The sequence below is a fragment of the Prosthecodimorpha staleyi genome, from assembly GCF_018729455.1.
In the GTDB taxonomy this organism is placed as follows: Bacteria; Pseudomonadota; Alphaproteobacteria; order Rhizobiales; family Ancalomicrobiaceae; genus Prosthecodimorpha; species Prosthecodimorpha staleyi.
In genome coordinates, this window is the sequence record NZ_JAHHZF010000007.1 from 172552 (window position 1) to 227801 (window position 55250).

General features: G+C 69.5%; 54 protein-coding genes (1 of these 54 running past the window's edge). 27 read left to right on the forward strand and 27 right to left on the reverse strand.

The features are described from left to right. Positions 1–829, forward strand: the 3' portion of a protein-coding gene (hslU, locus tag KL771_RS15365; RefSeq protein WP_261969427.1) for an ATP-dependent protease ATPase subunit HslU. Its footprint begins 488 nt before the window's first position; only the last 829 of its 1317 coding nucleotides appear in the window; its start codon lies beyond the left edge, outside the window; it ends in the stop codon at positions 827–829. Between the two features lie 42 nt (positions 830–871). Here the strand turns inward: hslU and KL771_RS15370 are convergent, their stop codons facing one another. From KL771_RS15370 to KL771_RS15385, 4 genes are all read right to left on the reverse strand, one after another. Continuing rightward, positions 872–1243 carry a helix-turn-helix domain-containing protein gene (locus tag KL771_RS15370; RefSeq protein ID WP_261969428.1) on the reverse strand — a complete coding sequence of 124 codons (372 nt, stop codon included), beginning with the start codon at positions 1241–1243 and terminating at the stop codon, positions 872–874. Beyond that, a complete protein-coding gene (locus tag KL771_RS15375) occupies positions 1240–1860 on the reverse strand; it encodes a Smr/MutS family protein (RefSeq protein WP_449301122.1) in 621 nt (206 codons plus the stop codon). Before KL771_RS15375 ends, KL771_RS15370 begins: the two co-directional genes overlap by 4 nt. Positions 1861–1893: 33 nt before the next feature. After that, entirely contained in the window at positions 1894–2985 is a 1092-nt protein-coding gene (mltA, locus tag KL771_RS15380; protein ID WP_261969430.1) for a murein transglycosylase A, read from the reverse strand. Positions 2986–3073: 88 nt separating this feature from the next. Then, positions 3074–3805, reverse strand: coding sequence for a Tim44/TimA family putative adaptor protein (locus tag KL771_RS15385; RefSeq protein ID WP_261969431.1), 732 nt, complete (start codon positions 3803–3805; stop codon positions 3074–3076). 198 nt (positions 3806–4003) lie between these two features. Between KL771_RS15385 and KL771_RS15390 the strand changes: the two genes are divergently transcribed. Together KL771_RS15390 and secB are read left to right on the forward strand one after the other, a co-directional pair. Further along, entirely contained in the window at positions 4004–4534 is a 531-nt protein-coding gene (locus KL771_RS15390) for an FxsA family protein (RefSeq protein WP_261969432.1), read from the forward strand. A gap of 140 nt (positions 4535–4674) precedes the next feature. Continuing rightward, a complete protein-coding gene (gene secB / locus KL771_RS15395) occupies positions 4675–5154 on the forward strand; it encodes a protein-export chaperone SecB (protein WP_054359273.1) in 480 nt (159 codons plus the stop codon). Positions 5155–5236: 82 nt separating this feature from the next. On the opposite strand, the gene dnaQ is transcribed toward secB, so the two are convergent. The 5 genes from dnaQ to KL771_RS15420 are packed head-to-tail and all read right to left on the reverse strand — an operon-like array spanning position 5237 to position 8941. Continuing rightward, positions 5237–5962, reverse strand: coding sequence for a DNA polymerase III subunit epsilon (dnaQ, locus tag KL771_RS15400; protein WP_261969433.1), 726 nt, complete (start codon positions 5960–5962; stop codon positions 5237–5239). A gap of 36 nt (positions 5963–5998) precedes the next feature. Then, positions 5999–6631 carry a dephospho-CoA kinase gene (gene coaE / locus KL771_RS15405; RefSeq protein ID WP_261969434.1) on the reverse strand — a complete coding sequence of 211 codons (633 nt, stop codon included), beginning with the start codon at positions 6629–6631 and terminating at the stop codon, positions 5999–6001. Beyond that, positions 6628–7512: a shikimate dehydrogenase gene (locus KL771_RS15410; protein ID WP_261969435.1), complete on the reverse strand. Its 885-nt coding sequence runs from the start codon at positions 7510–7512 to the stop codon at positions 6628–6630. The genes coaE and KL771_RS15410 overlap by 4 nt, the downstream gene beginning before the upstream one ends. Next, on the reverse strand, positions 7509–8102 hold the full coding sequence (locus KL771_RS15415; RefSeq protein WP_261969608.1) for a Maf family protein: 594 nt from the start codon (positions 8100–8102) through the stop codon (positions 7509–7511). Before KL771_RS15415 ends, KL771_RS15410 begins: the two co-directional genes overlap by 4 nt. A 5-nt stretch (positions 8103–8107) precedes the next feature. Beyond that, entirely contained in the window at positions 8108–8941 is an 834-nt protein-coding gene (locus KL771_RS15420; RefSeq protein ID WP_261969436.1) for a pyruvate, water dikinase regulatory protein, read from the reverse strand. 403 nt (positions 8942–9344) lie between these two features. Here KL771_RS15420 and hemE point away from each other — a divergent pair, with 403 nt between their 5' ends. The 11 genes from hemE (at position 9345) to KL771_RS15475 (ending at position 20411) form a co-directional block, all read left to right on the forward strand. Next, positions 9345–10394, forward strand: coding sequence for a uroporphyrinogen decarboxylase (hemE, locus tag KL771_RS15425; protein WP_261969437.1), 1050 nt, complete (start codon positions 9345–9347; stop codon positions 10392–10394). Between the two features lie 4 nt (positions 10395–10398). Further along, positions 10399–10932 carry a protoporphyrinogen oxidase HemJ gene (gene hemJ / locus KL771_RS15430; protein WP_261969438.1) on the forward strand — a complete coding sequence of 178 codons (534 nt, stop codon included), beginning with the start codon at positions 10399–10401 and terminating at the stop codon, positions 10930–10932. Positions 10933–11291: 359 nt separating this feature from the next. After that, on the forward strand, positions 11292–12557 hold the full coding sequence (rho, locus tag KL771_RS15435) for a transcription termination factor Rho (protein ID WP_054362045.1): 1266 nt from the start codon (positions 11292–11294) through the stop codon (positions 12555–12557). A gap of 524 nt (positions 12558–13081) precedes the next feature. After that, positions 13082–14419: a tRNA uridine-5-carboxymethylaminomethyl(34) synthesis GTPase MnmE gene (mnmE, locus tag KL771_RS15440; RefSeq protein ID WP_261969439.1), complete on the forward strand. Its 1338-nt coding sequence runs from the start codon at positions 13082–13084 to the stop codon at positions 14417–14419. Between the two features lie 233 nt (positions 14420–14652). Next, complete coding sequence (gene mnmG, locus KL771_RS15445; RefSeq protein ID WP_261969440.1) at positions 14653–16527, forward strand: tRNA uridine-5-carboxymethylaminomethyl(34) synthesis enzyme MnmG; 1875 nt, start codon at positions 14653–14655, stop codon at positions 16525–16527. 34 nt (positions 16528–16561) lie between these two features. Next, the gene (gene rsmG, locus KL771_RS15450; RefSeq protein WP_261969441.1) at positions 16562–17224 is read left to right on the forward strand and encodes a 16S rRNA (guanine(527)-N(7))-methyltransferase RsmG; all 663 of its coding nucleotides are present in this window, start codon (positions 16562–16564) and stop codon (positions 17222–17224) included. Next, positions 17221–18042 carry a ParA family protein gene (locus KL771_RS15455; protein WP_261969442.1) on the forward strand — a complete coding sequence of 274 codons (822 nt, stop codon included), beginning with the start codon at positions 17221–17223 and terminating at the stop codon, positions 18040–18042. Before rsmG ends, KL771_RS15455 begins: the two co-directional genes overlap by 4 nt. Positions 18043–18076: 34 nt before the next feature. Then, positions 18077–18949 carry a ParB/RepB/Spo0J family partition protein gene (locus tag KL771_RS15460; protein WP_261969443.1) on the forward strand — a complete coding sequence of 291 codons (873 nt, stop codon included), beginning with the start codon at positions 18077–18079 and terminating at the stop codon, positions 18947–18949. Between the two features lie 177 nt (positions 18950–19126). Next, entirely contained in the window at positions 19127–19387 is a 261-nt protein-coding gene (locus KL771_RS15465) for a hypothetical protein (protein WP_261969444.1), read from the forward strand. 20 nt (positions 19388–19407) lie between these two features. After that, positions 19408–19998, forward strand: a complete 591-nt coding sequence (locus KL771_RS15470; RefSeq protein WP_261969445.1) for a DUF4893 domain-containing protein — start codon at positions 19408–19410, stop codon at positions 19996–19998. Then, positions 19995–20411, forward strand: coding sequence for a metallopeptidase family protein (locus KL771_RS15475; RefSeq protein ID WP_261969446.1), 417 nt, complete (start codon positions 19995–19997; stop codon positions 20409–20411). Before KL771_RS15470 ends, KL771_RS15475 begins: the two co-directional genes overlap by 4 nt. Before the next feature lie 317 nt (positions 20412–20728). On the opposite strand, the gene KL771_RS15480 is transcribed toward KL771_RS15475, so the two are convergent. After that, entirely contained in the window at positions 20729–21421 is a 693-nt protein-coding gene (locus KL771_RS15480; protein ID WP_261969447.1) for a YggS family pyridoxal phosphate-dependent enzyme, read from the reverse strand. Positions 21422–21624: 203 nt separating this feature from the next. Between KL771_RS15480 and leuS the strand changes: the two genes are divergently transcribed. The 6 genes from leuS to KL771_RS15510 all read left to right on the forward strand — a co-directional run bounded on the left by leuS (position 21625) and on the right by KL771_RS15510 (position 33138). After that, the gene (gene leuS / locus KL771_RS15485; RefSeq protein WP_261969448.1) at positions 21625–24258 is read left to right on the forward strand and encodes a leucine--tRNA ligase; all 2634 of its coding nucleotides are present in this window, start codon (positions 21625–21627) and stop codon (positions 24256–24258) included. Further along, entirely contained in the window at positions 24245–24793 is a 549-nt protein-coding gene (lptE, locus tag KL771_RS15490; RefSeq protein ID WP_261969449.1) for an LPS assembly lipoprotein LptE, read from the forward strand. Before leuS ends, lptE begins: the two co-directional genes overlap by 14 nt. A gap of 14 nt (positions 24794–24807) precedes the next feature. Next, on the forward strand, positions 24808–25848 hold the full coding sequence (gene holA, locus KL771_RS15495) for a DNA polymerase III subunit delta (RefSeq protein ID WP_261969450.1): 1041 nt from the start codon (positions 24808–24810) through the stop codon (positions 25846–25848). A 780-nt stretch (positions 25849–26628) separates the two neighbouring features. Further along, positions 26629–27417: an ImuA family protein gene (locus KL771_RS15500; RefSeq protein WP_261969451.1), complete on the forward strand. Its 789-nt coding sequence runs from the start codon at positions 26629–26631 to the stop codon at positions 27415–27417. Continuing rightward, entirely contained in the window at positions 27299–29632 is a 2334-nt protein-coding gene (locus KL771_RS28365) for a Y-family DNA polymerase (RefSeq protein WP_390866909.1), read from the forward strand. Before KL771_RS15500 ends, KL771_RS28365 begins: the two co-directional genes overlap by 119 nt. Further along, entirely contained in the window at positions 29629–33138 is a 3510-nt protein-coding gene (locus tag KL771_RS15510) for an error-prone DNA polymerase (RefSeq protein WP_261969452.1), read from the forward strand. The genes KL771_RS28365 and KL771_RS15510 overlap by 4 nt, the downstream gene beginning before the upstream one ends. Before the next feature lie 161 nt (positions 33139–33299). Here the strand turns inward: KL771_RS15510 and KL771_RS15515 are convergent, their stop codons facing one another. From KL771_RS15515 to KL771_RS15525, 3 genes are all read right to left on the reverse strand, one after another. Next, entirely contained in the window at positions 33300–33992 is a 693-nt protein-coding gene (locus KL771_RS15515) for an outer-membrane lipoprotein carrier protein LolA (RefSeq protein ID WP_140941242.1), read from the reverse strand. A gap of 215 nt (positions 33993–34207) precedes the next feature. Further along, positions 34208–37321 (reverse strand): DNA translocase FtsK, encoded by a 3114-nt coding sequence (locus KL771_RS15520; RefSeq protein ID WP_261969453.1) that lies wholly within the window; start codon positions 37319–37321, stop codon positions 34208–34210. Between the two features lie 4 nt (positions 37322–37325). Further along, positions 37326–38606 carry an aminotransferase class I/II-fold pyridoxal phosphate-dependent enzyme gene (locus tag KL771_RS15525; RefSeq protein WP_261969454.1) on the reverse strand — a complete coding sequence of 427 codons (1281 nt, stop codon included), beginning with the start codon at positions 38604–38606 and terminating at the stop codon, positions 37326–37328. Between the two features lie 408 nt (positions 38607–39014). Here KL771_RS15525 and KL771_RS15530 point away from each other — a divergent pair, with 408 nt between their 5' ends. Beyond that, the gene (locus tag KL771_RS15530) at positions 39015–39266 is read left to right on the forward strand and encodes a sulfur globule protein precursor (RefSeq protein ID WP_261969455.1); all 252 of its coding nucleotides are present in this window, start codon (positions 39015–39017) and stop codon (positions 39264–39266) included. Positions 39267–39570: 304 nt separating this feature from the next. Then, positions 39571–39819, forward strand: a complete 249-nt coding sequence (locus tag KL771_RS15535; protein ID WP_261969456.1) for a hypothetical protein — start codon at positions 39571–39573, stop codon at positions 39817–39819. Positions 39820–39996: 177 nt separating this feature from the next. Here the strand turns inward: KL771_RS15535 and KL771_RS15540 are convergent, their stop codons facing one another. From KL771_RS15540 to KL771_RS15555, 4 genes are all read right to left on the reverse strand, one after another. Continuing rightward, positions 39997–40602 carry an NUDIX hydrolase gene (locus KL771_RS15540; protein ID WP_261969457.1) on the reverse strand — a complete coding sequence of 202 codons (606 nt, stop codon included), beginning with the start codon at positions 40600–40602 and terminating at the stop codon, positions 39997–39999. Between the two features lie 71 nt (positions 40603–40673). Beyond that, entirely contained in the window at positions 40674–41276 is a 603-nt protein-coding gene (locus KL771_RS15545; RefSeq protein WP_261969458.1) for a DsbE family thiol:disulfide interchange protein, read from the reverse strand. Continuing rightward, positions 41273–41485 carry a heme exporter protein CcmD gene (ccmD, locus tag KL771_RS15550; protein ID WP_261969459.1) on the reverse strand — a complete coding sequence of 71 codons (213 nt, stop codon included), beginning with the start codon at positions 41483–41485 and terminating at the stop codon, positions 41273–41275. The genes KL771_RS15545 and ccmD overlap by 4 nt, the downstream gene beginning before the upstream one ends. Positions 41486–41492: 7 nt before the next feature. Then, positions 41493–42227, reverse strand: a complete 735-nt coding sequence (locus KL771_RS15555) for a heme ABC transporter permease (RefSeq protein WP_261969460.1) — start codon at positions 42225–42227, stop codon at positions 41493–41495. Positions 42228–42585: 358 nt separating this feature from the next. Here KL771_RS15555 and KL771_RS15560 point away from each other — a divergent pair, with 358 nt between their 5' ends. Both KL771_RS15560 and KL771_RS15565 read left to right on the forward strand, forming a co-directional pair. After that, positions 42586–42987 carry a DUF423 domain-containing protein gene (locus tag KL771_RS15560; RefSeq protein ID WP_261969461.1) on the forward strand — a complete coding sequence of 134 codons (402 nt, stop codon included), beginning with the start codon at positions 42586–42588 and terminating at the stop codon, positions 42985–42987. 232 nt (positions 42988–43219) lie between these two features. After that, the gene (locus KL771_RS15565; protein ID WP_261969462.1) at positions 43220–43396 is read left to right on the forward strand and encodes a hypothetical protein; all 177 of its coding nucleotides are present in this window, start codon (positions 43220–43222) and stop codon (positions 43394–43396) included. A gap of 180 nt (positions 43397–43576) precedes the next feature. Here KL771_RS15565 and KL771_RS15570 read toward each other — a convergent pair whose 3' ends face one another. Continuing rightward, on the reverse strand, positions 43577–43909 hold the full coding sequence (locus KL771_RS15570; protein ID WP_261969463.1) for a hypothetical protein: 333 nt from the start codon (positions 43907–43909) through the stop codon (positions 43577–43579). 469 nt (positions 43910–44378) lie between these two features. Here KL771_RS15570 and KL771_RS15575 point away from each other — a divergent pair, with 469 nt between their 5' ends. Next, on the forward strand, positions 44379–44771 hold the full coding sequence (locus KL771_RS15575; protein WP_261969464.1) for a hypothetical protein: 393 nt from the start codon (positions 44379–44381) through the stop codon (positions 44769–44771). Between the two features lie 134 nt (positions 44772–44905). On the opposite strand, the gene KL771_RS15580 is transcribed toward KL771_RS15575, so the two are convergent. From KL771_RS15580 to KL771_RS15595, 4 genes are all read right to left on the reverse strand, one after another. Further along, positions 44906–45154 carry a hypothetical protein gene (locus KL771_RS15580; RefSeq protein ID WP_261969465.1) on the reverse strand — a complete coding sequence of 83 codons (249 nt, stop codon included), beginning with the start codon at positions 45152–45154 and terminating at the stop codon, positions 44906–44908. A 281-nt stretch (positions 45155–45435) separates the two neighbouring features. Further along, entirely contained in the window at positions 45436–46197 is a 762-nt protein-coding gene (locus KL771_RS15585) for a phosphodiester glycosidase family protein (RefSeq protein ID WP_261969466.1), read from the reverse strand. Between the two features lie 142 nt (positions 46198–46339). Next, positions 46340–48286 carry an acetate--CoA ligase gene (gene acs, locus KL771_RS15590; protein ID WP_261969467.1) on the reverse strand — a complete coding sequence of 649 codons (1947 nt, stop codon included), beginning with the start codon at positions 48284–48286 and terminating at the stop codon, positions 46340–46342. A 289-nt stretch (positions 48287–48575) separates the two neighbouring features. Further along, the gene (locus KL771_RS15595; RefSeq protein ID WP_261969468.1) at positions 48576–49097 is read right to left on the reverse strand and encodes a gamma-glutamylcyclotransferase family protein; all 522 of its coding nucleotides are present in this window, start codon (positions 49095–49097) and stop codon (positions 48576–48578) included. A gap of 154 nt (positions 49098–49251) precedes the next feature. Here KL771_RS15595 and KL771_RS15600 point away from each other — a divergent pair, with 154 nt between their 5' ends. Together KL771_RS15600 and KL771_RS15605 are read left to right on the forward strand one after the other, a co-directional pair. Further along, entirely contained in the window at positions 49252–49491 is a 240-nt protein-coding gene (locus KL771_RS15600) for a hypothetical protein (RefSeq protein ID WP_261969469.1), read from the forward strand. 110 nt (positions 49492–49601) lie between these two features. Beyond that, on the forward strand, positions 49602–50024 hold the full coding sequence (locus tag KL771_RS15605; RefSeq protein WP_261969470.1) for a VOC family protein: 423 nt from the start codon (positions 49602–49604) through the stop codon (positions 50022–50024). Here KL771_RS15605 and KL771_RS15610 read toward each other — a convergent pair. From KL771_RS15610 to rpsA, 5 genes are all read right to left on the reverse strand, one after another. After that, positions 50004–50969, reverse strand: a complete 966-nt coding sequence (locus KL771_RS15610; RefSeq protein ID WP_261969471.1) for an ornithine cyclodeaminase family protein — start codon at positions 50967–50969, stop codon at positions 50004–50006. The two genes, KL771_RS15605 and KL771_RS15610, sit on opposite strands and share 21 nt — an antisense overlap. Before the next feature lie 150 nt (positions 50970–51119). Beyond that, positions 51120–51473 (reverse strand): lipopolysaccharide assembly protein LapA domain-containing protein, encoded by a 354-nt coding sequence (locus tag KL771_RS15615; protein WP_261969472.1) that lies wholly within the window; start codon positions 51471–51473, stop codon positions 51120–51122. 195 nt (positions 51474–51668) lie between these two features. Further along, positions 51669–51965 (reverse strand): integration host factor subunit beta, encoded by a 297-nt coding sequence (locus KL771_RS15620; protein WP_261969473.1) that lies wholly within the window; start codon positions 51963–51965, stop codon positions 51669–51671. 23 nt (positions 51966–51988) lie between these two features. Continuing rightward, complete coding sequence (gene sppA, locus KL771_RS15625; protein ID WP_261969474.1) at positions 51989–52954, reverse strand: signal peptide peptidase SppA; 966 nt, start codon at positions 52952–52954, stop codon at positions 51989–51991. Between the two features lie 156 nt (positions 52955–53110). Further along, positions 53111–54805 carry a 30S ribosomal protein S1 gene (gene rpsA / locus KL771_RS15630; protein ID WP_054359318.1) on the reverse strand — a complete coding sequence of 565 codons (1695 nt, stop codon included), beginning with the start codon at positions 54803–54805 and terminating at the stop codon, positions 53111–53113. Positions 54806–55250 lie beyond the last annotated feature (445 nt).

The window sequence follows — 55250 nt, forward strand, 5'->3', positions numbered from 1 at the left end:
GATCGAGGTGGCGCCGGCCGGCCCGGGCGCCGGCATGCCGAATTTCGAGATGCCCAACCTGCCGGGCGGCGTCGGCGTGATCAATATCGGCGAGATGATCGGCAAGGCCCTCGGCGGCAACCGGAAACCGCGGCGCGTGCAGGTCAAGGACAGCCACAAGCTCCTGATCGCCGAGGAATCCGACAAGCTGCTCGATCAGGACCAGGTCGTCCAGGAGGCGATCCGGGCGGTCGAGGATGACGGCATCGTGTTCCTCGACGAGATCGACAAGATCTGCGCCCGGTCGGACAGCGTGCGCGGCGGCGCCGACGTCAGCCGCGAGGGCGTGCAGCGCGACCTGCTGCCGCTGATCGAAGGCACGACGGTGGCGACCAAATACGGGCCGGTGAAGACCGACCACATCCTGTTCATCGCCTCCGGCGCCTTCCATGTCGCCACCCCGGCCGACCTCCTGCCCGAGCTGCAGGGCCGCCTGCCGATCCGCGTCGAGCTGAAGCCGCTCGACCGTGAGGATTTCCGCCGCATCCTGACCGAGACCGAGGCCAGCCTGATCAAGCAGTATGTCGCGCTGTTGCGGACGGAGGGCGTCGAACTGGTCTTCACCGACGACTGCATCGACGAGATCGCCTCGGTCGCCGTCGACATCAACGCGACGGTCGAGAATATCGGTGCCCGCCGGCTGCAGACCGTCATGGAACGGATCCTCGACGATATCTCGTTCACGGCGGCGGACCAGTCCGGCCAGACCATCACGGTCGACCGCGCCTATGTCCGCGCCCATATCGGCGACCTGGCCAAGAACGCCGACCTGAGCCGGTTCATTTTGTGAATCCGGTCGGCCTGGGCAGCGTCGACCGGAGCGGGTGAGGCCTCAGACCCCGTCCTTGGCGGCGGCGGCGCGCAGGCGGAAGGTGAGGTCGCGCAGGGAGGCCTTGGACAGGCCGCGGATGCGGGCGGCGAGCAGGTTGGCGAGTTCGGTCGCCTCGGGCTCGAGGCCCGAGGTGTCGATCACGATGCGCGGGTCGGAGGCCTCGGCGAGGCGCTGCAGCTCCTCGGCCTCGTCCCAGATGACGTTGAAATAGGCGATGATGCGCTGGACCATGAACCAGGTCGGCACGCCGCGCTTGCCATGTTCGAGCGCCGACAGATAGGCGGCCGAGACGCCGAGGCCCTCGGCCATCTGGCGCAGCGTCACGCCGCGCTGACGGCGCAATTCGCGCAGCTTGGCGCCGAACGGGGTCATGGCTCGATCTCGATCGTCAGGTGGCGCGGCCGGCGCAGGCGGACATAGAGCGCACCGGCGCCGCCATGGGCGGTATGGGCCTCGTCGAAGCCGATCACCACGTCGCGCAGGTCCGGCATGGCCAGCCATTGCGGCACGACCCGGCGCAGGATGCCGCGCTCGGTGCCGTCGAGCGCATAGGGCCCCGACGAACTACGGCCCTTGCCGGTGATCACGATCACCATGCGGGCGCCGCGGGCCTGCGCGCCGGCCAGAAAACGGCGCAGTTCGCGATAGGCGTCGTGCTGGGTCATGCCGTGCAGGTCGAGCCGTTCCTCGATCGCCATGGTGCCGCGCACCAGCTTGCGCCGGGTGCGCGTGTCGATCGGGGCCAGCGGGGTGGGCGAGGGCTTGGCCTTCGGCTTGCCGGCGGTCCCGGATGCGTCGGGCGCAGGATGGCGCGGCGGCGGCGGATGGGCGGTCGGAGAGGCGGCCGAGACGGGCGCATCGTCGTGGACCGGCTCGGTCAGCGGTTCGGCCGGGGCGGGAGCGGCCGCCTTGCGGCGCCGGCGGCGGGCGAGGAGCGGGGAGACCGATTCGGCCACCTTGTCCCAGAGCGCCTTCTCCTCCTCGCTCAAGCCACGATTGCGTCGCCGCCCGCCGCCCATCGTTCACTCCTTCGGCACGAGCAGCACGAAGGCACGGGGCGCGTGCCGGATCAAGCCGGCGCGACGTCCCGCATCCGCGCCGCAGCCGACGAAGACATCGCCGCGCGCCGGCCCGACGATGGCCGAGCCGGTATCCTGGGCCATCATCAGCCGTCGGAACGGCGTCAGTGCGCCGTCGGACCCGAGCGGCAGGTCGGCATCGAGGTAGATCGGCGTGCCGAAGGTGTGCAGCAGCCGGTCGACCGCCAGCGACCGGCCAGGCGTGATCTGCACCCCCGCCGCCGCGACCGCGCCGAGGCCGGGATCGAGGTCCGGCGTCTCGCGGAAGAAGATGTAGGAGCGGTTCTCGCGCATCAGCGCCCGGCCGCGCGCCGGATCGGCCTTCAGCCAGGCGATCAGCCGGTCGGCGGTCATCTCCGCGGCCGGCGCAACGCCGCGTTCGACAAGCAGCCGGCCGATCGACGTATAGGGCCAGCCGGCCTTGCCGTCATAGGTCACCCGCAGGGTGCCGCTATCGGCGAGACGGATGCGGGCCGAGCCCTGGACATGGATGAAATAGGCCTCGACCGGGTCCTCCAGATAGACCAGTTCGAGCCCGCGGCCGGCCAGCACGCCGTCCTCGATCGCGGCCCGGTCGTGATAGGGCACGATCCCGTCCGGGCTCGACCGGGCGAAGGCGAAGGCCGGATCGAGGCCGGGCGGCCGGTTGTGGTCGCGGATGTCGACGAGATCGTCAGGGCGCCGGTACAGCGGCACCGTGAAGCGGGCGGAGGGGACGCGCGAACCGTCGACTTCCGGCTCGAAATAGCCGGTCAGGAAGGGCGTGCCCTCGGCCGGCTCGACCGCCATCGGGCGAAACCGGGCCTCGAAGAAGGCGCGTGCCGACCGGTCGTCGAAGGGCGCCGCCTCCAGGGCGGCGCGTGCGATACGGACGAGCGCCGCGCCGTCGACGCCGAGCGCCCGGGTCCGCGGCGGCTCGTCGATCATCCGGGCGGCGGAGAGCAGGAAGGCCGTCATGGCCTCGCCGTGACGATCCTCGGCCCAGCCGGGGAGGGCGGCGAAGGGCAGGTCGCGAAGGCGGAAACCGATCGGCATGTCGGGCATCGGGCTCGGCGGGGTCGGGGTGAGCCCTGGAGCCGGCAGCGCCGGGGCGCAGTCGGCGCGGGATCTGGGAGGCTGGCGATCAGTCCGGCGTCTTGGTGGCGACCAGGTACCAGTTCGGATCGGCGGAGCCGGCATTGCGCTCGAAGGTCCAGATGTCGACCAGGTCGGAGACCTTCGTCGGATCGCCGTCGATCACGTCGCCCTGGGCATTGCGGGTCACGGTGATCAGCTGGCTGACGAAACGCACGGTGATCTGGACGAAATTGGCGCGCATCCCTGCTTCGACGATCTCGGCCTTGTCGATGCCGACGAAGGTGGTCTCGACCTTCTCGCCGCGGGATTCGCGATCCTGGATCGCCGCGGAGAAGCCGTCGAAGACCTCCTTGGAGAGGAGCGGGCGCAGGGCCTTGCGGTCGCCGGTGGCGAAGCCGGTGACGATCATCTCATAGGCGGCGCGGGCGCCGGCCAGGAAGTGGTTCGGCTCGAAGGTGCGGTCGGCGGCCATGACGGCGCGCAGGGCGCGGTCGAGCGCGCTGCCTTCCGGCACCGGTTCGCCGGTCTCTCCGACGGGCTCGGGCCCGGACCCCGGAGCGCCGCGCGGGGGCATCGGGATGACGTTGTCACGATCGCCGACCTCGGGACGATCGCGGCCCTGATAGGGATCGACCGGCGGACGCTCGCTGCCGGTCTTGCGGCCGAGCACGCTCCTCAGCCGCAAAAATACGACCACCGCGAGCACGAGGAATATGATGTTGTAGAAGTCGAGTATTTGACCCATCGTCTCCCGGACCTCGCTCGCGGCGGCGGCCATGGAGCGGTCGCGTCGCGTCGTCTGTTATGTAGTCTATCCCGAAGCGGGATCCAGACGGAAGCGCAACAGGATCGACGCGTCGGCGCGCACATCCGGCGACGGCTCTTCCCTGATGACGCCGCAATCCCCATGTGGATCTGCGCCCGCCGTCGACGGATGCCGTATCGGACATCGGGACATGACAGAGGATCCGCCGCAATGCCCGCCGGGCTCATCCTGCTTCTGGCCTTCCTGGCCTGGCCGTTTCTGGAGATCGCCGCCTTCATCGCGGTCGGGCGCGAGATCGGCATCCTGCCGACACTGGCGACCATCGTCGGCACTTCGTTTCTCGGCGCCGTTCTTCTGAAGCAGCAAGGCATGGCGGCGCTGATGGCGATCCGTCGGGAGATGCGGCACGGCGAACTGCCGCCGCAGGCGATCGGCCATGCCGCGCTGATCGGGCTGGGCGGCCTCCTGTTGCTGCTGCCCGGCTTCGTCAGCGACATCTTCGGCATCCTCCTGTTCCTGCCGCCGATCCGCTCCCTGATCCTGGCCGCCCTCGCCCGCAACGCCACCATCGTGGTCGTGCGCGGGCGCCGATCCGGCGTCGGCCGCACGGTGGTCGATCTCGACCCGGAGGAATGGCACGAGACGACCCCACCCGCGTCGCGGCCCCACCCGACCGCGCAGCCCGACCCGACCGCGCGGCCGCGGATCACCGGGCCCGACGAGGATGGGCGCCGGCCGTAACGGCACGGCGTCTTTCCGGCAGCAAAGCCCCGTCCTTGTGACGGCGGGTGCAACGTGCTAGCGGAATTGCGCCTTTCGGGGCGTGCGACCGTCGACAGCCGGTCCGGCCCACCAATCGAGGACCACGGATCATCATGAGCATGGACGACGGCAACGGCACCAGCATGGGCCCCGGCGAAGGCGCCGCCCCCTCGGTCAACGTGCTGGCCCAATATGTGAAGGATTTCTCGTTCGAGAATCCGAACGCGCCCCAGTCGCTGCAGCCGCGTGAAGCCGGGCCGCAGCTCAACATCAACGTGAATGTCGGCGCCCGCCCGCTCTCGGCGACCGAGTTCGAAGTCGACCTTTCGCTGCAGGCCCGTGCGGGCCAGGGCGCGGAAGTGATCTTCGCGGTCGAGCTGGTCTATTCCGGCCTGTTCCGCATCACCAACGTGCCGGAGGAGCATCTGCACCCCTTCGTGCTGATCGAGTGCCCGCGGCTGCTGTTCCCGTTCGCGCGCCAGATCGTCGCGGACGCGACCCGCAACGGCGGCTTCCCCCCGCTGATGATCGACCCGATCGACTTCGTCGCGCTCTATCAGCAGAATCTGGCGCAGGCCCAGGCCGGCCAGCCGAACTGATCCTTGCCCGATCAACACCCGGTCGGATTGGGGGCCGTCCTTCGGGGCGGCCCTTTCGTTTGCGTGCGGCGCCCCGCCGACGTCATCCGGCCGCGGCCGTCGGTGCCGGGTCTTCGGCCTCGTATTTCTTCCAGACCGACTGCTCGCCGAGCTTGGCGACAAAAGCCTGATGGGCCGCCAGTTCCTCCGCGGTCAGGCGCGGCGGCAGCGGCTCGGGGCGTGGGCCGGCGCGGCGCCGTGCGACGAAGCCGCCGCGACCGTTGCCGCCGTCGGATGCCGACAGGCCGAGGGCGGCCTGCTTGCCGCCGATCAGCTCGATATAGACCTCGGCGAGCAGTTCGGAATCGAGCAGGGCGCCGTGCTTGGTCCGGCGGCTGTTGTCGATGCCGTAGCGCGAGCAGAGCGCGTCGAGCGAGTTCGGCCCGGCCGGATGGCGGCGCTTGGCCAGCGCCAGGGTATCGAGGACCAGTTCCGGCGGCACCGGCGGCATGCGCAGCCGGGCGAACTCGGCATTGATGAAGCCGATGTCGAAGGAGGCGTTGTGGATGACCAGCCGCGCATCGCGGATGAAGGTCGCAAAATCCTCGGCGACGGCCGCGAAGACCGGCTTGTCCTTCAGGAACTCGTCGGACAGCCCGTGCACGTCGAAGGCCGCCTTGGGCATCGACCGCTCGGGGTTGATGTAGACATGGTAGCTCTGGCCGGTCGGAATATGGTTGACCAGTTCGACGCCGCCGATCTCGACGATCCGGTCGCCGGTGCGCGGGTCGAGCCCGGTGGTTTCCGTGTCGAGTACGATCTCACGCATGCTGGGTCATCCCGGTCGAAGCGAGACGGAATCGAATCACTCGGCCCCCTTTGTGGCAAGGGGCCGCCGGCCGGTTGTCCCCGACGACATCTGCGCCAGGACGCGCAGAAGGCCATCGACCTGGATTTCGGCCGCCGCGAGCCCGCGGCCGGTGTCGATGACGAAATGCGCCCGCCGCCGCTTCTCCGCATCCGGCACCTGGCGCGCCAGGATGGCGTCGAGCTTGGCCTGCGTCATGCCCGGGCGGGCCATCACGCGGGCGCGCTGCACGGCCGCATCGGCCGAGACGACCGCAACGGCATGGACGCGCGCCGCGCCGCCGGTCTCGAACAGGAGCGGCACGTCGAGCACGACGACCGGCCGGCCGCCCCGGCGCGCCGCGTCCAGGAAGGCCGTCTCCTCGGCCCGGACCAGCGGATGCACGATGGCCTCCAGGCGCCGGATCTCATCGGGACGACCGAGCACGCGCGCCGACAACAGATCGCGGTCGACGACGCCGTCCCGAGAGGTGCCCGGAAAGGCCGCCTCGATCGGAGCGACGGCGGCACCGCGATAGAGCCGGTGCACGGTCGCGTCGGCCTCATGCACCGGGATACCGCGGGCCATGAACATGGCGGCGGTGGTCGATTTGCCCATGCCGATGGAGCCGGTCAGGCCGAGGACGATCATAGTGCGCGGCCCTCGATATCGGCGACGATCCGCGCCCTGAGGCCGGCATCGACGGACGGCCGGAGCCCGAACCAGCGCTCGAAGCCGGGCACGGCCTGATGCAGCAGCATGCCGAGCCCGTCGACGGTGCGGAGCCCCCAGGAGGTGGCCAGATCCAAGAGATCGGTCACCAGCGGAACGTAGACGATGTCGGTGATCAGCGCATCGCCGCGCGCGCCGCGCAGATCGAGGCCGATGTCGCCGATGCCCTTCATGCCGAGCGAGGTGGTGTTGACCAGGATGCGGGCGTCCCAGAGTAGGGCCTGGCGCGCCTCCCACGGATAGGCCTCGCTGCCGCCGCCGAAGGTGCGGACGAGGTCCTCGGCCCTGGCGACATTGCGGTTGGCGATCTTGGGCCGGAAGCCGCGCTGGATCAGCGCCCAGACGACCGCCCGGGCCGCGCCGCCGGCGCCCAGCACAAGGGCAGGGCCGGGCTCTTTGTCCCATCCGGGTGCCGTCTCGTCGAGATTGGCCAGAAAGCCCAGGGCATCCGTGTTCGTGCCGTAGAGCTTTCCACCGTCGACCCACAACGTATTCACAGCCCCGATGGCGCGCGCGACCGGCTCGACCTCGTCGCAGGCGGCCAAGGCGGCCTCCTTGTGTGGCACGGTGACGTTGCCGCCGGCATAGCCGCTTTCTGGGAAGCGCTCGAGGAAAGCATGAATCTCGTTCGGCGCGACGGCGACGCGCTCGTAGGTGCCGTCGAGACCGGTGCGGTCGAGCCAGTAGCCGTGGATCAGCGGCGAGCGGGCGTGATCGACCGGCCAGCCGATGACGCAGGCGCGGGCGCCGAACCGTCCGGCGGCAGGCGGGGAGACGGCAGGGGCCGTAACCGCGGTCATGGATCGATCAGGCCCCGGGCTCTGAGTTCGGCGAGGAGCGGCAGCATCGGCAGCCCCAGGATGGTGAAATAGTCGCCTTCGATCCGATCGAACAGCCGGATGCCGAGCCCTTCAAGCTGGTAGCAGCCGACGCTGCCCAGCACCGCATCACCGGTCGCATCGAGATAGGCACCGATCGAATCCGCCGAGAGCGGCCGGACCGTCAGGCTGGCCGAGGACAGGTGCCGCCAGACCACGCTGCCGTCGACGGCCAGCGACAGGGCGGCATGGAGCTGATGGGTCCGCCCGGCGAGGCGCGCAAGCTGGGCTTCGGCACCGGCGCGGTCATCGGCCTTGACGAAGAGCTCCGGCCCGAGCCCGAGCGTCTGGTCGGCGCCGAGCACCAGGTCGCCCGGACGGCGGCGCGAGACGGCCAGTGCCTTGGCGTCGGCGAGATGGCTGGCGATCGTTGCCGGATCGGCCCCGCTTAGCAGCAGCGGGGCCTCAACGTCGCGTTCGTCGATGCCGGCGCCTTCGACATCGAAGGCGATGCTGGCGCGGGTCAGCAACTCGATGCGGGTTGCGCTCTTGGAGGCGAGGACGAGGCCCATGCCGGTCACGCGAGCGGCCCCTTGCGGTCGCGCTGGAGCGCGATGATGCCGGCTGCGGTCTCCTCGATCGAGCGGCGGGTCACGTCGATCAGCGGCCAGCCGTTGTCGGCACAGAGCCGGCGCATCTGGGCGATCTCCTGGGCGATGGCCTGGCGATCGACATAGCTGGTGTCGAAGGCCCGGCTTCCGAGCGAGAGGACCCGGTTCTCGCGGATCTGGGCGATCCGCTCGGGGCTCGCCACCAGACCGACGATCAGCGGCCGCGTCGCGGCGAAGACCGATTCCGGGATCGGAACCCCGGGGACGAAGGGGATGTTGGCCACCTTCACGCCGCGATTGGCCAGGTAGATCGAAGTTGGCGTCTTGGAGGTGCGCGAAACGCCGATCACGACGACATCGGCGTCGTCGGCATCCTCGGCCAGCTGCCCGTCGTCATGGACCAGGGTGAAGTTGAGCGCGTCGATGCGTCGGAAATAGGAGGCGTCGAGCTCGTGCTGGGCACCGGCCTTGTAGGTCTGGGCGACGTTCAGATAGGTCCGGAACACATCATGGACCGGCGACAGGACCGACACGCAGGGCGCACCCTGATCGCGACAGAAGCGCTCCAGCCGCTGAGCCAGTTCGGCATTGACCAGCGTATAAAGGACGATGCCCGGCGAGGCCTCGATCTCGATCAGGGCGCGGTCGAGCTGGCGGTCGTTGCGCACAAGCGGATGGACATGCTCGATCGCCTCGATGGAATCGTATTGGGCGGCGGCCGCCCGGGCGACGGTGATCAGGGTCTCGCCGGTGGAATCCGAAACCAGATGGAGATGGAAATAGTTGGTCACCTTCTGCACGGAGTTTTCCCCAGCCTTCGGCCGATCCGTGGAAAACCCGGCCGGATCGCGTGTCGACCGGCCAGTCATACCCCTCGGGCAAAAACGATCAACAGGGACCTTCGCCGGAGAGAGTGCGAAGCCGGCTTTTCCCGATCGTTGGGCAAGGGGCCCGAACCGAGACGGTCATGGACTCCCTATCCACAGCGGGCTGTCTCCGCTGACGGTCGTTAATGCCTTGTTTACCGCGGTAAACGAATGGTTAACGCCGGAGCCGTGGATAAATCTACCGCGCCGCAGCACCCCTCGGCAACGCCCTGTGGCGTTTCACGTGAGTCATTGTGGAGGACCGCCGATCCCGGTAATTCAGGATCAAAGAGTCAAAACAATCACTTCGTGAATCGAAGGGTAGAAGGGGAAGGCTGTGGATCAGGACGCGAGCCGGAAAGAGCGCAAGCTGATACGGGTGCTCGACGGCGAGACCGTCTTCCCCCCGCCGATCTGGGTGATGCGGCAGGCGGGCCGGTATCTGCCCGAGTACCGGGCGACTCGGGCCGAAGCCGGCGGGTTCCTGGACCTCTGCTATTCCCCGAAGATGGCGACCGAGGTGACCCTGCAGCCGATCCGGCGCTACGGCTTCGATGCGGCGATCCTGTTCTCCGACATCCTGGTCATCCCGGATGCGCTGGGTCAGCCCGTGCGCTTCGTGGAAGGCGAGGGGCCGCGGCTCGATCCGCTCGATCTCGCCGAGGTCGGCCGGCTCGATCCGAGCCGGGTGCTCGACCATCTGGCACCGGTCTTCGAGGCGGTCGAGCGCATTCGCGCCGGCCTACCCGGCGAGACGACCCTGCTCGGCTTCTGCGGGGCACCCTGGACGGTCGCCACCTACATGATCGCCGGACGCGGCACGCCCGACCAGGCGCCCGCCCGCCGTGCCGCGTTGAGCGATCCAGACGGCTTCGCCCGCCTGATCGACATCCTGGTCGAAGCCTCGATTGCCTATCTGGCCCGGCAGATGGCCAGCGGCGCCGATGCCGTCCAGATCTTCGACACCTGGGCCGGGGTGCTCGACGAGGCCGAGTTCGATCGCTGGGTGGTCGAGCCGACCCGGCGCATCGTCGCCGGCCTGCGTGCCCGCGTGCCGGGTGCCAGGGTGATCGGTTTCCCGAAGGGGGCTGCGGCGGCGCTGCCCGATTTCGCCGCGCGGACCGGCGTCAACGCGGTCGGGCTGGATTGGACCGTGCCGCTCGGCTACGCCCGCGACATGCTGCAGCCGCGCATCGCCGTACAGGGCAATCTCGATCCGCTCAGGGTCATCATGGGCGGCAGGACACTCGACGAGGGCGTCGATCGGATTCTGGAGACGCTCGGCGGCGGGCGGTTGATCTTCAATCTCGGCCATGGCATCACGCCGGACGCCGATCCGGCCATGGTCGGTCGGCTGGTCGAACGCGTCCGGGCGGCGCAGAGGTGAGCCGATGAACTCCGCCTATCGGCCACGCGCCGCTTCGCCGGCCGTCCGCGCCGCCATCGCCATCGCGGTGACCGTCGCGATCCTCGCCGCCGTGATCGCCACGACGCCGGGGCAGGCCTATCTGTGGATCAAGTCGCTGCATGTGGTTGCGATCATCTCGTGGATGGCCGGCATGCTCTATCTGCCGCGCCTGTTCGTGAACCATTGCAGCGTCGCGGTCGGCTCGCCGGAATCGGTCCTGCTGAAGGGCATGGAGCAGCGCCTGCTGCGCATCATCCTCAATCCGGCCATGATCATCGCCTGGGTGACCGGGCTGTGGATGGCCTGGTCGGTGTTCGGCTTCCACGGCGGCTGGCTGCACGGCAAGCTCGCCCTCGTGCTGGTGCTCTCGGGCGTGCATGGCCATCTCTCGGCCTCGGTCAGGGCCTTCGCGGAGGACCGCAACCGCTACAGCGAACGGACCTGGCGTGTTCTCAACGAGGTGCCGGCGCTCCTGATGATCGGCATCGTCGTCCTGGTCATCGTCAAGCCGTTCTGACCACCCGATCCTGAGCCGCAGGACCCGTTTCGACGGCCGGGCGGGGTCCGGATCCGGCCGGATGCTTTTCCTCGGCGTGGGGGGCTTGTTCGAATCCTCGCGCCGGACTAAATTCTCTCCGCCCAGCCCACGCGGACGGAGCGTGGCGCGCCTTGCGCCGCCCCGGCGGACCCCTCAGGATCATCATCCGATCGGGTCGTCCATCGACCGGATATCGCCCCGCCCGCCTTTTCCCGTCCGCATCCGCGTACTCGTCCCGCTTCCGCGTCCGCCCATAACCGACCGGAACGTCAGACGAGCGGACCTGCTTTCCGAAACGATCGGTCGCAATGCTCACCGCCCCCGAAAGACTCCCGCCGATGCAGCAGTTGAAGCTTCAGGATCTTAAATCGAAGTCGCCGACCGAGCTTCTTGCCTTTGCCGAGGAGCTCGAAGTCGAAAACGCCAGCACCATGCGCAAGCAGGAGCTGATGTTCGCAATCCTGAAGCAACTGGCCGCCCAGGAAGTCGAGATCATCGGCGAAGGCGTCGTCGAAGTCCTGCTGGATGGCTTCGGCTTTCTACGGTCGCCTGATGCGAACTACCTGCCGGGTCCCGACGACATCTATGTTTCACCGTCGCAGATCCGCCGCTTCTCGCTGCGCACCGGCGACACGGTCGAGGGCCATATCCGCAGCCCGAAGGAAGGCGAGCGCTATTTCGCACTGCTGAAGGTCAACTCGATCAATTTCGAGGATCCCGACAAGGCCCGCCACAAGGTCCATTTCGACAATCTGACGCCGCTCTATCCCGACGAGCGCTTCCGGATGGAGATGGACGAGCCGGTCGGCAAGGACATGTCGTCGCGTGTGATCGACATCGTCGCCCCGCTCGGCAAGGGCCAGCGCGCGCTGATCGTCGCCCCGCCGCGCACCGGCAAGACGGTGCTGCTGCAGAACATCGCCCGGTCGATCACCACCAACCATCCGGACTGTTACCTGATCGTGCTGCTGATCGACGAGCGGCCCGAGGAAGTGACCGACATGCAGCGCACCGTGAAGGGCGAGGTGGTGTCCTCGACCTTCGACGAACCGGCCGTGCGGCATGTGCAGGTCGCCGAGATGGTCATCGAGAAGGCCAAGCGCCTGGTCGAGCATGGCCGCGACGTGGTCATCCTGCTGGATTCGATCACCCGCCTCGGCCGCGCCTACAACACCGTCGTGCCGTCCTCCGGCAAGGTGCTGACCGGCGGTGTCGATGCCAACGCGCTGCAGCGTCCGAAGCGCTTCTTCGGCGCGGCGCGCAACATCGAGGAGGGCGGCTCGCTGACCATCATCGCGACCGCGCTGATCGATACCGGCAGCCGCATGGACGAAGTGATCTTCGAAGAGTTCAAGGGCACCGGCAATTCGGAACTGATCCTCGATCGCAAGGTCGCCGACAAGCGCACCTTCCCGTCGATGGACATCACGCGCTCCGGCACGCGCAAGGAGGAACTGCTGGTTCCGGCCGACGTGCTCAAGAAGACCTACGTGCTCCGGCGCATCCTGACCCCGATGGGCACCGTCGATGCGATCGAGTTCCTGCTCGACAAGTTGCGTCAGACCAAGACCAATGCGGACTTCTTCGACTCGATGAACACCTGACGGTTTCACCGTTCCGGGCTCGAAGTTCGAGCTAACCATGGGACAGGGCGCGTTCCCGCACGGCGTGTCCCAATCGACCAGAACGCCGCCTGGCCCGTCCGAGGCGGCGTTTTCATGTGTGGTGAAGCCTCGCGGCTCCTTGCAGACGAACTCTGCAAATCTGGGACGGAACAGGGACATCCAGGCCGCCACCCCGGTTCGCCGGCCGGTCTCGGCCGGGGGAAATGTCTCGGCAACGAAGGCGACCTCGAAGGCTGCTGCCAGAAGGTCGCCGAACGGGCCCACGAAGACGGCGGCCGGGACCCGCAGCTGCGACGGGTCGGCTGCAAAAGGCCGGGATCGACGGTCAGTCAGTGGCGGATCGCACAGGCGTTCGGCTGCTCGGTGTCGATTGCGGTCGGCAGTGGACATAGCGATGGCGGATCGTCCGAGGCGATCCGTCTTGATGTCGGCCAGAGGACGGGTCATCACGGCGGCGGCCCTTGCGTCCTGAAGACCCTCTTTCTGCCAAGGAGCAGGCATCCGTGAGCCGTCGAGACCAGACCATTTTTGCGCTGTCGAGCGGTGCCCTGCCGAGCGGGGTCGCAGTCGTTCGTCTGAGCGGATCGGATAGCGGTGCCGCCGTCATGGCGGTGGTCGGTCGATTGCCCCAACCGCGTCGCGCCGGGCTGAGTACGTTGCGCGCCGAGGATGGATCGGTGATCGACCGCGGCGTGGTCATCTGGCTGCCGGGCCCGGCGAGTTTCACCGGCGAGGACATGGCCGAGTTCCAGGTCCATGGCGGGCCGGCCGTGGTTGCCGCGCTGTTGGCCCGTCTGCGCGATCTGCCGCGGTTGCGCGCCGCTGAACCGGGCGAGTTCACCCGGCGGGCCTTCCTGGCCGGACGGATCGATCTGGCCGAGGCGGAGGGGCTCGCCGATCTGGTCGCGGCCGAGACGGAGGCGCAGCGGCGGCAAGCGATCCGGCAGGCGGGCGGGATGCTGTCGCGGCAGGCGGAGGCCTGGCGGACCCGCATCGTCACGATCCGGGCACTGATCGAAGCCGAGCTCGATTTTCCCGACGAGGACGACGTACCGGGTTCGGTCAGCGATGCGGCCTGGTCCGAGGCGACGATCCTGCTCGGCGAGATCGAAGGCGCGTTGGCGGACGCCGGTCGGGGCGAGCGACTCCGGCGCGGCTACGAAGTGGTGCTGACCGGGCCACCCAATGCCGGCAAGTCGAGCCTGCTCAACGCGCTCGCCGGTCGCGAGGCGGCGATCGTCACCGAGGAGCCGGGCACGACCCGGGACCTGATCGAGGTCCGGCTCGATCTCGACGGCCTGCCGGTGATCCTGGTCGATTCGGCGGGGCTGCGCGATGCGCCGGGCCGGGTCGAGCAGGAGGGTATCCGGCGCGCGCGCGAACGGGCCGGGGCAGCGGATCTGGTGCTGTGGCTGTCGCCGGCGGATGCGCCCGCCGCGCCGGAACGCCCGGCCTCCGGCGTGCCGCTCCTGGTGCTGCAGACCAAATGCGATCTGGTTCCCGGACGGCCGCAGGACCGGGCGGCGACTGTCGGTCTGGACCTGCCGGTCTCGGCGGCGACCGGGCAGGGGCTCGACCGACTGCGCTCCGAGATCGCCGCGCGGGCCGGCGTGGCGCTCGGGTCCGGCGAGGATCCGCTGATCACACGGGTTCGACATCGCGAGGCCCTGACCACGGCGGCGGCGGCCCTGCGCCTGGCCGTGCAACGCAGCGACCTGCCCTTGGAACTGCGCGCCGAGGATCTGCGCGCGGCCGGCGACGCGATCGGACGGATCACCGGGCGGGTCGGCGTCGAGGATCTGCTCGACGTGATCTTCGGTCAGTTTTGCATCGGCAAGTGATCATTCCCGATCCGAAACGAACGTTTCACGTGAAACACTCGATTCGGATCCGAATCGGATCCGATATGATCGTGACACTTCAACCCGCGTCGCGGATCCGCTATGGGAGGGCCGCGCGGACGCGCCGATCCTCCTGGCTTCGCGACCGACGCGGCGACCGGGTCTTGCGGCCGGCTGCTTGCGCGTGGCTTGGCGTTGCCCCTGTCCCCCGACCGTTTCCGATGGATGAACCGATGACCAGCGACCTGACCTGCGATGTGGTAGTGATCGGCGGCGGCCATGCCGGCGTCGAGGCGGCGACCGCGGCCGCGCGCATGGGGGCCGCCACCATCCTGGTCACGCATCGCTTTGCCACGGTCGGCGCCATGTCGTGCAATCCGGCCATCGGCGGTCTCGGCAAGGGCCATCTGGTGCGCGAGATCGATGCGCTCGACGGCGTCATGGGTCGTGCGGCCGACCTTGGCGGCATCCAGTTCCGGGTCCTCAACCGGCGCAAGGGCCCGGCCGTGCGCGGCCCCCGGGCGCAGGCCGACCGCAAGCTCTATGCCGCTGCGGTTCAGGAAGCCGTGCGGGCGACCGCAAATCTGACCGTGGTCGAGGGCGAGGCCGACGATCTGGTGATAACGTCGGAACGGCTGGCCGGAGTCCGTCTGGCCGATGGCCGGCTGATCGGCTGCGGGGCGGTGGTCGTCACCACCGGCACCTTCCTGCGCGGGATGATCCATATCGGCGACCGGCGCATCCCGGCCGGCCGGGTCGACGAGGCGCCGGCGCTCGGCCTGTCAGGGGCCTTCGAACGGATCGGCTTCACCCTCGGGCGGCTCAAGACCGGCACGCCGGCGCGGCTCGACGGACGCACCATCGACTGGTCGGCGGTCGAAATGCAGCCCGGCGACGCGACGCCCGAACCCTTCTCGATGCTGACCGATCACCTGCCCAATGCACAGGTCGAGTGCGGCATCACCCGGACCACGCCGGAGACCCATGCGGTGATCCGGGCCAACCTGTCGCGTTCGGCGCTCTATGGCGGCCAGATCCAGGGACGGGGTCCGCGCTACTGTCCCTCGATCGAGGACAAGATCGTGCGCTTCGGCGACCGCGAGGGGCACCAGATCTTCCTGGAGCCCGAGGGTCTCGATGACCCGACCGTCTATCCGAACGGCATCTCGACCTCGCTGCCCGAGGACGCGCAGGCGGCGCTGCTGAAGACCATCCCGGGCCTGGAGCGGGTCGTGATGGTGCGTCCGGGCTATGCGATCGAGTATGACCATGTCGATCCGCGCGAGCTGCGGCCGACGCTGGAGACCAGGCGCATGCCCGGCCTGTTCCTGGCGGGCCAGATCAACGGCACGACCGGCTACGAGGAGGCCGGCGCGCAGGGCCTGCTGGCCGGCCTCAATGCGGCGCTCGTCGCCGGGGGTGGGCAGGGGCGGACCATCGGTCGAGACGAGGGCTATCTCGGCGTGATGATCGATGATCTGGTCACGCGCGGCATCACCGAGCCCTACCGCATGTTCACCTCGCGCGCCGAATACCGGCTGACGCTCCGGGCCGACAATGCCGACCAGAGGCTGACGCCCGCCGGCCTCGCCTGGGGGCTGGTCGGCACGGAGCGGGCCGCGCGGTTCAGGGACCGGCTCGCGGCGCTCGATGCGGCGCGCGGCCTGGCCCGCGCCCTGACGCTGACCCCATCGGAAGCGGCCCGGCACGGCATCGCGGTCAACCAGGACGGCGTCCGGCGCAGCGCCTTCGATCTGCTGGCCTATCCGGACGTGACCGTGGCGCGGCTCGCCGCGGTCTGGCCGGAATTTGGCACGATCGCGCCGGCCATCGCCGAACAGCTCGAAATCGATGCCGCCTATGCGGTCTATCTCGATCGCCAGCGCGCCGATATTGAGGCCCTGCGCCGCGACGAGGCGGTCGTCATCCCGGACGGCTTTGCCTATGAGGGGCTCGCCGGGCTCTCCAACGAATGCCGGCAGCGGCTGGTCGAGGCCCGGCCGACCACGCTCGCCCGGGCGGCCCGCATCGAGGGCGTCACGCCCGCAGCCCTGACCCTCATCCTGGCGCATGTCCGCAAGGCTGCGGCGGCCGGGTCGGCGGCGTAGACTTGCCTCCCAAGCCAACCGATTCGGACGCGAAATGAGCCCGACCCTGCCGGAGACGGATGCGGCGCTGGACGCCGTGATGCCTGTTTCCCGTGAAACACGCGAGCGGCTGGCGGTCTACGTCGCCCTGCTGACGAAATGGCAGAAGAGCCAGAACCTGGTCGCCCCGGCGACCCTGCCGAAGGTCTGGTCCCGCCACGTGGCGGATTCGCTGCAGGTCCATGCGACGCTGCCCGACGTGCTGCGCTGGGCCGATATCGGCTCGGGCGCCGGCTTCCCGGGCCTCGTCACGGCGATCTGTCTGGCGGGGCGGCCGGGGGCAGTCGTTCATCTGGTCGAGAGCAACAAGGGCAAGGCGGCCTTCCTGCGCACCGTGGCGCGGGAGACCGGCGCGCCCGCGACCGTTCATGCCGACCGCATCGAAACGGTCCTGCCGAGCCTCGCCGGGGCCGTGGAAGGGCTCTCCGCCCGGGCGCTCGCCCCGCTCGTCGATCTGTGCCGGATGGTCCACCCGCTGATGCGGCCCGGCGTGCGTGCGCTTTTCCACAAGGGACAAGATTTTGCGTCCGAGCTGGCCGACGCTACTCAATCTTGGGATCTGGACGTGGTAGAACGGCCCAGTCGGATCGATCCGGCGGGACGACTCATCCTGATCAGCGGGATGTCGCCGAAGCCTCTCTCGGGAGCTGGCCGATGACCATGTTGACGAAATCTCCCCGCGTCCTCGCGCTCGCCAACCAGAAGGGCGGCGTCGGCAAGACGACGACCGCGATCAATCTCGGCACCGCCCTGGCGGCGATCGGCGAGAATGTGCTGATCGTCGATCTCGATCCGCAGGGCAACGCGTCGACCGGTCTCGGCATCGACCGGCGCAGCCGCAAGCGCTCGACCTATGACGTGCTGGTCGGGGAGGCCGGGCTTGGCGACGTGGTCGTCGAGACGGCCGTGCCGCGGCTCTGGGTGGCGCCCTCGACGCTCGACCTGCTCGGCGTCGAGCTGGAAATCGCCGCCTCGTCCAACCGCGCCTTCCGCCTGCGCGAGGCCATCGCCCGCTACGCGGCCTCGGTCGAGGCCGTGCCGCAGTTCAGCTACGTGCTGGTCGATTGCCCGCCCTCGCTGAACCTTCTGACCATCAACGCCATGTCGGCCTCGCATTCGGTGCTGGTGCCGCTGCAGTGCGAGTTCTTCGCGCTGGAAGGCCTGTCGCAGCTCTTGAGCACGGTCGAGCAGGTCAAGACCTCGCTCAATCCGGAGCTGACCATCCACGGCATCGTGCTGACCATGTTCGATGCGCGCAACAATCTCTCCGGCCAGGTCGTCGCCGACGTGCGCCAGCATATGGGCGAGACGGTCTACGAGACGGTGATCCCGCGCAATGTGCGCGTCTCCGAGGCGCCGTCCTACGGCAAGCCGGCGCTGCTCTACGACCTCAAATGCACCGGCAGCCAGGCCTATCTGCGGCTGGCCTCCGAGATCATCCAGCGCGAACGGCGCCTGCGCGCCGAAGCGGCCTGACGGCGGAATTCGAACCGGGCTGCGGAGACGGACCATGGCGGAAGAAAAGCGGCGGCTCGGGCGTGGCCTCGCGGCCCTGTTGGGCGACATCGCGGAGCCGGATGCGGCGCCGGTCGAGCGCAGCGGTTCGCGGCGAGTGCCGATCGAGTTCGTGCGCCCCAACCCGCGCAACCCGCGCCGTTCCTTCGCCGAGGCCGAACTGGCCGATCTCGCCGTCTCGGTCCGGGAGAAGGGTATCGTCCAGCCGATCCTGGTGCGCCCGGTCAAGGCGCAGGCCAATGCCTTCGAGATCATCGCCGGCGAGCGGCGCTGGCGGGCGGCGCAGAAGGCCGGCCTGCACGAAGTGCCGGTGATCGTTCAGGACGTCACCGACAAGGAGGCGCTCGAACTCGCCATCATCGAGAACGTCCAACGCGCCGACCTGAATGCCATTGAGGAGGCCTTCGGCTACGAGCAGCTGATCGCCGAATTCGGCTATACGCAGCAGGATCTCGGCCAGGTGATCGGCAAGAGCCGCAGCCATGTCGCCAACACCCTGCGGCTCCTGAAGCTGCCGGAATCGGTCAAGGATCACCTGCGCGAGGGGCGTCTCACCGCCGGTCATGCGCGCGCGCTGGTGAGCGCCGAAGACCCGGCCGGGCTGGCCGATCGGATCGTCGCCAAGGGCCTGACCGTGCGCGACGCCGAGGCACTCGCCCAGTCGCCCAAGCTGCCCGAGGCTCCCGAGCAGAAGGGCCTGAAGCCGGGCAAGGATCCTGACACCCTGATGCTGGAAAAGACCCTGACGGATCTGCTCGGCGTGCCGGTGGCGATCGACCACAAGGACAACGGCACGGGCTCGCTGAAGATCAAGTATCGCTCGCTCGAGCAGCTCGACGAAGTCTGCCGGCGGCTGAAGAACGGCTGATCCGGCCCGGCGTCTATCGGCGCCGCGGGCCGGCGTCGGCCAGGGCGCCATGGCCTGGGCGGAGCGACAGGGTCGTCGCATCGGCTCCGAGGCCCCCTTGATCTCACCGGACGATCGGGCAGGGTGGGGCGGGATATCCCGCGGGAGCCGGCTGGCTCGGACGCGAAGGGGAGGCCGATGGATCATCGCCAACAAGAGGAAGCCAGGCGCCGACGCGAGGCCGAGGCGGCCCTGAAGCGTGTCTCACGTGAAACTGAGACCGTCGGTGAGAGCGCCATCGGGGCGGCGGCGGATCGGCTGAAGGGCCATTTCGCCGGATCCGACGCACCCGCCGAAGACCGCGTCGAGGTCTGGGGCCGGCGGATCGGGCGCGGCCTTGCGGTCGTGGCCTTCGTGGTGCTTCTCATTCACCTCGTCCGTACCTATGTGATGTCGTGATCTTTTCGACGGGGAGAACCATGCGCCGTCTTGTCATTGCCAGCCTGTTCGCGCTCCTGCCATGGGCTTCCGCGCTCGCCTATGACGGCTTTCCGGCGCAGCTGACCGAGGCCGATCGCGCGAGGCTCGACCGCTTCGACGCGGTACGCGCGGAGGCGATCCGGGATGCCGAGCGTGGCGAGGCAGCCGATCGTGCGGTTCTCGCCAAGGTGCTGGAGGGCGATGCGGGGCCGATCGGGATCGAGACCTTGCCGGGGCGTTGGCGCTGCCGGACCGCCAAGATCGGCGCCCAGGGCGATCTGTTGCCGCTCGTCATCTATCCGGATTTCGAATGCCGCATCACGGCGCTGCCGGGCGGCGGGCTCAAATTCGAGAAGACCACCGGGTCGCAGCGGACCTCGGGGACGCTCTACCCGTTCGATCGGAACCGGCTCGGCTATGCCGGCTCGTCCTGGTACGGCTACGAGAAGGGGCCGAAGCCCTACGGAACCGATCCGGATCGCGACGAGGTCGGCGTGCTGGTGCGGGTCTCGGCGACCCGGCTGCGGCTGGAACTGCCGGCGCCGAGATTGGAATCCCTGTTCGACATCATCGAGTTGAGGCGCCGATGAGCCTTTCCGAATGGCTGCAGCGGACGGCGCCGTCGCTGGAGGATTTCGAGGTGCTCGCACGCCAGGCCTATGACGGCCTGCCGGCCGAGTTCCGCGACCTGACCGGCGACATCCTGATCCGCATCGCCGATTTTCCCGACGACGAGGCGCTCGACGCGCTCGATCTGGAATCGCCCTTCGACCTGCTCGGCCTGTTCCAGGGCGTCGGCCTCGCGCAAGGATCGTCGACGCCCTTCACCGGCCAGCTGCCGAACCAGGTCTGGCTCTACCGCCGCCCGATCCTCGACTATTGGGCCGAGCACGACGAGACGCTCGGGCATATCGTCGCGCATGTGCTGATCCACGAGATCGGCCATCACTTCGGCCTCTCCGACGACGACATGGAGGCGATCGAGGAGAGCGTGGCGGGGTAGCGCGCGGGCGGGCGCTCGGGGCGGGGCTCGCGATCGCGATGCCCCGGGCGCTGACTTGGCGGATTTCGGTCGGGGCGTCAGTTCTCAGGCCGCGGTTGCCGAGGCGATCCCGGTCCGCTCCGTGCAGATGCAGGTGCCGGTGATTTCGGGATGGTTCGGTCCGGTGTTCCGGACCCCGGCTGCGGCAGGGCCTCTGCGGGAGTCCTGGACGGGCGTTTCGGGTGGCCGGTATTCTGGTCGGACCGACCCTCAAGACGCCGTCCAGGGCCTTCCTACGCGGTCGATCGTTGCTGATCCGAAACGAAAGAGTTTCCCGCTCAGGCGGTCGTTGTCTCAGGAGTCTCGCCATAGTCGCGGTGGCCGAAGATGGCGCTGCCGACGCGGACATGGGTCGCGCCGAGGCCGATGGCGGTCTCGAAATCGGACGACATGCCCATCGACAGGAGCGGCAGCCCCATCTCTTGCCCGAGCTTGGCGAGCAGCGCGAAATGCGGGCCGGGCGCATCCTCCGCCGGGGGGATGCACATCAGGCCGGCGATCGCCAGGCCGTGCTGGCTGCTGCAGCGCTCGACAAAGGCGGCGGTCTCGCGCGGGTCGATGCCGGCCTTCTGCGGCTCGAGGCCGGTATTGACCTGGACGAGCAGTTTCGGCGTGCGCCCCTGCCGGCGCATCTCGGCGGCCAGCGCCTCGGCGATGCGGTCGCGGTCGACGGTGTGGATCACGTCGAACAGCTCGACCGCCTCGCGTGCCTTGTTGGACTGCAGCGGGCCGATCAGATGCAGCTCGAGGTCCGGCGTCGCCGCCTTGAGCCCCGGCCATTTCGCCTTGGCCTCCTGGACGCGGTTCTCGCCGAAGACGCGCTGACCGGCGGCGATCACCGGGGCGATCTCCTCGGCCGGGAAGGTTTTGGAGACGGCGACCAGCGTCACCGCGCCTTCCGGCCGGCCGGTGGCGCGTTCGGCCCGGCGGATGCGATGGCGGATTTCGGCGAGACGGTCGGCGGCGCTCATCCAGTCCTCGGCGGTCGATGGCAGGAATTCGGCCCGGCATAGCAGAAGCGCGGGCGCGACGCGACGTTCTCGGTGTTGACCTCACCGGGTCTTTCTGGTGAAGGTCGCGCCTCCCCCCTCGCGCGCGCGTCGCGCGGGGTCTCTCGACTTGATCCCGCGCCGTCCCCGCGCGGGCCCCAGGCGTCCAGGACTTCGAAAAACCCATGGCCAGCGAGCGCTACAATCCCCGCGAAGCGGAACCGAAATGGCAGAAGGCGTGGGACGCCGCCGAGGTGTTCCGCACCCGCAACGAGGACCCGCGGCCGCGCTACTACGTGCTTGAGATGTTCCCCTATCCGTCGGGACGCATCCACATGGGTCACGTGCGCAACTACACGATGGGCGACGTGGTCGCGCGCTACAAGCGCGCCCGCGGCTTCAACGTGCTGCATCCGATGGGCTGGGACGCCTTTGGCCTGCCGGCCGAGAATGCGGCCATGCAGAACAAGGTCCATCCGGCCAAGTGGACCTACGAGAATATCGCCACCATGCGGGCGCAGCTGAAGTCGATGGGCCTGTCGCTCGACTGGGCGCGCGAGATCGCGACCTGCTCGCCGGAATACTACCGTCACCAGCAGAAGATGTTCATCGACTTCTTCGAGGCCGGGCTGGTCTATCGGCGCAAGTCGAAGGTCAACTGGGACCCGGTCGACATGACCGTGCTGGCCAACGAGCAGGTCGTCGACGGGCGCGGCTGGCGCTCGGGCGCGCTGGTTGAGCAGCGCGAACTGGAGCAGTGGAACTTCCGCATCACCGCCTATTCGGAGGAGCTGCTGTCGGCCCTGGACGGGCTCGATCGCTGGCCCGACAAGGTGCGGCTGATGCAGCGCAACTGGATCGGCAAGTCGGAGGGCGCGCGCGTCCGCTTCGAATTCGCCGCCCCGGCGCCGAACGGCGACCGCACGCTGGAGATCTTCACCACCCGGCCCGACACCCTGTTCGGCGCCTCCTTCATGGCGATCGCGCCGGATCATCCGGTTGCGCGGGCCTGTGGGGCGGCGGATCCGGATCTGGCCGCCTTCCAGGAGAAGTGCCGCCAGATGGGCACCTCCGTGGCGGTGCTGGAGACGGCCGAGAAGGAGGGCTACGACACCGGTCTGCGCGTGAAGCATCCCTTCCTGCCCGGCGTCGAGCTGAAGGTCTTCGTCGCCAACTTCATCCTGATGGACTACGGCACCGGCGCCATCTTCGGCTGTCCGGCGCACGACCAGCGCGACCTCGACTTTGCCCGCAAATACGGCCTGTCGGTCACGCCCGTGGTGCTGCCGCCGGGTGCCGATCCGGCCGTCTTCACGGTCGGCGACATCGCCTATGACGGGGAGGGCACGCTCTACAATTCCGGCTTCCTGGACGGGATGTCGATCGAGGCCGCCAAGGACGCGGTCGCCGGCCGGCTGGAGACGACGGAGGTCGACGGCGCCCCGCAGGGCACGAGGCAGGTGAATTTCCGCCTGCGCGACTGGCTGATCTCGCGCCAGCGCTACTGGGGCTGCCCGATCCCGATGGTCCATTGCGAGGCCTGCGGGGTGGTGCCGGTGCCGGCGGCCGAGCTGCCCGTGAAACTGCCCGACGACGCCACCTTCGACCGGCCCGGCAACCCGCTCGATCATCATCCGACCTGGAAGCATGTCGGCTGTCCGTCCTGCGGCCGGCCGGCGCGGCGCGAGACCGACACCATGGATACCTTCGTGGATTCGTCCTGGTATTTCGCGCGCTTCACCGATCCGTGGAACGAGACGGCGCCGACCACCCGTTCGGCGGTCGATGCCTGGCTGCCGGTCGACCAGTATATCGGCGGCATCGAGCACGCGATCCTGCACCTGCTCTACTCGCGCTTCTTCACCCGCGCCATGAAGGCGACCGGCCATGCCGGCCTGGACGAGCCCTTCGCGGGCCTGTTCACGCAGGGCATGGTGGTGCACGAGACCTACAAGGGTCCGGACGGCTGGGTCTCGCCGGCCGAGATCGAGATCACCGAGCTCGACGGCAAGCGCACCGCCAGGATGAAAGATGGCGGCGCGACGGTCGAGATCGGCGGCATCGAGAAGATGTCGAAGTCGAAGAAGAACACCGTCGACCCGACCGAGATCATCGGCGGCTGGGGCGCCGATACGGCGCGCTGGTTCATGCTTTCCGACAGCCCGCCGGAGCGCGACGTGATCTGGACCGAGGCCGGTGCGGAAGGCGCGCATCGCTTCGTCCAGCGCATCTGGCGCATGGTCGGCGACGCGCTGCCCTTCGTCTCCGGCCCGGCGCCGGCGCGTCCGGCCGAGATCTCGGCGGCGGCGACGGCGTTGCGCAAGGCGGCCCACAAGGTGCTGGCGGCAGTCGAGGACGACATCGAGAAGCTCGCCTTCAACCGCGCCGTGGCACGCATCTACGAACTGGCCAACACGCTGCAGAAGGCGGTCCTGGATGCCAGGGCGGCCGAGGGCGCGGCGGCGGATGCGGGCCTCGCGGCGGCGCTGCACGAGGCCTTCGACATCCTGGTGCGCATCATTGCGCCGATGATGCCGCATCTGGCCGAGGAATGCTGGCAGGTCATGGGGCGCGACGGCCTGCTCGCGACCTCCGACTGGCCGGTCGCCGACCGCGCGCTGATTGTGGACGACACCATCGTGCTGCCGATCCAGATCAATGGTAAGAAGCGTGCGGAGTTGACGATCGGCCGTGATGCGAGCGAGGCTGAGGTGACCGCGGCGACGCTCGCGCTCGAGGCGGTCGTCAAGGCGCTCGACGGCAAGGCGCCGCGCAAGGTGATCGTCGTGCCGCAAAGGATCGTGAATGTCGTTGCGTGATCCGATCGACCGTCGCCGCGTGCTGACGCGGGCGCTGGGCCTTCTGGGGCTCGGCGCCGCTGTGCCGCTGCTGGCCGCCTGTTCCAACGTGCGGCCGCTCTATGGTTCGCTCGACGGCACCGGCGGTCCGGCGGCCAAGATGACCCATATTGACCTCGCGCTGGCCGACAGCCGGGTCAGCCAACGCGTCCGAAACGAGCTGATCTTCGCCTTCTACGGCGGCGGCGAGCCGGAGAAGCCGGCCTACCGGCTCAACCTGCGCATCACCGATTCCTCCCTGCCGCTCGGCATCGAGCGGCTGGAGACGACGCCCTCGGCCTATCTGGTGCAGCTCAATGCCAGCTTCGTGCTGGTCGACATGGCGAGCGACAAGACCATCCTGACCGGCACCAGCTTCGCCAACGTCTCCTACGACTTCTCGCAGCAGCGCTTCGCCAATGTGCGCGCCCAGCGCGATGCCGAGAACCGCGCCGCCAACCAGATCGCGGTCGACATCCGCACCAAGATCGCGGCCTATTTCGCGACCCACGGCTGATCGGGCGGCCCGGTATGGTCGCCCTCAAATCCGCCTCCGAGATCGATCTCTTCCTGCGCAAGGCGCCGTCCAGCGCCGCCCTGGTGCTGATCTTCGGCACCGATGACGGGCTCGTCGCCGAGCGCGGCCGGGCGCTGGTCAAGGCCGCCACCGGCGGGGTCGACGATCCCTTCCTGCTCGTCAAGCTGTCCGGATCCGATCTCGTCGACGATGCGGCGCGGCTCGCCGACGAGGCCTTCACGCTGCCCATGTTCGGCGGCCGGCGCGTGGTCTGGCTGCGCGAGCCCGGCCGTGCCAACGTCGCCGGCGCGCTGGAGCCGCTGTTCGAGGCGACCGACCTGCCGTCGCTGGTGGTGGTCGAGGCCGGCGACATCAAGAAGGGCACCGGGCTGCGCAAGCTGTTCGAGGAGCATCCGCGCGCAGTGGCGATCGAATGCCGCGCCGACGATGCCCAGGCCCTGGAGCGGCTGATCGAGGAGGAGCTGAAGCGCGCCGGTCTGACCATCGACCCGGACGCCCGCGACGCGCTCGAAGCCCAGCTCGGCGCCGACCGGATGGCCTCGCGCGGCGAGGTCGCCAAGCTTTGCCTCTATGCCCATGGCCGCGGCCGGGTCACGCTCGACGACGTGGCGGCGATCGTCGGCGACGCCTCGGCCTTCGCGGTCGACGAGTTGGTCGATGCGGTCGCCGGCGGCGATCTCGACACGGCCGACATGGTGCAGTGGAAGCTGGAGAAATCCGGCACGCCCGCCCATGTCGCCGGGCTGATGGTGATCCGCCATTTCCACGCGCTCAGCCGCATGCGCGCCGAGGTCGATGCCGGTCAGCGGACCGAGAGTGTCGTGGAAGGCCAGCGCCCGCCGATCTTCTTCAAGCGCCGCCCGGCGACCATCCGACAGCTCGGTATCTGGACCCAGCCGCGCATCGACCGCGCCCTCGGGCTGCTCGACCAGGCCATGCTGCAATCCCGCCTAAAACCCCCGGGCCTCGGCAGCGCCGCCCTGTCCGACACCTTCCTCCAAATCGCCCGCGCCGCCCGCGCCGCGCGCCGCTGAAGGCCCTCCGGTGGGTCCCACACTGCCATCTCAAATCTAGAAAAGCCGGCCCCTTACCCCCCGATACCGCGACTCCTTCCCCTTCGCCCCCCAAAGGGGGGAGAAGGTGCCCGAAGGGCGGATGAGGGGGCCTGGATGCCGCGGCCGGAGCCTGAATTCCGTCCCAGTCAGATCTCAAACCGCTGATCTGTCAATGGTTTCCAAATCCATCCCCGCATCCGGCCCGCGGTCCCCGTCTCCCCGGAGGGGCGAAGGGGAAGGGGCCGGGAGGCTCGGCTGGATACGGGATCGAGAGGGCAGGGCGGGACCTCGGGGTCCGGCAGACGGCCGAGTCCAAGCGGCCTTGACTCTCCGGTCCGGCTCTGGAATCCATAGGAACATATAGAGAACATAACAGCCGAACAGGATCTTTCCGCCATGGAACCCGCGTTCCCGGCCCGGCCCGACCTTGCCGATCTGCGCCGCCGGATCGCCGCCCTGGAGGGACGGCCGGAGGCGGCCATGCGGCTGGATCCTGCGAAGTCCGGGTCGCCGCAGGCGCAGTCCGGGCCGGAGGAACGCGTACGGGCGGGGGCGCCGCAGCTGCCGTTCGGGTCGGCATCCGGGCCCGCTCAGGCCGGGCGTGGGGCCGGTGGGGGAGGGCCCGTGCAGGCGGGGTCACCGCCGATCGGGCCGGCTGTCGGATCAGGGACCGGGCCGAAGTGGTCCGGGCTCGGGGCGGCAGACGCCGGGCCGGGCGGCGATGCTGCCGAAGGGGCGATGCGGCCAGCGGGGGGGCGGTTGCCGGCGCCGGGGCCACACCAGTCTCCCCCGGCCGGAAGCGCGGCCGCGCGGCTGGCGCTGCCTTTCGGGGTGCCGGGGCTCGACGGCCTGTTCCGGGCCGGCGGGCTGCCGCTCGGGGTCTTGCATGAGCTGACCGCCGAGGAGACGCGCGAGACCGGGGCGCTGGCCGGCTTCGCGGCGGCGCTGGCGGCCCGGCAGGCGGCGTTCCGGGCCGGCATGGTGGTCTGGGCGGCCGACCGGCAGAGCCCGCGCGAGGGCGGGCGGCTCTATGCGCCGGGGCTGCATGCGCTCGGGCTCGATCCGGGCCGGGTGCTGTTCGTCGATGCGGCCGATCCGGCCGACGTGCTCTGGGTGCTGGAGGAGGCGCTGGCGACGCGCGGGATCGCGGCCGTCCTCGGCGAGATCCGCGGCAATCCGCGCGCGCTCGACCTGACCGCGACGCGCCGCCTGGCCTTGAGGGCGCGCGACCGGCCGGTGCTCGGCCTGATCCTGCGCGTCGACGCGGCCGCGGAAGCGAGCGCGGCCGCGACCCGCTGGACGGTCGCGAGCGGTCCGGCCGGCACGCTCGGCGGCTTCGCCGAAGGCGTCGGGCGGCCGGTCTGGCGCCTCGACCTGACCAAGAATCGCGAAGGCCATCTCGGCCGCTTCGAACTGGAATGGGACCATCATGACCGCCGCTTCGCCCGTCCCGCGCCGCATCCTGTCGCTCGTCCTGACCCGGCTGCCGACCGACCGGCTGATCCGCGCCGAACGGGGCAGGTCGTGGCGTTCGGCCGCGCCTCTTGAGCCGGCCATTCCGGCCGCTCTCGGCCCGGTTGCTGGTGGCGGCTCGGCCGCCGGGATGACGGGCGACCGCCGCCAGGAGGAGGGGCACCTGATCGAGACCGCCGATGCGGTCGCCTCCGGGGCGACGCGGCTCGCCCGCCGGATCGGCCAGGCGACCTGGACGCCGCCGGCCCCGGCGGCGCGCGCGGCGCGGCCCGATCCGGCCCGTCCGCCGGTGGCGGTGGTCGGCCGGCAGGGCAGCGCGCTGCGGCTTGTCGCCGTCGACGAGGTCGCCGAGGCGCGCGGGCTCGCCGCCGGCCTCGGGCTGGCCGATGCCCGCGCGATGGTACCGGATCTGATGGTCGCCGAGGCCGACCCGCCAGGCGACCAGGCCCTTCTGGAGCGGATCGCCGACTGGTGCGACCGCTACACCCCGCTCGTCGCGCTCGATCCGGTCGCCTTCGGGATGGCCGGTCCGGACGGGCTCTTCCTGGAGATCGGCGGTTCGGCCCATCTGTTCGGCGGGGAGGCGGCGCTGGCGGCCGATCTGGCGTCGAGGCTCGCCGCGCAGGGCTTCGCCGTCCGCATCGGCATCGCGGACCATGCGGGGGCGGCCTGGGCGGCGGCACGCTTCGGCGGCGCGCGCATCCGCATCCTGGCGCCCGGCACGGAAGCGGCGGCGCTGGCGCCCCTGCCGCTCGCCGCCCTGCGCCTGCCGGCCGTCACCGTGGCGGCGCTCGACCGGCTCGGGTTGAAGACCGTCGGGGCGGTCGCCGAGCTGCCGCGCGCGCCGCTCGCCCGCCGCTTCGGGATCGATCTGGTGCGCCGCTTCGACCAGGCCTTCGGCCGTGCCGACGAGCCGATCGTGCCGCGCCGGCCGGTGCCGGCGCTGACCGCCGAGCGCCGCTTTGCCGAACCGATCCTGGCCGTCGACGACGTGGCGCGGGTGATCCGCTCGCTGGCCGGCCATCTGGCCGATCCCCTGGAGGCCCGCCAGGAGGGGGCGCGGGTCCTGGAACTGGCGCTGTTCCGGGTCGACGGCCAGGTCACCCGGCTGACCGTCGGGGCGAGCCGGCCGCTGCGCGATCCCGCGCTGGTGCTCGGCCTGTTCGCCGAGAAGCTGAAGCGGATGGGCGAGACGATCGATTTCGGCTTCGGCATCGAGACCGTGCGGCTTGCCGTGACGGCGTCCGACCGCGACGATCCGGCGCAGATCGATCTTGCCGGCAGTGCCGAGGCTTCGGCCGATCTCGCCCATCTGGTCGACCGGCTCGGTGCCCGGCTCGGGCTCGGCCGGGTGCGTCGCGCCGTGCCGGAGGAGACCCATATTCCGGAGGCCGCCGCCGCCCTGGTCCCGGCCGCGGCGATCGGCGTGGAGGCCGATGCGGCCTGGACGGCGGAGCCGCGCCCGGAAGCCGACGAGGCGGTAGACCGGCCGTTGCGCCTGTTCGAACGGCCGGAGCCGATCGAGGCGGTCGCCGCCGTGCCGGAAGGCCCGCCGATCCGCTTCCGCTGGCGCCGGGCCACCTACGACATCGCCCGCTACGAGGGTCCCGAGCGCATCGCCGCCGAATGGTGGCGCCTGCCGCTCGCGTCGGCGGACTCTGCCCCGGGCGAGGCGCCGGCCGGCCAAGCCGTTGCCACCCCGGAGGCCGTCGCCGCCCCGGCCGTCGCGTCTGCGGAGACCCGTCCCGGCGCTCCGTCGGGCGCCGCCCGGCTTGGCTTCGGCGCACCGGGACAGGCCACCGCCACGAACCCGTCCGGTGCCGCCCCTCCTGCCACTCCACCGGCTGCGGGGCCGCGCCAGCGGGTACCGTCGCGCACCTCGGGCGAACTCCATGCCGCCGAGCGGCTCGTCCCCCGCGGCGACCCCCGTTCGACCGATCGACCCGTTCCCCGTGGCAATGCGGGCCCGGTGGATCGACCCGTTCCCCGTGGCGAGGTCAGTCCGGTGGATCGCGCGGTCCCGCGCGGGGATGCGCCTCCGCGCGATCGCCCCGCGCCACGGCCCGGCCGGGAGGACGCGGTCGCCGCCGCGGCGTACGGTCCGGACGGCCGAAGCCAAGAACAATTCATGAACATACCCGAAGCCTTGCCGCCCGGCACGCCGGGGCTGACGCGCGACTATTTCCGCGTCGAGGACCGGTCCGGCCGGCGTTTCTGGGTCTTCCGGGAGGGTCTCTACGAGCGCGAGACGGCGCGGCCGCACTGGTATCTGCAGGGGCTGTTCGCATGACGACGCGATCGAGTCCAACCGGTCCGGCAAGGTCGGCCGGTCCGGCGGGGCCCGCCTATGCCGAGCTGGCGGTCGCGACCAACTTCTCCTTCCTGCGCGGGGCCAGCCATCCGGAGGAGATGGCGGTCGCGGCGGCGACGCTCGGCCTCGCCGGTTTCGCGGTCGCCGACCGCAATTCGCTCGCCGGCGTGGTGCGCGCCCATATGGCCGCCCAGGAAACCGGCGGGCCGTTCCGGGTCGGCTGCCGGCTGGTCTTCGGGGAGGGCCCGATCGACGGGGGGCAGGCAGATGGGGGAAGGGCGGGCGGGGATGATCGGCCGGGACGGGGCGGGCGCGGGAGTGCAGGGCCGGCCGTCCCCGACCGGTCGGCCGCGACGCCCGACATTCTGGCCTGGCCGACCGACCGGGCCGCCTATGGCCGGCTCTGCCGCCTGCTCACCCTCGGCAACCGGCGCGCGCCGAAGGGGCAGTGCCATCTGACCCTCGACGATCTGCTCGGCTGGGGCGAAGGCCTGATCCTGGCTCCCGTCGCCGGCCGCCGGCTGGCCGGGCCGGAGGGCCGCGCGCTGGCCGCCACACTCGATGCGCTGCGGGCGGCGTTCGGCCGCGAGCACGTCCGTCTCGCCATCGCGCTCCAATACGGGGCTGGCGACCGCCGCCGGCTGGCCGCCGCCATGGCGATCGGCCGGGAGGCCGGCATCCGGCTGCTGGCGATCGGCGACGTGACCCAGCATGTCCCGGAGCGCCGGCCGCTCGCCGACGTGCTCACCTGCATCCGCGAGCATGTCGACCTGGCCACGGCCGGCCGCCGCCTCGCCGTCAATGCCGAGCGCCACCTGAAGGATGCGGCCGCCATGGCGCGGCTGTTCCGCGACTGCCCGCAGGCGGTGGCGGAGAGCGCCGCGGTGTTCGAGCAGCTGGGCTTCTCCTTGAGCGAACTGCGCTACGAGTATCCGGAGGAGCCGACCGGCGCCGATGCCAGCCCGCAGGCGGCCTTGGTGCGGCTGACCCGCGAGGGCGCCGCCCAGCGCTATCCGCAGGGCATTCCCGAGAAGGTCGCCCGCGCCATCGCGCATGAATTCGGCATCATCGCCGAACTCGGCTACGCACCCTATTTCCTCACCGTCCACGACATCGTCCGCTTCGCCCGCAGTCGCGGCATCCTCGCCCAGGGGCGCGGCTCGGCGGCCAATTCGGCGGTCTGCTTCTGTCTCGGCATCACTGAGGTCGATCCCGACCGCGCCGACCTGCTGTTCGAGCGCTTCGTCAGCCCGGAACGGCGCGAGCCGCCCGACATCGACGTGGATTTCGAGCATGAGCGGCGCGAGGAGGTGATCCAGTACATCTATGCCAAATATGGCCGCGAGCGCGCCGGCCTCGCCGCCACGGTGATCTCCTACCGGGCGCGCTCGGCCGTGCGCGAGGTCGGCAAGGCCTTCGGGCTGTCCGAGGATGCCGTCGACAAGCTTGCCGGCACCATCTGGGGCTGGTCTTCGAAGCCGGTCGAGGCCGGCGAGGTCGCCCGCGTCGGGCTCGATCCGGCCGACACCACCATTGCCAACATCCGCGCGATCACGGCCGAGATCTCGGGCTTCCCGCGCCATCTGTCGCAGCATGTCGGCGGCTTCGTCATCACCCGCGGCCGGCTCGACGAGGTCGTGCCGATCCAGAATGCCGCCATGGAGGACCGCACCGTCATCGAGTGGGACAAGGACGATCTCGATGCGCTCGGCATCCTCAAGATCGACATCCTGGCGCTCGGCATGCTGACCTGCATCGGCAAGGCCTTCGAGCTGGTCCGCCGCCACTACGGCCGCCCGCTTACCATCGCCGGCATTCCGGCCGAGGATCCTGAGACCTATGCGATGATCCAGCGCGCCGACACGATCGGCGTGTTCCAGATCGAGAGCCGCGCGCAGATGACCATGCTGCCGCGCCTGAAACCCGCGACCTTCTACGATCTGGTCATCGAGGTTGCCATCGTGCGGCCCGGCCCGATCCAGGGCGACATGGTGCATCCGTATCTGCGCCGGCGTCAGAAGCTGGAACAGGTTACTTATCCGTCTAAGGATCTCGAAAAGGTGCTGGGCAAGACGCTTGGCGTGCCGCTGTTCCAGGAGCAGGCGATGCAGATCGCCATCGTGGCGGCCGGCTTCACCCCCGCCGAGGCCGACAAGCTGCGCCGCGCCATGGCGACCTTCCGGCGGGTCGGCACGATTGGGTCGTTCCAGCAGAAGATGATCGAGGGCATGGCCGCCCGCGGCTACGACCGGGCCTTCGCCGAGCGCTGCTTCCGCCAGATCGAGGGTTTCGGCGAATATGGCTTCCCCGAAAGCCACGCGGCCAGCTTCGCGCTGCTCGTCTATGCCTCGGCCTGGCTCAAATGCCACTATCCGGATGCCTTCGCGGCGGCCCTGCTCAATGCCCAGCCGATGGGCTTCTATGCCCCGGCCCAGATCGTGCGCGATGCGCGCGAGCATGGCGTCGAGGTGCGGCCGGTCGACGTCAACCTGTCCGACTGGGACAACAGGCTCGAACGCGGGCCGCACGCGGCCGAGCGGCTGCACGCGCGCCACGCCGCCATGGTCGACCATATCTGGTCGACCCATGCCATCCGGCTCGGGTTCCGGCAGGTGAAAGGCCTCGCCGAGGCCGAGATGCGCCGGCTGGTCGCGCGGCGCGGCCGAGGCTACGATTCGGTGCGCGATCTCTGGCTGCGCACAGGGCTCGACCGCGCCGCCCTGGAGCGGCTGGCCGATGCCGATGCGTTCCGCTCGCTCGGGCTCGACCGGCGCGTCGCGCTCTGGGCCGCCCGGGGCCTGCAGGCCGGCGGCGCGGCGGCCCGCCTGCCGCTGTTCGATACGGTCGCGACTCCGGCGCGCGACCGCGAACCGGATGTCGCCCTGCCGCCGATGCCGCCCGGCGAGCAGGTGGTCAACGACTACCGCTTCCTGTCGCTCTCACTGAAGGCCCATCCGCTGAGCTTCCTGCGCCAGCGGCTCGACGCGTTGCGCGTCACCCGCGCCGACCGGCTCGACGCCGCCCGCAACGGCACGCGGCTGCGCGTCGCCGGGTTGGTCCTGGTGCGCCAGCGGCCCGGCTCGGCCAAGGGGGTGATCTTCATGACGCTCGAGGACGAGGCCGGCGTCGCCAACGTGATCGTCTGGCCGAAGGTCTTCGAGACCGACCGGCCGACCGTGCTCGGTGCCCGGCTGATCGCCGTCGACGGCCGGGTGCAGAGCCAGTCCGGCGTCATCCACGTCGTCGCCGAGAAGCTCGTCGACCTGACCCCGCTGCTCGGCCTGCTGTCGGCCGATGCCGGCGACCTGGAAGCCCTCGCCAATGCCGACGAGGTCAAGCGGCCGCAGGCCGACATGCGCGAGAAGATCAAGCCGGCCAGCCGCCTGCAGCGCCTGGTCGCCGAGGTGCCGGCGCTCAAGGAGGATTTCGCCGCGCTGGCCGACGCGACCCGCAAGGTGATGCCCAAGGGGCGGAACTTCCAGTGACGGGGCCGCGAAGGCCCGACGCCGCCCGCGGTCGGATCATGCCGACAGCCCGGGGTTCCGATGCACCGGGCTGTCGAAGCGAGGCGGATTTCTCAAGGGCGACAGAGGCATGAGACATCCGCGTCCCGACCGCCGTCGGTCCTGTCAGGCGGCCGTCGGCATCACTGCAGGATGCGGGTCCGGTCGATCTTGAACAGCTTCTCGTCGACAGGCTGGTTGGCGACCGTGTTGTAGATCGCCACCGCGGTGTCGTAGCCCTGCGCGTCGGTCACGGTCCACTGCTTCAGTTCGCTCGACTTGCGGTCGAACACCAGGGTCAGGCGGCCGTCGCCGAACACGGTCGACTGCTCCAGCACCACCGAGACCAGGTCCGGCTCGACCGACACCTTGGTGACGGTCGCCTCCGAGGTCAGGTCGAGCTGTTCGGAAAGCAGGAAGCGCAGCGGCGTCTTGCCGAGCGGGTAGAGATCCTTGGTCTGGTTCTTCCGGTCGAACACGACCACGTCGGTGCCGTCCGCGGTGACTTCCAGCGTCGACGGCTTGGCGTAGAGGAACTTGATCTTGCCCGGCTTGGACAGGAAGAACTGGCCTTCGGTGCGCTGGCCGTCCGGCCCGAACTGCACGAAGGCGCCGGCCATGGTCTTGACGTTGTTGAAGTATTTGTTGATCAGGCCGACCGCGTCCTTCTGCACCTGATTGAGCTTGGCCGGCTGCACGGCGGGCGTCGAGTTGCCGAACGGGAAGATCGAGAAGGGCGTCTCGGGCTTGGCCTGCTGGCCGACGGCGGCGAGCGTGCCGGCGCCAAGGAGGAGGCCGGCGGCTGCGGCGGCGAGAAACGGGCGGATGTTCCGCATGGATCGGGTTCCCTCGATAGGCGCCGGGTGGTCGCACGGAAGGCCGTGCGCCTCGCCCGAGGCGGTCAGTTCACGAAGACGCTGGTCACGACGACGCTGATCACGATGGCACTGGTACTCGACTAACCGGGCGGCATGGCAAGACTGCGGCCGTTACGCGCGGCCCCGGCGCCGGTGCTGGCGGGGAGGGGGCTGAGATCGCCGCCGCCTGGGCCTCAGTCGTCGGCATTGCCGATCAGGATTTCACGCTTGCCGGCATGGTTGGCGGGACCGACGATGCCCTCCTTCTCCATGCGTTCGATCAGCGAGGCGGCGCGATTGTAGCCGATTTGGAGGCGGCGCTGCACGTAGGAGGTGGAGGCCTTCTTGTCCTTCATCACCACCGCCACGGCACGATCGTAGAGATCGGCCGATTCCTCCAGCCCGCTGGCGTCGCCGCCCTCCTCGTCCTCGGCATCGTCGTCGCCGGCCGTGATCGCGTCGAGATATTGCGGCGTGCCCTGGCGCTTCAGGTGATGCACGACCTTCTCGACCTCGTCGTCGGCCACGAAGGGACCATGCACGCGCTTGATCCGGCCGCCGCCTTCCATGAACAGCATGTCGCCCTGGCCGAGCAGCTGTTCGGCGCCCTGCTCGCCGAGAATGGTGCGGCTGTCGATCTTGGAGGTGACCTGGAAGGAGATGCGGGTCGGGAAGTTGGCCTTGATGGTGCCGGTGATCACGTCGACCGACGGCCGCTGCGTGGCCATGACGATGTGGATGCCGGCGGCGCGGGCCATCTGGGCGAGGCGCTGGATGGCGCCCTCGATCTCCTTGCCGGCGACGATCATCAGGTCGGCCATCTCGTCGACCACCACCACGATATAGGGCAGCGGATCGAGTGCGAGCTGCTCCTGCTCGTAGATCGGCTCGCCGGTCTGGCGATGGAAGCCGGTCTGCACCTCGCGGGTCAGGATCTCGCCGCGTGCCTTGGCTTCCGCGACACGGGCGTTGAAGCCGTCGATGTTGCGGACCCCGAGCTTGGACATCTTGCGATAACGGTCCTCCATCTCGCGCACCGTCCACTTCAGCGCCATGACGGCCTTCTTGGGATCGGTGACAACCGGGGACAGCAGGTGCGGGATGCCGTCATAGACGGACAGTTCCAGCATCTTCGGGTCGATCATGATCAGCTTGCACTGCTCCGGCTTCAGCCGGTAGAGCAGCGACAGGATCATGGTGTTGATCGCGACCGACTTGCCCGAGCCGGTGGTACCGGCGACGAGCAGATGCGGCATGCGCGCCAGGTCGGCGATGACCGGTTCGCCGCCGATCGTCTTGCCGAGGCAGAGCGCCAGCTTGTGCTTGGTGGTCTCGAAATTCTCCGAGGCGATCATCTCGCGCAGATAGACGGTCTCGCGGCGCTGGTTCGGCAGCTCGATGCCGATCACGTTGCGGCCGGGCACCACCGCGACGCGCGCCGAGACCGCGCTCATCGAGCGGGCGATGTCGTCGGCGAGGCCGATCACGCGCGAGGACTTGACGCCCGGGGCGGGCTCCAACTCGTACATGGTGACGACCGGGCCGGGGCGGACATGGATGATCTCGCCCTTGACGCCGAAATCGTCGAGCACGCCTTCCAGGACGCCGGCATTGCCTTCCAGCACCTCCTCCGACAGTTCGGCGGCCGGGCCGAGCCGGCGCGGCTCGCTGAGCAGCGTGATCGGCGGGAACTGGTAGCCGTCGCCGAAGCCCAGGAAGCCGCGGCCCTCGGCCTCGCGGGCCGGCTTCTTCACCTGCGCCATCGGCCCGTGCATCTGACCGACGGGGACGCGCCGCTCGTTCGGATCGCGGGTCGGCTCGGCCGGTTCGCGCGCGGCCTTTTCGCGGGGGGCGGGCTCGGGGGCCGGAGCCTCGCGGGCCTGGGTTTCACGGGCTGGGGCTTCGCGCCCGCCGCGCGGCTCGGCGGCCGCACCGATCCGGCTGGCCGGCCCGCGCGAGGGCGGCGCTGCGACCCGCACCGGTGCGGGCGGCGGGGGCGGCGGCAGCGGCTCGTCGTCGAAGGCCTCCTCCTCGTCGTCGAGATCGAAGGGCGGCCGGTCGGCATGGCGGTCGGCGACATGGGCGCGATAGTCGGCATCGCGGTCGTCGGGATCGTAACCGCGCGGTTCGGGCGCACGGCCCTGGCCGGCGCGGCCTTCGGCGCCCCGGGGTTCCGGACCGCCGCGCCCGTCGAAGCCGCGCGGATCCGCAGCCCGCGGATCGAGCGCACGTCCCTCGGCCTGACGCCGATCCGGGACGCGGCCGTCATCGACCCGGCCGTCGTCGCCGCGGCGCACGCCGCGGGCCGCCGGCATCGGCTCGGGGCCCCGGCCGCGCGGATCGAACCGGTCGTCCTCATCCTCGTCATCATAATAGGGTTCCGGCTCGACCGGCGCGCGCGGGGTCGAGACGCGGACGCGGGAGACGGGGGCCTCGGCCTGGAAACCAGGCTCGACGCGCTGGTGGCTGCGGGTCGGCGCTGGACGGTAGTCGTCCTCGAAATCGTCCTCCGGATAGCGATCCGGTGCGCGCCGCCGGCCGAACAGGCGGGCGAGCGAGAAGCCGCGATTGTCGAGCGTGGCGCCGCGCCGTCCGACCATGCGCAGCAGGTTGGCACGGGTGACCAGCGCCCAATGGTGCAGCATGGCGAGCGGCATGAAGCGCGGCGCGTCGTCCTCGTCCTCGTCGTCGAAGGTCTGGTCCTGCGCCCGCCCCCGTGCCGCGGCGGCCCGGACGGGCGCGCGCTCCCGGCCACCCCAGCCGATCGCTTGGGCGTTGAGCACGATGGCGCCGAGGCCGAACAGCGCCAGGCCGATGAAACGGCCGAGTTCGGTCGCCCCGGTCAGCCAGACCGGCAGCTTCATGATCATGTCGCCGATGACGCCGCCGAGCCCGACCGGCAACGGCCAGCTCTGCGAAACCGGCAGTCCGGCGAGTGCGGCGGCGGTCAGGACCGTGCCGCCAAGCCAAGCCAGCGCCCGGTTGCGGGTCACCGCCGCATGGCCGCGCGACAGCAGTCGCCAGCCGAGCCCGAGAGCCGGCAGCAGCGCGACCGTGACGGCGAGCCCGATCAGTTGGAAGGCGAGATCGGCGACGATCGCACCCGGTCGGCCGAGCAGATTGCGCGGCACGGCCTGGGTGGCGTTGGAATAGCTCGGATCGGTCACCGACCAGCTCGCCAGGGCCACCGCCACGGCACCCGTGACGGCCAGCACGCCGATGCCGAGGAGACCGGCCAGATTGCGCGTCACGATCTGGCGCAGGTCGGTATCCATCGGCAGGGAGGCTTCGGTACGCGATGACCGCATGGTCTCAAGCCCTCGTTCGGCCCCTCAGGGCCGGATGCAGAATGTCGGCAATACGGCTGAGCCCGTCCTCGGTGGCCGGCAGGTCGTCCACCAGAGCGACGCGCAGGAAATCGGCGCCGGGATTGGTTCCGTCCCGACCCGGTGCGGCGAGATAGCTGCCCGGCACGACCCGGACGCCGCCCTCGCGCCAGAGCCGCAGGGTGGCGGCCTCGCCGGCATCGAAACCGTCCTCGGCGAGGCCGGTCACGTCCAGCCACAGAAAGAAGCCGCCTTCCGGCGTGACCGGGCCGAAGACCGGGCCGAGGATGCGCTCGGCCGCCGCGTATTTGGCGTTGTAGAGGCGGCGGTTGGCCTCGACATGGGCCTCGTCGCCGAAAGCCGCGACCGCGACCGCCTGGACCGGTTCGGGCACCTGCGGGGCGGCCATGTTGCGGAAGCGCGTCCAGCGCGTCAGGAAGGCCGGGTCGCCGGCCGCGAAGCCGCAGCGCAGGCCGGGCAGGTTGGAGCGCTTGGAGAGCGAGTTGAAGGCGACGACCCGGTCGAAGCCCTCGGCGGTGGTCGCCGCGGCCTCGAGCACGCCGGCCGGCGGGGTCGAACGGTAGATCTCCGAATAGCACTCGTCGGCGAGCAGCATGAAGTCGTGCCGGCGGGCAAGGGCGATCAGGTCGAGCCAGCCGGCGAGCGAGACGACCGCCCCCTGCGGATTGGCCGGCGAGGCGAAGAACATCGCTACCGTGCGGGCCAGCAAATCCGCATCAAGCGCCGCCGGATCGGGCAGGAAGCCGGTCTCCGCGGTGGCCGGCACCATGACTGGCTCGCAGCCCGCCGCGACGCAGCCGGCCGCATAGGCCTGGTAGAAGGGATTGGGGATCAGGATGGCCGGGTTGGCGACGGCCTTGGCCGAGTTCATCCGCGCCTCGAGGGCCGCAAAGAACAGGCCTTCGCGCGAGCCGTTGAGCGGCAGGATCATGGTCGCCGGATCGATCCGGCCGTCGAGCCCGTAGCGCCGGCCGAGCCAGCCGGCCACGGTCTCGCGGAAGGCATCGGTGCCGCGGATGGCCGGATAGCGGCCGAAGCCGGCAATCTCGCGCTGCAGGGCGGGGCCGACGAAATCCGGCACCGGATGGCGCGGCTCGCCGACCACCATGACGATCGGCGGCCGGCCCGGCGCGCGGCCTTCGAGCAGCGTGGCCAACCGCTGGAACGGCGACACGAAGGTGCCGCCCGCGGTCTCGGCGGGGCGCGGCGCGGTCGGATGGACGGTCGTGGCGGCGGGGGCGGACATCGTTAGCAATCCCTTGTAGGAGGAAGACTAGGTCGGACCGGTTAAGGGGCCTTTAACCAAGCCGGATCGTTGAGCGGCCGTTGCCGGCGACGGAAGCCGCAGCGGCGATGGGGCGACGGCCGGTTTAGCCCGGCCGGGCGTTAAGCGGAATGCAAGGCCGCCATGCACTGCCGCGTCGGCCTGCATGATGCACGAGGCGCCGCCGCCGGGCGTCGGCACGGAACCCGACCTGCGATTCGCCGCCGGGACCGCGATCGCCACGCCCCCTCAGGGCTCACGGCGTCGTGATCCGCCGCCACGAAAATGTACGGATTCTAAACGGGGGTCTCACGGGTGGTTCAAGGGCCGGAAGGCAATCTCGCGTCATCAGGGATCGAGAGACGATCCACCGAAACGGGAGAAACGAACATGCTGCGCAAGACCCTCATGGCCCTCGCCGCCACCGCCGCCCTCGCCACCGGCACCGTCGCCGCCACCTCCGCCGCCGAGGCGAAGGTCGTCATCAAGGTCGGCGGTGGTGGCTACTACGGCGGCGGCTATTACGGCGGCTACTACGGCCCGGCCTACGGCGGCTACTATGGCGGCGGCTGCGTCAGCAAGCCGAAGCTGGTCTACACCCCCTGGGGCCCGGTCTGGAAGAACAAGACCGTCTGCTGGTAATCCGCAAGCCCGGTCCGCCCGATACCGATCCGGCCGGCCGAATGGCCGCCGGTTCGGAGTCGGGCCCGACAGGCGACAAGACATACGTACGATCAACATTCGCAATTTCACTTGTATTCATTCGAAAGGCCATGATTCTGTCTCAATTTATGCAATCCGGTAACCCGATATGGGTCAATCACCATGAAATGAACGCCAGATGAACGATGCCATCAGGGCAAATTCAGGCGACTGCACTATTCTCCCCGTCATTAAATGCGTGATCGGACCTTGAGCCGATCGCCATGGCGAAGGGAGCAAACTGATGAAGAAGCTTGTACTCGGCCTTGCCGCTGCTGCCGGCCTTGCACTCGTGGCCGTCCCGGCCACGACCTCCACGGCTGAAGCCGGCTGGAAGCATCACCACAAGTGGCATGGCCATCACGGCCATTGGCACGGCGGCAAGGTCGTCGTCCGTCCGTGGGGCTATCCGGCCTATTACGGCTACTACGGCTGCCGCTGGAAGGTGAAGTATCGCGGCCATCACGCCTACAAGGTCAAGGTCTGCTACTGATCGCAGGCCTTCAGCCTCGCTGGTCCGGCCAGGCACATCAGCCCCCCGCCTTCCGGCCACGAGACCCCGCCGCCCCAAGCGGCGGGGTTTTCTGTCGCCGGCGGGACGAATGGCCGATTTCGAGCAGCTCGGTGATCTCCGGCTTCGCGCCTGCCGTCCGTCGAAGGGTCTGCCCGATCAGGCCGGCTCGGGTGGTTGCGCGGTGCCGAAGCCGGCTGGCCGGCCGCGGAAGCGCTCGCCGGTTTCGCCGGCGGGATTGACGAAGGGCGCCGGCGCCGTGCCGGCCTGCACCGCATGCTCGTGTTCGAGCGCCCATTCCACCGACGGAAAGGCCAGTTCCGTCCAGGGCAGTTCGTCCGGCTCGAACAGGCGCACCTCCAGGCTTTCCGGGCCGGCCGCGAAGGAACCGGCCAGTTCGGCCCGATAGATCAATTGCACCTGACTGATCCGCGGCACGGAATAGACCGCCAGCAGGGCATGCAGCCGGATTTCGGCGCCGGCCTCCTCGAAGGCTTCCCGGCGTGCGCCGTCCTCCGGCGTCTCGCCGAGTTCCAGATAGCCCGCCGGCAGCGTCCAGTAGCCGCGCCGCGGCTCGATCGCCCGCCGGCAGAGCAGGATGGCGGAGCCGGCACGCACCACGCTGCCGACGACCAGCTTCGGATTCTCGTAGGCGACGAAGCCGCAATCGCGGCAGACATTGCGCTCGACCGTATCGCCGTCCGGGACGCTTCGCTGGAAACGCGACGCCGCTGCGGCTCCGGTCTCGAAATCCTCCACCGCCATGGTGCCTCCTCCCGGTCCGCCGATCCGGCGCGATTGGCTCCGACCGCTCGATCGTTGCGGCGGCGGGACGCTCAGCGACGGGCGACCGCCTTCTGGATCTCGGGTTCGAGCTTCGCGGCGTAGCCCTCGGGGCTGAGCGGACCGATGAACTTGTAGGCGATCCGTCCGTCGGCGGCCACCAGGAAGGTTTCCGGCACCCCGTAGACGCCCCAGTCGATCGCCGCCCGGCCCTTCTGGTCCGTGCCGACGGCCGCGAAGGGATTGCCGAGCTGGCCGAGGAAGCGCAGCGCGTTCTCCGGCTCGTCCTTGTAGTTGATGCCGACCAGGCGGACGCGGGGGTCCTTGGCGATCGTGTTCAGGATCGGATGCTCCTGCCGGCACGGCACGCACCAGGAGGCCCAGACGTTGACGATGGTGACCCGGCCCTTGAGGTCGGCGCTGGTCAGGCCCGGCACGGCGGCCCCGCCGCGGGAAAGTCCTGCCAGCGGCGCCAGCGTGAAGTCCGGCACCGGCTTGTCGATCAGCACGGACGGAATTTCCGAGGCGTCGCGCGGCTTCAGCACCAGGAAATAGGCGAACAGACCGGCCATGGCGGCGAAGACGAGCAGCGGCAGGGCCACCAGCCAGGGGCGGCGGGAGGGTGCCGGCGGGTCGGGTTGAAGCTCGGTCGTCATTCCGCCTCCGCGGGCGTAGCCGCCGCTGCGGGTGTGACCGCCTTGGCCGCATCGGAGCGCCGGCGCAGGCCGCGCGCCTCCAGATCCTTCAGGGTCCGACGCTGGGCCGCGAGGTCGGCCCGAATCCAGACGATGAGCCCGAGCACCACCACGGCCGTGACCAGATAGGCGGCGACGATGAAGCCCCAATGGGGACCGAGACCTGCCATGACCGGACTACCCCGCCACCGCCGAGGCCTGCAGCATCCGCAGCGTGCGGATGCGGCGGCGCAGGATCTCGTTGCGCATGGCCATCAGATGTAGCGTCACGAACAGCACCGTGAAGCCGAGCGCGGTGACGAGCAGCGGCCAGAGCATCGAGCCGTGGATGGTCGGTCCGCCGAGCCGGAACACCGAGGCGGGCTGGTGCAGGGTGTTCCACCAGTCGACCGAGAACTTGATGATCGGAATGTTGACGATCCCGACCAGGGTCAGCACCGCGGCTGCCCGGCCGGCCTTGATCGGATCCTCCAGCGTCTGCCAGAGCGCGATCAGGCCGAGATACATAATGAACAGGACCAGGACCGAGGTCAGCCGGGCATCCCATTCCCACCAGGTGCCCCACATCGGCTTGCCCCAGAGCGAACCGGTGACCAGGCAGACGAAGGTGAAAGCGGCGCCGACCGGGGCGGCGGCCTTGGCGGAGACGTCGGCGAGCGGATGGCGCCAGATCAGCGTGCCGAGCGAAGAGGCGGCCATGATCGAATAGCCGAACATCGACAGCCAGGCGGCCGGCACATGGATGAACATGATCTTGACCGTCGCGCCCTGCTGGTAGTCGTCCGGCGCTATGCCGAAGACGAGGCCGAGGCCGACGACGATCAGCAGCGCGGCCAATCCGGCGAGCCAGGGCAGGAACTTTTCCACCAGACCCAGGAAGCGGGTCGGGTTGGCATAGTCGATCAGGGCCATCTTGCCTCCGGCGGGGCGCGGTCTGCAGGTGCCGCATTCCGGGCGCCATCCCCCGCCCCCAGGGCGCGGCAGACGGCGAGGGGACACTAGAGCGGCGGTCCGGCTTGTTCAATGACCGAGGTTGCAGCGTCGCGCCCCGCTTTCGATCAAGTTTCGATCAGGGAACGGGTCCGGATCACTGCGTATGCGTCTTCATCCGGATGGGGACGCCGGTCTCCGTCAGCGGAGCCGGCCTGGCGCGCGGTGCCCCTCCGCCGGTGCCTCCAGGCCGCCGCCTCCGGGTCGGCGTCTCCAGGCCGACGCTTGCGGCGACCGGACGGCCGGGCCACAGTCCGGCGCCCCTTCGGAGACCTCCGCCATGCCGCCGATCGCCCGCCTGCATCTCCTCCTCGCCGGACTGCTCGGGGCCACGGGCGTGGCCCTGGCGGCCGCGGCGAGCCATCTCGCCGCACGCACCCTGGCGGGCGGCGATGCCGCCGCCGGTGCAGGGCTCGGTCCGGCAAGCCTTCTGCTGGTCGCCCATGGGGCGGGACTGGCGGCTCTCGCCGCGCTCGGCATGGCAGTCCGGTCGCGCATGATCGGGCTGGCCGGCATCGTGCTTGCCGCCGGCAGCCTGCTCTTTGCCGGCGATCTGGCGCTGCGTGCGTTCCAGGGCGCCCGTCTCTTCGCCAATGCCGCGCCGATCGGCGGCTCGACCATGATCGCCGGGTGGCTGCTGGTCGCCTTGGGGGCACTGCTGGCCCGGCGTCCGGCGGCCTGACCGGCCTTCTCAGGTCGGCGAAACCGGCGCGCCGATCCCGGCGATCTCGCCGCGTCCGGGCGCCCGGGCTCGTGCGGCTGGTTGCGGAACCGGATGGCTTACCACACGTTATGACTTGGACTTGGCGGCCATCATGCCGCCGACGGCGGCTCTGCGGGCACGCCGGAACCATCACAGGCTGGCGCGCCGCCGGGGAAGCCCCGTCCGGCATGGGCGCCCAAGGGATCGAGCCATGCGTCTGGGATTCTTCTTCTTCCTTCTGTCCGTGGCGATCGGCTACGACGCCATCGTCTATGACGGCGGCTATACCAAGGAGGCGTGGCGGCATGTCCGCGAGGCCGGCACCCAGATTTCCAAGCAGATCGACCGCACCCTCGATCGCCCGCCGGCCGAAAAGACCGCGTTGTAAGGCTGGCACGACCGGCCGGATGCCGCCGGGCGGCCGCCAGGGAGGCCGGTCGTGCCGCTCAAGATGACAGGGTGCCGGCTGCGCCGACGCCCGCCGTGCGGAGCATGGCTTGATGGGTGTGTTGGGTTGCTCTCCGAAGCCGTCGAGGTCCTTGAGGGTGGACGGTGTCCTGGTCCGAGATCACTTCGCCTTGGAACCCTGTTCGCGGGCCACCGAAGCCATCTCGGCCAGGAGGTCGTCCAGATTTTCCCGGAGCGTGTCGAGATGGGCGGCGAGGCGGACGCGGAACGCGCGGCCGTCGGGATGGATCGGATCCGATAGGGCCAGGCGCCGTCCGATCACATCGAGGCTGGCGGCGAGATCCTGAAATTCGGCGATGCCGGCATTGCCGAGGGTCCGAGCCGCCTCCGCGAGATCGTCCACGTTGCGCCGCAGGGCGGCCTCGGCCTCGCCGATCGACGCCGTAACCGATGGCGTAATGCCTCCGCCGGTTTCGGGTTTTTCCTGACGCATGCGACACCTCGTCTCACTCGCGGGTCGCTCGGACTATGGGGCGTCGCACCCGGCCGAGACAATGTCAGGTCGTGGCCAGCGTGCTGAAATTGGCGGCACGGCGACGCTTCAGTAAAACGCCGCGCACACCGCAGTCTGTCCCAAATGAGCCTCATTGAGGCCAAGATCATCCGTCAGGTCATGCCCCTGAAGCGGGCGCAGGTCTGATCGGACCTCGCTGTCGGATACTGCAGGGCATGAAACGAGGCCGACGGGCTGCCGCAAGACGATCGGCATCGTCCGGTCTCAACCTTCCGAACGCAAGCAGAATCACCGGAAATTCGATGCGGATGACGGATCATCTGGATCGAAGCCGTCCGGCTCGCGTTTCATATCGGGGTGTCCCTGACGACAGCCCGGCGATCCGACAGCATCGACGACCATCCGTCGGTCCAGATCCGGTGTCCGGGCGAAGGAAATGAGGACAGGCATGAACACACGATTCTTCGTCATGGCCGCGCTGGCGGGCGGCATCGCCCCGGCCGGCCCGGTTGCGGCCGGCGGCCGGCCCGCCAGCTACGACGGCACCTGGGCGGTCAGCCTGGTGACCGAAAGCGGATCCTGCGACCGCAGCTACCGGGCCAAGGTCGCGATCCGCGACGGCCGCGTCCAACCGGCCGGCGGCAACGACGGTGCGGCGATTTCGGGCGGTGTCGGCGGCGATGGCCGCGTCGCGCTGGATATCCGCCAAAGTCTGGCGCGCGCCGATGCCTCGGGCCGGCTCAAGGGGCGGTCGGGTGCCGGTGTCTGGCGGGTCGCCATGATGGGCTGCAGCGGCAAATGGACGGCGTTCCGACAGACCGCCGAAGCGCGCGCCAACTGACCCGCGCGCCGCGCAGGCCTCCTCCGGAACGGAAGGCCTGCGCCGTCTCGTCATCGTTCGTCCGCCGATCGTGTGGCGTACCTCGCGACGCGGGCTCCGGGTGATGACCTGCGATGCGCCATGCCGACCAGCAGTCAGCCACAGACCCGGTGCTCGACCAGCATCCGCGCCACTGCGGCCCGCCATAGCAGGTCGGGCTGGGTCTCGCCGTGGCGCGCTTCGGAAACGATCCGCCGGGCCAGTTCCCGCCGGTCTACGATCGGTGCGAGCGCGGTGCCGGAGCGGCGGATATGCCGTTCCGCCTTGAGGAAAGCGATCTCGATGTCGGCGAGTTGCGCCGGCTCGAAGATGCCGTCACGGAGGCTGTCCTTGCAGCGTGCCATGATCCACTCCCGTTCGCGATCCTCCAAGAGTGCCACGTCGCGCCGCCAATGCAAGAAAACTTCTTCACGAAATTTAACGATTGTGGCGAAGGCATTCGTGAATTCGTCCCTTCGCAGGCACGTCGTCGCCCGAATGCGCCACCGATTCTGACATCGACTTGCCCGCCGCCGGGTGAAAACGTCAGCCTTGCTGGCGCATCCCGACGATCATCGGGCCGCCGTCTGGCCGGGCCCAATCCCCGGTCTCCAGCCCCGGTCGGCATCCGCACCGCCCGCCGTCGTCATCGCCGCGCTTCGACCACGCCGAGGATCGGTCCGAGCGGGTAGGACGAATCCGACCGTCCCGCCGCCGGCCAATGCACCGCCGAGATGGTGCCGTCCAGGAACAGGGCCTCGGTCGCGCCGAAGCGGTCGCGGAACAGCTGCGCAAAGTCGTGGAAATTGATCGGCGTCTCGGCCTTGACCAGGACCACGCGCGTTCCGCCCAGCACGGCGACGCCGTTGCGGATTTTACGGCTGTCGGAACCGACCCTGAAGGCCGGGTGCGGGGTGCCGCGCCGCAGCAGCATCGGCCCCGACTGGGTGGCGAATTGCGGCTTCAGTCCTGAGGCCAGGAACTGGCCGGTCTCGCTGATGCCGGCCCGGCCCCGGTCGATCCAGAACACGCCGTTCGGCTTCAGGTGGAAATTGCCGGGTCCGTCGGCGGTGCTGGCTGCCCGCATCGACCGGCCGTTCTCGACATGGAGCCCGACCGGCGAGAGATCGGCGTGATACATGCCGCCGTTGACGGCCAGGGCGAGGCGCAGGCCCTGCCGGTCGAGATCGTCTTCGAGGGATCGGAACGAGCCGTAGGGTCGGCCATCGGCGTCCGCCCAGTACAGGCGCAGGTCGTCGCGGGCGAGATCGACGGTGCAGACCGTCAGTCGTCCGGCATCCGCCGTCTCGGACCGGCAGCGGTCGTCGGCCGGGGCGGCCAGCGGCCGCGACAGCGCGAGCGTGGCGGTCAGGAGGGCGACGGCGAGGCGCAGGGCGGCCGGGATCATGCCATGTCTTCCGTTTACCCCCAGCCGATAGGGAAGCGGCCGAGATGGACGGAATTGCGGCCGCACGGAAACTGCCGCTCATGCACGAAAGCCCCGGGATCGCTCCCGGGGCTTCGGTCGTTCAAGCCATGATGTGGGCCGGTCAGCCGGCCTTGCGGTTCTGCCGGTTCTCGATCAGGTCGTCGACCACGCCCGGATCGGCCAGCGTCGAGGTGTCGCCCAGGCTGTCGAAGGAATCCTCGGCGATCTTGCGCAGGATGCGGCGCATGATCTTGCCCGAACGGGTCTTCGGCAGGCCCGGCGAGAACTGGACCAGGTCGGGCGAGGCGATCGGGCCGATCTCCTTGCGCACCCAGGCGACCAGCTCCTTGCGCAGCTCTTCGGTCGGCTCGATGCCGGTCATCAACGTGACATAGGCGTAGATGCCCTGGCCCTTCAGGTCGTGCGGATAGCCGACCACGGCGGCCTCGGCGACCTTCGGATGGGCGACCAGCGCGCTCTCCACTTCGGCCGTGCCCATGCGGTGGCCGGAGACGTTGATCACGTCGTCGACGCGGCCGGTGATCCAGTAATAGCCGTCGGCGTCGCGCCGGCAGCCGTCGCCGGTGAAGTAGGTGCCCTTGTAGGCCGAGAAATAGGTCTGCACGAAGCGCTCGTGATCGCCGAACACGGTGCGCATCTGACCCGGCCAGCTGTCCAGGATGACCAGGTTGCCCTCGGTGGCGCCGGTCAGCACGTTGCCCTCGGCATCGACCACGGCCGGCTGCACGCCGAAGAAGGGCCGCGTCGCGGAACCGGGCTTGAGCGCGGTCGCGCCCGGCAGCGGGGTGATCAGGATGCCGCCGGTCTCCGTCTGCCACCAGGTGTCGACGATCGGGCAGCGTGCGTCGCCGACCACGTTGTAGTACCAGACCCAGGCTTCCGGATTGATCGGCTCGCCGACCGAGCCGAGCACGCGCAGGCTGGCGCGCGAGGTCTTCTTCACATGGCCTTCGCCGGCGCCCATCAGCGAGCGGATCGCGGTCGGGGCGGTGTAGAAGATGTTGACCTTGTGCTTGTCGACCACCTCCCAGAAGCGGGCCGGCGAAGGATAGGTCGGGATGCCTTCGAACATCACCGTGGTGGCGCCGTTGGCGAGCGGGCCGTAGACGATGTAGCTGTGTCCGGTGACCCAGCCCACGTCGGCCGTGCACCAGTAGACCTCGCCGGGATGATAGTCGAACACCAGCTCATGGGTGATCGACGCATAGACCAGATAGCCGCCGGTCGAATGCAGCACGCCCTTCGGCTTGCCGGTGGAGCCCGAGGTATAGAGGATGAACAGCGGATCCTCGGCATTCATCGGCTCGACCGGGCAGTCGGCCGAGACCGCGGCGGCGGCTTCGTCGTAGTAGATGTCGCGGCCGGCGGTCATCTCCATCTTGCTGCCGGTGCGGCGGACGACCAGCACGGTCTCGACGCCGGTGATCTTCTTCAGCGCCGCGTCGACATTGGCCTTCAGCGGCACCTTGCGGCCGCCGCGCAGGCCCTCGTCGGCGGTGATCACCACGGCGGAGCCGCAATCCTCGATGCGGCCGGCCAGGCTGTCCGGCGAGAAGCCGCCGAAGACGATCGAATGCACCGCGCCGATGCGCGCGCAGGCCAGCATCGCATAGGCGGCCTCGGGGATCATCGGCAGGTAGATGGTGACGCGGTCGCCCTTCTTGACGCCGCGCGCCTTGAGCACGTTGGCGAAGCGGCTGACCTCGTCCTTCAGCTGCGCATAGGTGATGTGCTTGGAATCGGCCGGGTCGTCGCCTTCCCAGATGATCGCGGTCTGGTCCGGCCGGGTGGCGGCATGGCGGTCGACGCAGTTGGCGGCGACGTTCAGCTCGCCGTCCTCGAACCACTTGATCGACACGTTGTGCGGATCGAAGGAGGTGTTCTTGACCTTGGTGAAGGGCTTGATCCAGTCGATGCGCTGGGCCTGCTCGCCCCAGAAGCCGTTCGGATCGGTCACCGACCGCTCATACATGGCCTTGTATTTCGCGTCGTCGACCAAGGCCGCCTTGGCGACTGCTTCCGGCACCGGGAACACGTTGTCCGACATAAGCCACCTCCCAAGAAGATTTTTCACGGACGGCGACCGTAGCCGATCCCGTCATGGCCGTCCGATTGCTCGGTTTCGGCCGGCATTATGGGCATTTGGGCCGGCCAGTCCATAAGCGCGCGTTGCAGACTTTGGTCGCGCTACGAAGGATCGAGGCTTGGAATGTCAGGGAAATCCAGCCCCGATTGGATGGTGCGGCAGGCCTTGCGGGCTTCTACGGACCGGCGTGACGGGCGCAAACCGTCACGCCGAGGCCGGCTTTGCCCTCCGGGGCCGGTCCGGCCGCCGCTCAGCCGGTGCGGCGGTTGGCGCCAAGCCGGGCGGCGGCCCGCGCATAGACGTCCGGCCACAGCTCGGCCGAGGCCTCATGGGGGACGCGGCCGAAGTGATCCATGACGAGTTCGGCGGCGGCGAGCGCGAACGGCTTGGCGGTCGCCTGCCAGCGCTCCAGCGACCAGGTCTCCTCGGTCGCGGCCAGAAGCCCGGTCGATTCGAAGAAGCGCGCCCGGACAGACCCGGCGGCCGTCACGACCTCGGTTTCGGCGAGGCGGTAGTCGGTGGTCTCATAGAAGGCGATGCGCGCGATCACGGTCGGGTCGGGGAGATCGACCAACAGTCCGCCGGCCCTGTGACCGAGTTCGGCGGCGAGGACCGGATAGGCCTCGCCGTCGGCCCGTCGCGCCCGGTGGCCGGCCATCGCCGCCGGCCGGGTCGCGAAATCCGCGAAGGGCCGGCCCGCGACCAGCGCAAACAGGTCCGCGTCGCGCAGCGAGCCGAAGAAGAACAGCGGCAGGGACTCGGTTACGATCATGGGCGGGGCTCCCCTCGACCCGTCCGCCGGGCCCCTCTCTTCGCAAGCGCGCAGTATCGCGTCGCGGGCCGGCATGGCAAGGGTGCGACAGGGCGCCGTTACCCTTTGTTAGCATCTGCGGCGCAGCCTCGGAGGACCGAACCGGAGATCCGAAATGCCCGAGGCCCGCCCGCTCGCCGCTACCGCCGCACCGTCGCGCCGGGTCGCCCTGATCGGGCTCACCGCCGGCCTTCTGGGCACCGTGTCGCTGATCCTCGCCCTGCCGGCGATCGCCGGACAGCCCGGGGCTTCGATGTCCGCCCCGCTGGTCTTAATGAGCGCGGCCTTCGTCGGCGTCATCCTGGCGGCAGTGGACGCGGCCCGCTCGCCCGCCGACAGCGCCGCAAGACGCTGATCGCCATCGTCGTGTCATGATCCCCGCCATGCTGCCGCGTGGGGGGTACCGAACGGACGGCCTTCGGCCGGAGCGCAGGCTCCGCTGCCGACCCACCGCGAAGGGATGACATGGACACGCACGGCAGTTTCGTCTGGAACGAGCTCAACACCCGCGACCCCGAGCGCGCGAAGGCCTTCTATGCCGCGCTGCTTGGCTGGGCCTTCGAACCGATGGCCATGCCGGAGGGGACCTACTGGCTGGCCAAGGTCGACGGCCGGCCGGTCGCCGGCATCTTCACCATGAACGGCGCCGAATTCGACGGCATCCCGGAACACTGGTTCCCGTATCTGTCGGTCTCCGACATCGATGCTGCCGCGGCAGCGGTCCCGACCGCCGCCGGACAGGTGCTTCGCGCCCCATGGGATGTGCCGGGCGTCGGTCGGATCGCCATCCTGCGCGACGTGAATGGGGCTGCCTTCGGGGCGATGACGCCGGTGCCGATGCCCGAGCCTTCAGATGCCAGCGGGCTGTCAGGCGCCGGCGAGGCGTGACCAGACCAGCCGTGCCGCGGCGAGATCTTCGAGCGCGGTCCCGACCGACTTGAACAGCGTGATCTCGTCGGCGCCGCGGCGTCCCGGATCGGTGCCACGGCAGAGATCGAACAGATCCGCGACCACATCCGACGGCGCGATCACGCCGTCGGCGATCGGGCGCACGATATCGCCGGCCTCCTTGAGGGCGCCGCCGCGCGTGTCGACGAAGACGCGCGCCCGGCGGACGGCCTCGTCGTCGCTCTCGCGCATGGCCGGCGTGAAGGCGCCGACCAGGTCGACATGGCAGCCCGGCTTCAGCCAGGCGCCGCGCACGACCGGCTCGGACGACAGCGTGGCGGCGGAGACAATATCGGCCTCGGCCACGGCACCGGCGAGGTCGGTGACTGCGGTCACGCGGTAGGGCCGGCCGGCAAGGCTTGCGGCCAGCGCGACGGCCTTTTCGGGCCGATGGTTCCAGACCGCGACCTCGCGGATCGGCCGCACGCTGGCATGGGCCTCGATCAGATGCGGGGCCAGCGCGCCGGCGCCGACCATGACCAGCCGTGCGGCATCCGGCCGGGCGAGCTTGCGGGCCGCCAACGCCGAGGCGGCGGCGGTCCGGCGCAGCGTCAGCCGCGTGCCGTCCATCATGGCGACGGGCTCGCCGGTCACCCCGGACATCAGCAGGTAGCTGCCGACCACGCTGGCCCTGCCGCGCGCCGCGTTGCCGGGCACCACATTGACGATCTTGATGCCGATCATCGGATCACCGTCGAAGCCGGCCGATACATCGTCCCAGGCCGGCATGAGCAACAGCATGGCGTCGGGTTCGCCGGCGCGGACGACCGGATGGTGATGGCGGACCGGCGTCACCACATGGCCGCGGAAGGCGGCCTCCAGGGCATCGACCAGATCGGGATAGACCAGCAGGCGGCCGACTTCCTCGGCCTCGACGACACGCATGGGAACCTCTGACCAGCAGTGGAAAACGGCGACGCCATCCGGCCGGACGGTCGGATGGCGCCTTCAGAACGGAGTCAGCAAGGCCGGCGGGACCGGCCCGGCGAGGCGGGCAGGGCGGTGCGTCCGGCCGGCCGGCGCCCCGATCGTGTCTCACGCCGCGCGGCGGCCGGGACCGGACAGCGCCAGGGCGGCGCGGCGCGCCTCGCGGTCGCGCTCCACGGACGCCTCGCGTTCGCCCAACAGGCGCTCGGTCTCGGCGCGCAAGCGGCGCTCGGACCGGCGATGGCGACCCTGATTGAGCCAGACCGCGACGCCGCCGATGACCACGCCGATCATCAGCACGGCGAAGAAGATCAGATAGAGCGGCAGTTCGACCGAAAGCGCCGGCGCCTCGGGGCGGAACGGATCGAGCGAGAGCTTGACCGGCGCGCGATTGGCCACCGCCAGCGCGACCAGAACGATGCCGACCGGCACCCCGACGAGCCACCACAGAATTCGCGACATTCACGTCTCCCCGGGGTCCGGACCGGCGGCCGTAGCGCCGCGGACCCTCTTTAACGCCCGGTTCACCATCCGGCCAATTGGCCGGTCCCCGGTCAGATCGGACCCCCCGGCCCGCAGCTCCGACGACCGGAGCCGAGGCTCCCGGTCGCGGCGGCCTCTTTCGAAACGATGCCGATTCGCGGATGAGCGGACCGCTCAGTCGCCGAGATCGACACCGCCATTGAGACGCTCGCGCATCTCCTTGCCGGTCTTGAAGAAGGGCACGTATTTCTCGGTCACCGCGACCTTCTGGCCGGTGCGCGGATTGCGGCCGGTGCGCGAGGGGCGATTCTTGACCGAAAAGGCGCCGAAACCGCGCAGTTCGACCCGATCCCCGCGCATCAGCGCGTGACCGACCTCGTCCAGGACGGCGTTGACGATGTGCTCGACATCGCGCTGATAGAGATGCGGGTTGCGTTCGGCGAGGCGCTGCACCAGTTCGGACTTGATCATCGATCCATCCCCCCGGGATTTCCTCAATTTTTCAAGCCTTCAGGGTGCCAAACGGAGGTCAGACCGTCAAGCGCGGCGCCGCCGCGTACGGCATCTTCCATGCCGAGCCCTGAGAGCACGCCGCGGGTCGCGGCGGCGACGGCCGATTGCGCCAGATCCCAGCCGAATTTGTCGTCGCGCGGCTTCCAGTCCCGGACGGGAAGATCCTTGTCGACGCCCTTGGCCGTCTCCAGCCAGCGCCGGGCGGCTTCCGGGCCGCCGAGCTCGTCGACCAGCTTGGCGTCGAGCGCCTGCGCACCGGTGAAGACGCGGCCGTCGGCCAGTCGCTTGGCCTCGTCCGGTCCCAGGCTGCGGCGCTCGGCGACGAGGCCGACGAACCAGCCGTAGCTGTCCTGGATCATGCGGTCGACTGCGGCGCGCGCCTCGGGGCTGACCGGCTTGAACGGGGTCGGTTCGGCCTTGAGCGGGGAGGACTTCACCTCCTCGAACTTGACCCCGACCTTGGCGAGCAGCTCCGACACGTCGGCCCATTGGGCGATCACGCCGATCGAACCGGTCAGGGCGCTGCGCCGGACGATGATGCGGTCGGTACCAAGCGCGGCCATATAGGCGGCCGAGGCCGCGAGGCTGTCGACATGGGCGACGGTCGGTTTCTTCTTGGCCAGGTCGCGCAGGCCTTCGTAGAGCGCCTCGCCGCCCGAGGTGGCGCCGCCCGGCGAATTGATCTCGACGATCACGCCCTTGACCGAGCTCGACTTGCCGATCCGCTCCAGCATCTCCTGGAACTTGCGGTCCGGCCGGATAAAGCCCGAAATCGAGATCCGCGCGACATGCGGGGTCGACTGCTGGGCGAAATTCTTGATCGTGCCGGCCTCGGTCAGGCCGACGACCAGCGCGGCACCGGCGGCCAGAAAGGCCGCGATGCGCCAGAATCCGATCTTCCGCTTCAGGCGGCGGCGGTCGAGGACAACGTCCGGATCGAGATGCATGGGCGGTCTCCTTGGGTGGCCAGGGGTACCAGCCCGTATCAAGGGCGGCAAGACCCGCATCGCATCGCCTGAATGCAGAAGACCCGCGCCGGTCGCCCGGCGCGGGTCTGAAGAGCGGTCCGTGTCGGCACCGCCTTAGCGGTGCCGGATCGGAGACTAGCGGTCGTCCTGGCGCGCCTTGAGGGCGGCGCCGAGGATGTCGCCGAGCGAGGCGCCCGATTCGGACGAGCCGAACTGCGCGATCGCTTCCTTCTCTTCGGCCACTTCGAGGGCCTTGATCGACACCTGGACCTTGCGGGTCTTGCGGTCGAACTGGACCACGCGCGCATCGACGCGCTCGCCGGCGGCGAAGCGGTCGGGGCGCTGCTCGGCGCGGTCACGGCTGAGCTCGGAGCGCTTGATGAAGGTGGTGAACTCGGTATCGACGATCTTCACCTCGATGCCCGAATCCTTCACGTCGGTCACTTCGCAGGTGACGATCGCGCCGCGGCGCAGATCGCCCGCCTTCTCGAAGGGGTCGCCGGCAAGCTGCTTGACGCCAAGGGAGATGCGCTCCTTCTCGACATCGACATCGAGCACCACCGCCTTGATCTTGTCGCTGCGGCGGAATTCCTCGATGACCTGCTCGCCCGGACGGTTCCAGTCGAGATCCGACAGGTGAACCATGCCGTCCACGTCGCCATCCAGGCCGACGAACAGACCGAACTCGGTCTTGTTCTTGACCTCGCCCTCGACGACGGTCCCGATCGGGTACTTGTCGACGAAGACTTCCCACGGATTGGCCAGGGTCTGCTTGAGGCCGAGGGAGATGCGGCGCTTGACCGGATCGACCTCGAGCACCATGACCTCGACCTCCTGGGAGGTGGAGACGATCTTGCCCGGATGGACGTTCTTCTTGGTCCACGACATCTCGGAGACGTGGATCAGGCCTTCGATGCCCGGCTCCAGTTCGACGAAGGCGCCGTAGTCGGTGATGTTGGTCACGCGGCCGGAGAACTTCGTGCCGACCGGATACTTGGCGGCGATGCCATCCCACGGATCCGCTTCGAGCTGCTTCATGCCGAGCGAGATGCGGTGGGTTTCCGGGTTGACGCGAATAATCTGGACCCGGACGGTCTGGCCGATCGAGAGGACCTCGCTCGGATGATTGATGCGGCGCCACGCGATGTCGGTGACATGCAGCAGGCCGTCGATGCCGCCGAGGTCGACGAACGCACCGTAGTCGGTGATGTTCTTGACCACGCCGTCGACGATCTGGCCTTCCTGCAGGCTCTGGACCAGCTCGGAACGCTGTTCGGCGCGGGTCTCTTCCAGGACGGTCCGGCGCGACACGACGATGTTGCCGCGGCGCTTGTCCATCTTGAGGATCTGGAAGGGCTGGTTGATGTGCATCAGCGGGCCGACGTCGCGGACCGGACGGATGTCCACCTGGGAGCGCGGCAGGAACGCCACGGCGCCGTCGAGGTCGACCGTGAAGCCGCCCTTGACCTGGTTGAAGATCACGCCGGTGACCTTCTCGTTCTTGTTGAAGGCCTCCTCGAGGCGCAGCCAGCTCTCTTCGCGGCGCGCCTTCTCGCGGCTGATGACCGCTTCGCCGAGCGCGTTCTCGACGCGGTCAAGATAGACCTCGACGATGTCGCCGACCTTGATCTGGCCGTCACGCGCCTGGACGCCGAATTCCTTCAGCGGCACGCGACCTTCGACCTTCAGGCCGACGTCGATGACCGCCAGATCCTTCTCGATGCCGACCACGGTGCCCTTGACGACGGTGCCTTCGAACAGCTCGCCGCCGGTATAGGACTCTTCGAGAAGGGCCGCGAAATCCTCGCGGGAGGGGTTGAGTTGAGACATTAACGCTCCTGGTGCCGCCGTCACGGCCATGTGCGCCGGCTCGGGTTCGAAGTTGCGGGGCGGTCCCGAAGCCGCCCGGCTCCCCGCGACGGGCGGAGGAGCGCCGACAGGTACACCCGTCGGGCCGGCGCCGGCGAGCGGCGGATCGAGACCGTATTCCAGTGTGGTCCGGCACCAAGACGGACGGATCGGCAGGGTTCGAACCCCCGTCCCGCCCACGCACTGTCCTGCCCTCGGCAGGCGCCGGCCCGCGACAACGGACCGGCTCGCTCGGAAAACGTGGGCTGCTATAGCCCTTTCGGCCGGTCTCGGCAAGGCGAGCCGTCGCGACAGCCGTCGTCGCCACGGTCGGCTCTTTCGCCGCATACCCGCCTGATTGGGCGAGGAAGGCGGAGTTCGACCGTCGGTCCAAGCAGTGATCGCCTTTATCGTCATTCCCGTCGAC

What these genes read in the sequence shown, in the direction of transcription:
- KL771_RS15370 (WP_261969428.1), bottom strand. Translation starts at nt 1,243, where the DNA reads ATGACCCCGTTCGGCGCCAAGCTGCGCGAATTGCGCCGTCAGCGCGGC.
- mltA (WP_261969430.1), bottom strand. Translation starts at nt 2,985, where the DNA reads ATGCCGATCGGTTTCCGCCTTCGCGACCTGCCCTTCGCCGCCCTCCCC.
- KL771_RS15385 (WP_261969431.1), bottom strand. Translation starts at nt 3,805, where the DNA reads ATGGCCGCCGCCGCGAGCGAGGTCCGGGAGACGATGGGTCAAATACTC.
- KL771_RS15390 (WP_261969432.1), top strand. Translation starts at nt 4,004, where the DNA reads ATGCCCGCCGGGCTCATCCTGCTTCTGGCCTTCCTGGCCTGGCCGTTT.
- secB (WP_054359273.1), top strand. Translation starts at nt 4,675, where the DNA reads ATGGACGACGGCAACGGCACCAGCATGGGCCCCGGCGAAGGCGCCGCC.
- dnaQ (WP_261969433.1), bottom strand. Translation starts at nt 5,962, where the DNA reads ATGCGTGAGATCGTACTCGACACGGAAACCACCGGGCTCGACCCGCGC.
- coaE (WP_261969434.1), bottom strand. Translation starts at nt 6,631, where the DNA reads ATGATCGTCCTCGGCCTGACCGGCTCCATCGGCATGGGCAAATCGACC.
- KL771_RS15410 (WP_261969435.1), bottom strand. Translation starts at nt 7,512, where the DNA reads ATGACCGCGGTTACGGCCCCTGCCGTCTCCCCGCCTGCCGCCGGACGG.
- KL771_RS15415 (WP_261969608.1), bottom strand. Translation starts at nt 8,102, where the DNA reads ATGGGCCTCGTCCTCGCCTCCAAGAGCGCAACCCGCATCGAGTTGCTG.
- hemJ (WP_261969438.1), top strand. Translation starts at nt 10,399, where the DNA reads ATGAACTCCGCCTATCGGCCACGCGCCGCTTCGCCGGCCGTCCGCGCC.
- rho (WP_054362045.1), top strand. Translation starts at nt 11,292, where the DNA reads ATGCAGCAGTTGAAGCTTCAGGATCTTAAATCGAAGTCGCCGACCGAG.
- mnmG (WP_261969440.1), top strand. Translation starts at nt 14,653, where the DNA reads ATGACCAGCGACCTGACCTGCGATGTGGTAGTGATCGGCGGCGGCCAT.
- rsmG (WP_261969441.1), top strand. Translation starts at nt 16,562, where the DNA reads ATGAGCCCGACCCTGCCGGAGACGGATGCGGCGCTGGACGCCGTGATG.
- KL771_RS15455 (WP_261969442.1), top strand. Translation starts at nt 17,221, where the DNA reads ATGACCATGTTGACGAAATCTCCCCGCGTCCTCGCGCTCGCCAACCAG.
- KL771_RS15460 (WP_261969443.1), top strand. Translation starts at nt 18,077, where the DNA reads ATGGCGGAAGAAAAGCGGCGGCTCGGGCGTGGCCTCGCGGCCCTGTTG.
- KL771_RS15465 (WP_261969444.1), top strand. Translation starts at nt 19,127, where the DNA reads ATGGATCATCGCCAACAAGAGGAAGCCAGGCGCCGACGCGAGGCCGAG.
- KL771_RS15470 (WP_261969445.1), top strand. Translation starts at nt 19,408, where the DNA reads ATGCGCCGTCTTGTCATTGCCAGCCTGTTCGCGCTCCTGCCATGGGCT.
- KL771_RS15475 (WP_261969446.1), top strand. Translation starts at nt 19,995, where the DNA reads ATGAGCCTTTCCGAATGGCTGCAGCGGACGGCGCCGTCGCTGGAGGAT.
- KL771_RS15480 (WP_261969447.1), bottom strand. Translation starts at nt 21,421, where the DNA reads ATGAGCGCCGCCGACCGTCTCGCCGAAATCCGCCATCGCATCCGCCGG.
- leuS (WP_261969448.1), top strand. Translation starts at nt 21,625, where the DNA reads ATGGCCAGCGAGCGCTACAATCCCCGCGAAGCGGAACCGAAATGGCAG.
- lptE (WP_261969449.1), top strand. Translation starts at nt 24,245, where the DNA reads ATGTCGTTGCGTGATCCGATCGACCGTCGCCGCGTGCTGACGCGGGCG.
- holA (WP_261969450.1), top strand. Translation starts at nt 24,808, where the DNA reads ATGGTCGCCCTCAAATCCGCCTCCGAGATCGATCTCTTCCTGCGCAAG.
- KL771_RS28365 (WP_390866909.1), top strand. Translation starts at nt 27,299, where the DNA reads ATGACCGCCGCTTCGCCCGTCCCGCGCCGCATCCTGTCGCTCGTCCTG.
- KL771_RS15510 (WP_261969452.1), top strand. Translation starts at nt 29,629, where the DNA reads ATGACGACGCGATCGAGTCCAACCGGTCCGGCAAGGTCGGCCGGTCCG.
- KL771_RS15515 (WP_140941242.1), bottom strand. Translation starts at nt 33,992, where the DNA reads ATGCGGAACATCCGCCCGTTTCTCGCCGCCGCAGCCGCCGGCCTCCTC.
- KL771_RS15520 (WP_261969453.1), bottom strand. Translation starts at nt 37,321, where the DNA reads ATGCGGTCATCGCGTACCGAAGCCTCCCTGCCGATGGATACCGACCTG.
- KL771_RS15525 (WP_261969454.1), bottom strand. Translation starts at nt 38,606, where the DNA reads ATGTCCGCCCCCGCCGCCACGACCGTCCATCCGACCGCGCCGCGCCCC.
- KL771_RS15530 (WP_261969455.1), top strand. Translation starts at nt 39,015, where the DNA reads ATGCTGCGCAAGACCCTCATGGCCCTCGCCGCCACCGCCGCCCTCGCC.
- KL771_RS15535 (WP_261969456.1), top strand. Translation starts at nt 39,571, where the DNA reads ATGAAGAAGCTTGTACTCGGCCTTGCCGCTGCTGCCGGCCTTGCACTC.
- KL771_RS15540 (WP_261969457.1), bottom strand. Translation starts at nt 40,602, where the DNA reads ATGGCGGTGGAGGATTTCGAGACCGGAGCCGCAGCGGCGTCGCGTTTC.
- KL771_RS15545 (WP_261969458.1), bottom strand. Translation starts at nt 41,276, where the DNA reads ATGACGACCGAGCTTCAACCCGACCCGCCGGCACCCTCCCGCCGCCCC.
- ccmD (WP_261969459.1), bottom strand. Translation starts at nt 41,485, where the DNA reads ATGGCAGGTCTCGGTCCCCATTGGGGCTTCATCGTCGCCGCCTATCTG.
- KL771_RS15555 (WP_261969460.1), bottom strand. Translation starts at nt 42,227, where the DNA reads ATGGCCCTGATCGACTATGCCAACCCGACCCGCTTCCTGGGTCTGGTG.
- KL771_RS15560 (WP_261969461.1), top strand. Translation starts at nt 42,586, where the DNA reads ATGCCGCCGATCGCCCGCCTGCATCTCCTCCTCGCCGGACTGCTCGGG.
- KL771_RS15565 (WP_261969462.1), top strand. Translation starts at nt 43,220, where the DNA reads ATGCGTCTGGGATTCTTCTTCTTCCTTCTGTCCGTGGCGATCGGCTAC.
- KL771_RS15570 (WP_261969463.1), bottom strand. Translation starts at nt 43,909, where the DNA reads ATGCGTCAGGAAAAACCCGAAACCGGCGGAGGCATTACGCCATCGGTT.
- KL771_RS15575 (WP_261969464.1), top strand. Translation starts at nt 44,379, where the DNA reads ATGAACACACGATTCTTCGTCATGGCCGCGCTGGCGGGCGGCATCGCC.
- KL771_RS15580 (WP_261969465.1), bottom strand. Translation starts at nt 45,154, where the DNA reads ATGGCACGCTGCAAGGACAGCCTCCGTGACGGCATCTTCGAGCCGGCG.
- KL771_RS15585 (WP_261969466.1), bottom strand. Translation starts at nt 46,197, where the DNA reads ATGATCCCGGCCGCCCTGCGCCTCGCCGTCGCCCTCCTGACCGCCACG.
- acs (WP_261969467.1), bottom strand. Translation starts at nt 48,286, where the DNA reads ATGTCGGACAACGTGTTCCCGGTGCCGGAAGCAGTCGCCAAGGCGGCC.
- KL771_RS15595 (WP_261969468.1), bottom strand. Translation starts at nt 49,097, where the DNA reads ATGATCGTAACCGAGTCCCTGCCGCTGTTCTTCTTCGGCTCGCTGCGC.
- KL771_RS15600 (WP_261969469.1), top strand. Translation starts at nt 49,252, where the DNA reads ATGCCCGAGGCCCGCCCGCTCGCCGCTACCGCCGCACCGTCGCGCCGG.
- KL771_RS15605 (WP_261969470.1), top strand. Translation starts at nt 49,602, where the DNA reads ATGGACACGCACGGCAGTTTCGTCTGGAACGAGCTCAACACCCGCGAC.
- KL771_RS15610 (WP_261969471.1), bottom strand. Translation starts at nt 50,969, where the DNA reads ATGCGTGTCGTCGAGGCCGAGGAAGTCGGCCGCCTGCTGGTCTATCCC.
- KL771_RS15615 (WP_261969472.1), bottom strand. Translation starts at nt 51,473, where the DNA reads ATGTCGCGAATTCTGTGGTGGCTCGTCGGGGTGCCGGTCGGCATCGTT.
- KL771_RS15620 (WP_261969473.1), bottom strand. Translation starts at nt 51,965, where the DNA reads ATGATCAAGTCCGAACTGGTGCAGCGCCTCGCCGAACGCAACCCGCAT.
- sppA (WP_261969474.1), bottom strand. Translation starts at nt 52,954, where the DNA reads ATGCATCTCGATCCGGACGTTGTCCTCGACCGCCGCCGCCTGAAGCGG.
- rpsA (WP_054359318.1), bottom strand. Translation starts at nt 54,805, where the DNA reads ATGTCTCAACTCAACCCCTCCCGCGAGGATTTCGCGGCCCTTCTCGAA.